General features: G+C 70.2%; 66 protein-coding genes and 1 pseudogene (2 of these 67 only partly in view). 15 read left to right on the top strand and 52 right to left on the bottom strand.

What is annotated here, in order from left to right; translation table 11 throughout:
• Positions 1 to 566, top strand: the 3' portion of a protein-coding gene (locus ACFU5F_RS01400; RefSeq protein WP_383880263.1) for a PH domain-containing protein. It extends 169 nt beyond the left edge of the window; 566 of the gene's 735 nt are visible here — the last part of the coding sequence; its start codon lies beyond the left edge, outside the window; it ends in the stop codon at positions 564 to 566.
• On the opposite strand, the gene ACFU5F_RS01395 is transcribed toward ACFU5F_RS01400, so the two are convergent.
• The 4 genes from ACFU5F_RS01395 to tsaB are packed head-to-tail and all read right to left on the bottom strand — an operon-like array spanning position 520 to position 3,035.
• Entirely contained in the window at positions 520 to 774 is a 255-nt protein-coding gene (locus tag ACFU5F_RS01395) for a hypothetical protein (protein ID WP_383880261.1), read from the bottom strand. The genes ACFU5F_RS01400 and ACFU5F_RS01395 overlap by 47 nt on opposite strands.
• Complete coding sequence (gene tsaD / locus ACFU5F_RS01390; protein ID WP_383880259.1) at positions 771 to 1,868, bottom strand: tRNA (adenosine(37)-N6)-threonylcarbamoyltransferase complex transferase subunit TsaD; 1,098 nt, start codon at positions 1,866 to 1,868, stop codon at positions 771 to 773. Before tsaD ends, ACFU5F_RS01395 begins: the two co-directional genes overlap by 4 nt.
• A 4-nt stretch (positions 1,869 to 1,872) precedes the next feature.
• Positions 1,873 to 2,373 (bottom strand): ribosomal protein S18-alanine N-acetyltransferase, encoded by a 501-nt coding sequence (rimI, locus tag ACFU5F_RS01385; protein ID WP_383880257.1) that lies wholly within the window; start codon positions 2,371 to 2,373, stop codon positions 1,873 to 1,875.
• Positions 2,370 to 3,035, bottom strand: coding sequence for a tRNA (adenosine(37)-N6)-threonylcarbamoyltransferase complex dimerization subunit type 1 TsaB (tsaB, locus tag ACFU5F_RS01380; RefSeq protein WP_383880254.1), 666 nt, complete (start codon positions 3,033 to 3,035; stop codon positions 2,370 to 2,372). The genes rimI and tsaB overlap by 4 nt, the downstream gene beginning before the upstream one ends.
• A gap of 124 nt (positions 3,036 to 3,159) precedes the next feature.
• On the opposite strand from tsaB, the gene ACFU5F_RS01375 reads away from it, so the two are divergent.
• Positions 3,160 to 3,720 (top strand): hypothetical protein, encoded by a 561-nt coding sequence (locus tag ACFU5F_RS01375; RefSeq protein ID WP_383880252.1) that lies wholly within the window; start codon positions 3,160 to 3,162, stop codon positions 3,718 to 3,720.
• A 127-nt stretch (positions 3,721 to 3,847) separates the two neighbouring features.
• Here the strand turns inward: ACFU5F_RS01375 and ACFU5F_RS01370 are convergent, their stop codons facing one another.
• The 5 genes from ACFU5F_RS01370 to ACFU5F_RS01350 form a co-directional block, all read right to left on the bottom strand.
• Positions 3,848 to 4,033 (bottom strand): hypothetical protein, encoded by a 186-nt coding sequence (locus tag ACFU5F_RS01370; RefSeq protein WP_383880250.1) that lies wholly within the window; start codon positions 4,031 to 4,033, stop codon positions 3,848 to 3,850.
• Between the two features lie 151 nt (positions 4,034 to 4,184).
• A complete protein-coding gene (tsaE, locus tag ACFU5F_RS01365) occupies positions 4,185 to 4,709 on the bottom strand; it encodes a tRNA (adenosine(37)-N6)-threonylcarbamoyltransferase complex ATPase subunit type 1 TsaE (protein WP_383880247.1) in 525 nt (174 codons plus the stop codon).
• On the bottom strand, positions 4,675 to 5,922 hold the full coding sequence (locus ACFU5F_RS01360) for an alpha/beta fold hydrolase (RefSeq protein ID WP_383880244.1): 1,248 nt from the start codon (positions 5,920 to 5,922) through the stop codon (positions 4,675 to 4,677). Before ACFU5F_RS01360 ends, tsaE begins: the two co-directional genes overlap by 35 nt.
• Before the next feature lie 241 nt (positions 5,923 to 6,163).
• A complete protein-coding gene (alr, locus tag ACFU5F_RS01355) occupies positions 6,164 to 7,324 on the bottom strand; it encodes an alanine racemase (protein ID WP_383880241.1) in 1,161 nt (386 codons plus the stop codon).
• Positions 7,325 to 7,409: 85 nt separating this feature from the next.
• Positions 7,410 to 8,345, bottom strand: a complete 936-nt coding sequence (locus ACFU5F_RS01350) for a L,D-transpeptidase (protein WP_383880239.1) — start codon at positions 8,343 to 8,345, stop codon at positions 7,410 to 7,412.
• Positions 8,346 to 8,515: 170 nt separating this feature from the next.
• On the opposite strand from ACFU5F_RS01350, the gene glmS reads away from it, so the two are divergent.
• The 3 genes from glmS (at position 8,516) to ACFU5F_RS01335 (ending at position 12,543) form a co-directional block, all read left to right on the top strand.
• Positions 8,516 to 10,363 carry a glutamine--fructose-6-phosphate transaminase (isomerizing) gene (glmS, locus tag ACFU5F_RS01345; RefSeq protein WP_383880236.1) on the top strand — a complete coding sequence of 616 codons (1,848 nt, stop codon included), beginning with the start codon at positions 8,516 to 8,518 and terminating at the stop codon, positions 10,361 to 10,363.
• A gap of 30 nt (positions 10,364 to 10,393) precedes the next feature.
• Positions 10,394 to 10,765, top strand: coding sequence for a holo-ACP synthase (locus tag ACFU5F_RS01340; RefSeq protein ID WP_383880233.1), 372 nt, complete (start codon positions 10,394 to 10,396; stop codon positions 10,763 to 10,765).
• 335 nt (positions 10,766 to 11,100) lie between these two features.
• Positions 11,101 to 12,543, top strand: coding sequence for an NAD(P)H-hydrate dehydratase (locus ACFU5F_RS01335; RefSeq protein ID WP_383880230.1), 1,443 nt, complete (start codon positions 11,101 to 11,103; stop codon positions 12,541 to 12,543).
• A gap of 30 nt (positions 12,544 to 12,573) precedes the next feature.
• Here the strand turns inward: ACFU5F_RS01335 and ACFU5F_RS01330 are convergent, their stop codons facing one another.
• Positions 12,574 to 12,780, bottom strand: a complete 207-nt coding sequence (locus ACFU5F_RS01330; RefSeq protein ID WP_383880227.1) for a hypothetical protein — start codon at positions 12,778 to 12,780, stop codon at positions 12,574 to 12,576.
• 228 nt (positions 12,781 to 13,008) lie between these two features.
• On the opposite strand from ACFU5F_RS01330, the gene coaA reads away from it, so the two are divergent.
• Complete coding sequence (gene coaA, locus ACFU5F_RS01325) at positions 13,009 to 13,998, top strand: type I pantothenate kinase (protein WP_383880225.1); 990 nt, start codon at positions 13,009 to 13,011, stop codon at positions 13,996 to 13,998.
• Between the two features lie 28 nt (positions 13,999 to 14,026).
• On the top strand, positions 14,027 to 14,980 hold the full coding sequence (locus tag ACFU5F_RS01320; protein WP_383880223.1) for a DUF389 domain-containing protein: 954 nt from the start codon (positions 14,027 to 14,029) through the stop codon (positions 14,978 to 14,980).
• A gap of 187 nt (positions 14,981 to 15,167) precedes the next feature.
• On the opposite strand, the gene glmM is transcribed toward ACFU5F_RS01320, so the two are convergent.
• From glmM to rplM, 3 genes are all read right to left on the bottom strand, one after another.
• Positions 15,168 to 16,526: a phosphoglucosamine mutase gene (gene glmM, locus ACFU5F_RS01315; RefSeq protein WP_383880221.1), complete on the bottom strand. Its 1,359-nt coding sequence runs from the start codon at positions 16,524 to 16,526 to the stop codon at positions 15,168 to 15,170.
• Between the two features lie 234 nt (positions 16,527 to 16,760).
• A complete protein-coding gene (rpsI, locus tag ACFU5F_RS01310) occupies positions 16,761 to 17,288 on the bottom strand; it encodes a 30S ribosomal protein S9 (RefSeq protein ID WP_059079046.1) in 528 nt (175 codons plus the stop codon).
• 41 nt (positions 17,289 to 17,329) lie between these two features.
• Positions 17,330 to 17,773 (bottom strand): 50S ribosomal protein L13, encoded by a 444-nt coding sequence (gene rplM, locus ACFU5F_RS01305; protein WP_383880218.1) that lies wholly within the window; start codon positions 17,771 to 17,773, stop codon positions 17,330 to 17,332.
• A gap of 304 nt (positions 17,774 to 18,077) precedes the next feature.
• On the opposite strand from rplM, the gene ACFU5F_RS01300 reads away from it, so the two are divergent.
• Complete coding sequence (locus ACFU5F_RS01300; protein ID WP_383880215.1) at positions 18,078 to 18,962, top strand: hypothetical protein; 885 nt, start codon at positions 18,078 to 18,080, stop codon at positions 18,960 to 18,962.
• Between the two features lie 22 nt (positions 18,963 to 18,984).
• On the opposite strand, the gene truA is transcribed toward ACFU5F_RS01300, so the two are convergent.
• From truA to ACFU5F_RS01135, 33 genes are all read right to left on the bottom strand, one after another.
• Positions 18,985 to 19,848: a tRNA pseudouridine(38-40) synthase TruA gene (gene truA / locus ACFU5F_RS01295; protein WP_383880213.1), complete on the bottom strand. Its 864-nt coding sequence runs from the start codon at positions 19,846 to 19,848 to the stop codon at positions 18,985 to 18,987.
• A gap of 149 nt (positions 19,849 to 19,997) precedes the next feature.
• The gene (gene rplQ / locus ACFU5F_RS01290; RefSeq protein ID WP_383880210.1) at positions 19,998 to 20,501 is read right to left on the bottom strand and encodes a 50S ribosomal protein L17; all 504 of its coding nucleotides are present in this window, start codon (positions 20,499 to 20,501) and stop codon (positions 19,998 to 20,000) included.
• A gap of 194 nt (positions 20,502 to 20,695) precedes the next feature.
• Positions 20,696 to 21,718 carry a DNA-directed RNA polymerase subunit alpha gene (locus tag ACFU5F_RS01285; protein WP_003966937.1) on the bottom strand — a complete coding sequence of 341 codons (1,023 nt, stop codon included), beginning with the start codon at positions 21,716 to 21,718 and terminating at the stop codon, positions 20,696 to 20,698.
• A gap of 134 nt (positions 21,719 to 21,852) precedes the next feature.
• A complete protein-coding gene (gene rpsK, locus ACFU5F_RS01280; RefSeq protein WP_003956432.1) occupies positions 21,853 to 22,257 on the bottom strand; it encodes a 30S ribosomal protein S11 in 405 nt (134 codons plus the stop codon).
• A 70-nt stretch (positions 22,258 to 22,327) separates the two neighbouring features.
• Complete coding sequence (rpsM, locus tag ACFU5F_RS01275; protein WP_086752873.1) at positions 22,328 to 22,708, bottom strand: 30S ribosomal protein S13; 381 nt, start codon at positions 22,706 to 22,708, stop codon at positions 22,328 to 22,330.
• A gap of 210 nt (positions 22,709 to 22,918) precedes the next feature.
• Positions 22,919 to 23,032, bottom strand: coding sequence for a 50S ribosomal protein L36 (rpmJ, locus tag ACFU5F_RS01270; protein WP_003998809.1), 114 nt, complete (start codon positions 23,030 to 23,032; stop codon positions 22,919 to 22,921).
• A 73-nt stretch (positions 23,033 to 23,105) separates the two neighbouring features.
• Positions 23,106 to 23,327, bottom strand: a complete 222-nt coding sequence (gene infA / locus ACFU5F_RS01265; RefSeq protein ID WP_003948620.1) for a translation initiation factor IF-1 — start codon at positions 23,325 to 23,327, stop codon at positions 23,106 to 23,108.
• Between the two features lie 208 nt (positions 23,328 to 23,535).
• Complete coding sequence (gene map, locus ACFU5F_RS01260; RefSeq protein ID WP_383880207.1) at positions 23,536 to 24,372, bottom strand: type I methionyl aminopeptidase; 837 nt, start codon at positions 24,370 to 24,372, stop codon at positions 23,536 to 23,538.
• Between the two features lie 113 nt (positions 24,373 to 24,485).
• Positions 24,486 to 25,148 (bottom strand): adenylate kinase, encoded by a 663-nt coding sequence (locus ACFU5F_RS01255; protein WP_013001405.1) that lies wholly within the window; start codon positions 25,146 to 25,148, stop codon positions 24,486 to 24,488.
• On the bottom strand, positions 25,148 to 26,461 hold the full coding sequence (gene secY, locus ACFU5F_RS01250; RefSeq protein WP_383880203.1) for a preprotein translocase subunit SecY: 1,314 nt from the start codon (positions 26,459 to 26,461) through the stop codon (positions 25,148 to 25,150). The genes ACFU5F_RS01255 and secY overlap by 1 nt, the downstream gene beginning before the upstream one ends.
• A gap of 242 nt (positions 26,462 to 26,703) precedes the next feature.
• On the bottom strand, positions 26,704 to 27,159 hold the full coding sequence (rplO, locus tag ACFU5F_RS01245; protein WP_005481206.1) for a 50S ribosomal protein L15: 456 nt from the start codon (positions 27,157 to 27,159) through the stop codon (positions 26,704 to 26,706).
• Positions 27,160 to 27,161: 2 nt separating this feature from the next.
• Positions 27,162 to 27,344: a 50S ribosomal protein L30 gene (gene rpmD, locus ACFU5F_RS01240; protein WP_045559458.1), complete on the bottom strand. Its 183-nt coding sequence runs from the start codon at positions 27,342 to 27,344 to the stop codon at positions 27,162 to 27,164.
• Positions 27,344 to 27,952, bottom strand: a complete 609-nt coding sequence (gene rpsE / locus ACFU5F_RS01235) for a 30S ribosomal protein S5 (protein WP_013001409.1) — start codon at positions 27,950 to 27,952, stop codon at positions 27,344 to 27,346. The genes rpmD and rpsE overlap by 1 nt, the downstream gene beginning before the upstream one ends.
• A 39-nt stretch (positions 27,953 to 27,991) precedes the next feature.
• The gene (gene rplR, locus ACFU5F_RS01230) at positions 27,992 to 28,375 is read right to left on the bottom strand and encodes a 50S ribosomal protein L18 (RefSeq protein ID WP_005481210.1); all 384 of its coding nucleotides are present in this window, start codon (positions 28,373 to 28,375) and stop codon (positions 27,992 to 27,994) included.
• A gap of 3 nt (positions 28,376 to 28,378) precedes the next feature.
• The gene (gene rplF, locus ACFU5F_RS01225) at positions 28,379 to 28,918 is read right to left on the bottom strand and encodes a 50S ribosomal protein L6 (protein WP_046916497.1); all 540 of its coding nucleotides are present in this window, start codon (positions 28,916 to 28,918) and stop codon (positions 28,379 to 28,381) included.
• Positions 28,919 to 28,943: 25 nt separating this feature from the next.
• Complete coding sequence (gene rpsH, locus ACFU5F_RS01220; protein WP_013001411.1) at positions 28,944 to 29,342, bottom strand: 30S ribosomal protein S8; 399 nt, start codon at positions 29,340 to 29,342, stop codon at positions 28,944 to 28,946.
• A 213-nt stretch (positions 29,343 to 29,555) separates the two neighbouring features.
• Entirely contained in the window at positions 29,556 to 29,741 is a 186-nt protein-coding gene (locus ACFU5F_RS01215; protein WP_003948630.1) for a type Z 30S ribosomal protein S14, read from the bottom strand.
• Between the two features lie 5 nt (positions 29,742 to 29,746).
• Positions 29,747 to 30,304, bottom strand: a complete 558-nt coding sequence (gene rplE, locus ACFU5F_RS01210; protein WP_005481216.1) for a 50S ribosomal protein L5 — start codon at positions 30,302 to 30,304, stop codon at positions 29,747 to 29,749.
• A complete protein-coding gene (gene rplX / locus ACFU5F_RS01205; protein WP_383880198.1) occupies positions 30,304 to 30,627 on the bottom strand; it encodes a 50S ribosomal protein L24 in 324 nt (107 codons plus the stop codon). The genes rplE and rplX overlap by 1 nt, the downstream gene beginning before the upstream one ends.
• A 2-nt stretch (positions 30,628 to 30,629) precedes the next feature.
• Positions 30,630 to 30,998: a 50S ribosomal protein L14 gene (rplN, locus tag ACFU5F_RS01200; protein ID WP_003992364.1), complete on the bottom strand. Its 369-nt coding sequence runs from the start codon at positions 30,996 to 30,998 to the stop codon at positions 30,630 to 30,632.
• Between the two features lie 132 nt (positions 30,999 to 31,130).
• Positions 31,131 to 31,418 carry a 30S ribosomal protein S17 gene (gene rpsQ / locus ACFU5F_RS01195; RefSeq protein ID WP_013001413.1) on the bottom strand — a complete coding sequence of 96 codons (288 nt, stop codon included), beginning with the start codon at positions 31,416 to 31,418 and terminating at the stop codon, positions 31,131 to 31,133.
• Positions 31,418 to 31,642 carry a 50S ribosomal protein L29 gene (gene rpmC / locus ACFU5F_RS01190; RefSeq protein ID WP_005481220.1) on the bottom strand — a complete coding sequence of 75 codons (225 nt, stop codon included), beginning with the start codon at positions 31,640 to 31,642 and terminating at the stop codon, positions 31,418 to 31,420. Before rpmC ends, rpsQ begins: the two co-directional genes overlap by 1 nt.
• The gene (gene rplP / locus ACFU5F_RS01185; protein WP_004927269.1) at positions 31,642 to 32,061 is read right to left on the bottom strand and encodes a 50S ribosomal protein L16; all 420 of its coding nucleotides are present in this window, start codon (positions 32,059 to 32,061) and stop codon (positions 31,642 to 31,644) included. The genes rpmC and rplP overlap by 1 nt, the downstream gene beginning before the upstream one ends.
• Before the next feature lie 5 nt (positions 32,062 to 32,066).
• Positions 32,067 to 32,900, bottom strand: a complete 834-nt coding sequence (rpsC, locus tag ACFU5F_RS01180; protein WP_013001414.1) for a 30S ribosomal protein S3 — start codon at positions 32,898 to 32,900, stop codon at positions 32,067 to 32,069.
• Entirely contained in the window at positions 32,900 to 33,247 is a 348-nt protein-coding gene (rplV, locus tag ACFU5F_RS01175) for a 50S ribosomal protein L22 (RefSeq protein WP_004571827.1), read from the bottom strand. The genes rpsC and rplV overlap by 1 nt, the downstream gene beginning before the upstream one ends.
• 42 nt (positions 33,248 to 33,289) lie before the next feature.
• Positions 33,290 to 33,571, bottom strand: coding sequence for a 30S ribosomal protein S19 (gene rpsS, locus ACFU5F_RS01170; RefSeq protein ID WP_005481224.1), 282 nt, complete (start codon positions 33,569 to 33,571; stop codon positions 33,290 to 33,292).
• Between the two features lie 12 nt (positions 33,572 to 33,583).
• Entirely contained in the window at positions 33,584 to 34,420 is an 837-nt protein-coding gene (gene rplB / locus ACFU5F_RS01165) for a 50S ribosomal protein L2 (protein WP_033528344.1), read from the bottom strand.
• Positions 34,421 to 34,470: 50 nt separating this feature from the next.
• Positions 34,471 to 34,890 (bottom strand): 50S ribosomal protein L23, encoded by a 420-nt coding sequence (gene rplW, locus ACFU5F_RS01160; protein WP_383880194.1) that lies wholly within the window; start codon positions 34,888 to 34,890, stop codon positions 34,471 to 34,473.
• A complete protein-coding gene (rplD, locus tag ACFU5F_RS01155) occupies positions 34,890 to 35,549 on the bottom strand; it encodes a 50S ribosomal protein L4 (protein WP_013001417.1) in 660 nt (219 codons plus the stop codon). The genes rplW and rplD overlap by 1 nt, the downstream gene beginning before the upstream one ends.
• Positions 35,550 to 35,556: 7 nt before the next feature.
• Positions 35,557 to 36,201, bottom strand: coding sequence for a 50S ribosomal protein L3 (gene rplC / locus ACFU5F_RS01150; RefSeq protein ID WP_005481233.1), 645 nt, complete (start codon positions 36,199 to 36,201; stop codon positions 35,557 to 35,559).
• Positions 36,202 to 36,218: 17 nt separating this feature from the next.
• A complete protein-coding gene (gene rpsJ, locus ACFU5F_RS01145; RefSeq protein ID WP_003948644.1) occupies positions 36,219 to 36,527 on the bottom strand; it encodes a 30S ribosomal protein S10 in 309 nt (102 codons plus the stop codon).
• Between the two features lie 409 nt (positions 36,528 to 36,936).
• The gene (locus ACFU5F_RS01140; RefSeq protein WP_383880191.1) at positions 36,937 to 37,224 is read right to left on the bottom strand and encodes a hypothetical protein; all 288 of its coding nucleotides are present in this window, start codon (positions 37,222 to 37,224) and stop codon (positions 36,937 to 36,939) included.
• Between the two features lie 41 nt (positions 37,225 to 37,265).
• On the bottom strand, positions 37,266 to 37,994 hold the full coding sequence (locus ACFU5F_RS01135) for a YoaK family protein (protein WP_383880188.1): 729 nt from the start codon (positions 37,992 to 37,994) through the stop codon (positions 37,266 to 37,268).
• Positions 37,995 to 38,107: 113 nt separating this feature from the next.
• Between ACFU5F_RS01135 and ACFU5F_RS01130 the strand changes: the two genes are divergently transcribed.
• Positions 38,108 to 39,784 (top strand): RNA ligase family protein, encoded by a 1,677-nt coding sequence (locus ACFU5F_RS01130; protein WP_383880185.1) that lies wholly within the window; start codon positions 38,108 to 38,110, stop codon positions 39,782 to 39,784.
• 6 nt (positions 39,785 to 39,790) lie between these two features.
• Positions 39,791 to 42,574: a poly(A) polymerase gene (locus tag ACFU5F_RS01125; RefSeq protein ID WP_383880182.1), complete on the top strand. Its 2,784-nt coding sequence runs from the start codon at positions 39,791 to 39,793 to the stop codon at positions 42,572 to 42,574.
• A gap of 9 nt (positions 42,575 to 42,583) precedes the next feature.
• On the opposite strand, the gene ACFU5F_RS01120 is transcribed toward ACFU5F_RS01125, so the two are convergent.
• The gene (locus tag ACFU5F_RS01120; protein WP_383880179.1) at positions 42,584 to 43,411 is read right to left on the bottom strand and encodes a hypothetical protein; all 828 of its coding nucleotides are present in this window, start codon (positions 43,409 to 43,411) and stop codon (positions 42,584 to 42,586) included.
• Positions 43,412 to 43,529: 118 nt separating this feature from the next.
• On the opposite strand from ACFU5F_RS01120, the gene ACFU5F_RS01115 reads away from it, so the two are divergent.
• Positions 43,530 to 43,703: a hypothetical protein gene (locus ACFU5F_RS01115; protein ID WP_383880177.1), complete on the top strand. Its 174-nt coding sequence runs from the start codon at positions 43,530 to 43,532 to the stop codon at positions 43,701 to 43,703.
• A gap of 22 nt (positions 43,704 to 43,725) precedes the next feature.
• Here ACFU5F_RS01115 and ACFU5F_RS01110 read toward each other — a convergent pair whose 3' ends face one another.
• Both ACFU5F_RS01110 and ACFU5F_RS01105 read right to left on the bottom strand, forming a co-directional pair.
• Complete coding sequence (locus ACFU5F_RS01110; protein WP_383880174.1) at positions 43,726 to 43,935, bottom strand: DUF397 domain-containing protein; 210 nt, start codon at positions 43,933 to 43,935, stop codon at positions 43,726 to 43,728.
• Entirely contained in the window at positions 43,932 to 44,795 is an 864-nt protein-coding gene (locus ACFU5F_RS01105; RefSeq protein WP_383880171.1) for a helix-turn-helix domain-containing protein, read from the bottom strand. Before ACFU5F_RS01105 ends, ACFU5F_RS01110 begins: the two co-directional genes overlap by 4 nt.
• A gap of 146 nt (positions 44,796 to 44,941) precedes the next feature.
• Here ACFU5F_RS01105 and ACFU5F_RS01100 point away from each other — a divergent pair, with 146 nt between their 5' ends.
• Both ACFU5F_RS01100 and ACFU5F_RS01095 read left to right on the top strand, forming a co-directional pair.
• Positions 44,942 to 45,379: an ATP-binding protein gene (locus tag ACFU5F_RS01100; protein WP_383880430.1), complete on the top strand. Its 438-nt coding sequence runs from the start codon at positions 44,942 to 44,944 to the stop codon at positions 45,377 to 45,379.
• 143 nt (positions 45,380 to 45,522) lie between these two features.
• Positions 45,523 to 49,065 (top strand): AAA family ATPase, encoded by a 3,543-nt coding sequence (locus ACFU5F_RS01095; RefSeq protein WP_383880169.1) that lies wholly within the window; start codon positions 45,523 to 45,525, stop codon positions 49,063 to 49,065.
• A 9-nt stretch (positions 49,066 to 49,074) separates the two neighbouring features.
• Here ACFU5F_RS01095 and ACFU5F_RS01090 read toward each other — a convergent pair whose 3' ends face one another.
• Positions 49,075 to 49,374 carry an NIPSNAP family protein gene (locus ACFU5F_RS01090; protein ID WP_383880166.1) on the bottom strand — a complete coding sequence of 100 codons (300 nt, stop codon included), beginning with the start codon at positions 49,372 to 49,374 and terminating at the stop codon, positions 49,075 to 49,077.
• 315 nt (positions 49,375 to 49,689) lie between these two features.
• Here ACFU5F_RS01090 and ACFU5F_RS01085 point away from each other — a divergent pair, with 315 nt between their 5' ends.
• Positions 49,690 to 50,568 carry a helix-turn-helix domain-containing protein gene (locus ACFU5F_RS01085; protein WP_383880164.1) on the top strand — a complete coding sequence of 293 codons (879 nt, stop codon included), beginning with the start codon at positions 49,690 to 49,692 and terminating at the stop codon, positions 50,566 to 50,568.
• A gap of 26 nt (positions 50,569 to 50,594) precedes the next feature.
• Positions 50,595 to 50,882 (top strand): annotated as a pseudogene (locus ACFU5F_RS01080) (Uma2 family endonuclease); the annotation flags it as partial.
• Between the two features lie 19 nt (positions 50,883 to 50,901).
• On the opposite strand, the gene ACFU5F_RS01075 reads toward ACFU5F_RS01080, so the two are convergent.
• Complete coding sequence (locus ACFU5F_RS01075) at positions 50,902 to 51,984, bottom strand: endo-1,4-beta-xylanase (RefSeq protein ID WP_383880162.1); 1,083 nt, start codon at positions 51,982 to 51,984, stop codon at positions 50,902 to 50,904.
• A gap of 17 nt (positions 51,985 to 52,001) precedes the next feature.
• Positions 52,002 to 53,051: the final stretch of a glycosyl hydrolase 115 family protein gene (locus ACFU5F_RS01070; RefSeq protein ID WP_383880160.1), read on the bottom strand. Its footprint extends 2,103 nt past the window's final position; the window shows 1,050 of its 3,153 coding nt (coding positions 2,104-3,153); its start codon lies off the right edge, out of view — the gene reads right to left on this strand; it ends in the stop codon at positions 52,002 to 52,004.

The raw sequence follows: 53,051 nt of genomic DNA, 5'->3' as shown, positions 1-53,051 counted from the left end.
GCCGGGTGGTGCTGGAGCAGTGGCGGGCGCGGACGTCGGTCACGGCCGACGGGGTCACCGTGCGGGGACCGCTGCGCACGCGCCGCTGGGCCTGGCCGGACATCTACGGCATCCGGGTCGAGGACAACAGGGGCGGCTCCCCCCGCTGGTCGGGGTACCTCTACACCTCCGACGGGCGCCGGGCCCGCCTCCCCCACCTCGACGAGTACCAGCTGGCCGACCCGGTCGCCGAGGTCGCCGACCTGTCCGCCACCGCCCTGCGGCTCGGGCTCACCTCGGCCGAGGAACGGCCGGAGGTGGAGGCACGCATCGCGCGAGGGGCGCGGCGGCGCACGGCGTTGCGGCGGGCGGGTCTCGCGAGCCTGGTCGTCGCGGCCGCCATGCTCGTCGTCGACATGGGGATGGCGTTCACCGACCGGCCGCCCCACACCCTGCTCCTGGTCGGGGGTGTCCCGCTGCTCTGTCTCGCCCTCTGCTTCCCCGCCCTGGACCGGCTCGGCGAACGCCGGTACCGCCGCCTCAGCCGTCCAGCGACTCGAACCGCCACCGGTGGACCGCCCGACTGACCAACTCCCCGCCGGGCTCGGACAGTTCGGGCAGCTCGGCGTCGTAGTCCGCGTCCCACCAGGTGATGACGAGCACCCGGTCCTGGGGCGCGCGCAACGTCTCGCGCCGCAGTGGCCGGACCGGAAGCTCCTGGGCCCGCGCCCAGGCGAGGAGTTCGGAGCCCCGGCCTTCCACCGCCCGCGCCTCCCACATCAGCGCGACCGTCACGAGTAGAGGTTCTCCTTGCTCACCTCGTGCACGTGGTCGTGGTCGTGGTGGTGCCCCGGCACGTGCGGTTCGGTCACCGGGAGGGAGGAGTCGGCGGAGAGGTCCCAGCTGGAGGCGGGGCGGTTACGGGCGACCATCTCCGCGCCGAGGGCCGCGACCATCGCGCCGTTGTCCGTGCACAGCTTCGGGCGCGGCACCCGGAGCCGGATGCCCGCCTTCTCGCAGCGCTCCTGCGCCAGCGCCCGCAGCCGGGAGTTGGCGGCCACGCCGCCGCCGATCATCAGGTGGTCGACGCCCTGGTCCTGGCACGCGCGGACGGCCTTGCGGGTCAGCACGTCCACGACCGCCTCCTGGAAGGACGCCGACACGTCCCGCACCGGCACCTCCTCGCCGGCCGCCCGCTTCGCCTCGATCCAGCGGGCCACGGCCGTCTTCAGCCCGGAGAAGGAGAAGTCGTACGCCGGGTCCCGCGGCCCGGTCAGACCGCGCGGGAACGCGATCGCCGTCGGGTCGCCCTCGCGCGCGTACCGGTCGATGACGGGACCGCCCGGGAAGCCCAGGTTCAGCACCCGCGCGATCTTGTCGAAGGCCTCGCCCGCCGCGTCGTCGATGGTCGCGCCCATCGGCCGTACGTCCGAGGTGATGTCCGTGGACAGCAGCAGCGACGAGTGCCCGCCCGACACCAGCAGCGCCATCGTCGGCTCGGGCAGCGCCCCGTGCTCCAGCTGGTCGACGCAGATGTGGGAGGCGAGGTGGTTGACGCCGTAGAGCGGCTTGCCGAGCGCGTACGCGTACGCCTTGGCCGCCGAGACGCCCACCAACAGGGCACCCGCGAGGCCCGGACCGGCGGTGACGGCGATGCCGTCGAGGTCCTTCGGGCTCACGCCCGCTTCCTTCAGCGCGCGGTCGATGGTCGGGACCATCGCCTCCAGGTGCGCGCGGGAGGCGACCTCGGGCACCACCCCGCCGAAGCGGGCGTGCTCGTCGACGCTCGACGCGATCGCGTCGGCCAGCAGGGTCGTGCCGCGCACGACGCCGACGCCGGTCTCGTCGCAGGAGGTCTCGATCCCGAGGACCAGGGGTTCGTCAGCCATGGACCTAGCCATTGATCTCGGTTCCTTGTACGGATGCGGAAGGGTCGTTGAGGCGCATGACGAGGGCGTCCACGTTCCCCGGCTGGTAGTAGCCGCGGCGGAAGCCGATCGCCTCGAAGCCGAAGCGTTCGTAGAGCTTCTGGGCGCGGACGTTGTCGACCCGGCATTCGAGCATCACCTGGGCGCACTCGAAGGAGGTGGCGGCCCGCAGCAGCTCGGTGAGGATCAGCGCGCCGAGGCCGGTGCCCCACTGTTCGCGGGCGACGGCGATGGTCTGCACGTCGGCGGTGTCCCCGGCGGAGGCCAGGCCCCCGTAGCCGATGATCCGTCCGTCGGCGTCCTCGGCGACGTAGTACCGCCGGGTCGCGTGGGGCCCGCGCGCGTGGGCGAGGTCCGACCAGAACATGCCACGGGACCAGGCGTCCTCCGGGAAGAGGTCCTTCTCCAGCTCCAGGACGGGCTCGATGTCCCACCAGCGCATCTCGCGCAGCACGGGGGTCGTCACTTGGGGGTGACCACCTTGTAGTTCTTGGGCACCTGGGCGTCGGGCCGGCGCAGGTACAGCGGCCGGGGCGCCTCCAGTTCCGCGCCCGCCGCCAGCCGCTCGGCGGCCAGCGCCGCGAGGGCGGCCGCGGAGACGTGCTCGGGCCCGCGGGCGTCCGGGAAGGTGTCGGGGTAGAGGACCGCGCCGGCCCCGACGGCGGGCAGTCCGGCCACCGTGTCGGCGATCTCGGCGGGCCGGTCGACGGCGGGGTCGGTGGTTCTCGTCCGCGCGTCCGCGTACCGCGCCCAGTACACCTCCTTGCGCCGGGCGTCGGTCGCCACCACGAACGGCCCCTCGACCGTGCCCTCGGCGCCGGCCGCGTACGCGAGTCCGTCGAGGGTGCACAGGCCGTGGACGGGGACCCCGAGGGCGAGGCCGAAGGTGTCGGCGGTCATGAGGCCGACGCGCAGCCCGGTGTACGGGCCGGGGCCGATGCCCACGACGATGCCGGTGACGGCGTCGAGGCGGGTGCCCGCCTCGGCGAGAACCCGGTCGACGGCGGGCAGCAGCAGTTCCCCGTGGCGTCGCGCGTCCACCTGACTCGACGCGGCGACGACGTCCGTCCCGTCGTGCAGCGCGACGGTGACGGCGGGGGTGGCGGTATCCAGAGCGAGCAAGAGCACGCAAACAGCCTACGGCGCTTCGGGCCGGGCCACGGCCGACCCGGTACACGTCCCCTCTGCTGCTACCGTCACAGCACAGACGTGCTTCAAAGGCGTACGTGGGTACGAGAGGTGGACTCAGAAGGTGGCCAGTAGCAGCTCGGTAATCGTGGCCGGGCTCACCGCGGCGGCCGTCGCCGCAGTCGGTTTCCTCACCTATCAGGCGTCGGCCCACGTGCCCGACGACCTCGGGAAGCCGTCTCCCTCCAAGTCCTCGGCGCTCCCGAAGTCCAAGAAGCCCGGCGAGCGGAAGAAGGACACGGAGAAGCTCCTTCCCGAGGGCTCGGGCACCGGCGAACGCGTCGTCTACTCCCTCGACGACGACCGCGTCTGGCTGGTCGGCGCCAACGAGAAGGTCACCCGCACCTTCGAGGTCACGCCCAGCACGGTCGACCCCGCCCCCGCGACCTACACGGTCTCGTCCCGCTCCGCCGCCGTCACCGGCTCCGACGGCACCCCCATCGAGAACGTCGTCCGCTTCGCCACGGTCGACGGCGTCTCCATCGGCTTCAGCGCGGCGGTGGACGGCTCCACCCCCGAACCGGACCCCGCCACCAAGACGGGCGGCATCCGCGAGTCCCGCAAGGACGGCAAGGCGATGTGGCTGTTCGCGGGCATCGGCACGAAGGTGGTCGTGGTCGAGTAGGCGGGTGCCTTCTCAGTCACCGGCCAGGGGAATCGCCGGTCGTTTCAGGGGCGCGGGGAACCGCGCGACCAGCCCCCACCCACCCGCAGCCGCGCCCGGACCGGAACCACCCCACCCGGAGCGATCCCTAAGCAGCCCTACGGCACCGCTCACCCACACCCCGCCGCCCCTCCCCCTTCACGGGCGGAGCCACAGGCGGAGCAGACGGCGGTGTCGAGACGACCCGCGCCGCCGCACACGAAGCCAGAAGGTCCCGCATCGACACCCCGCCCGCCCCGGAGGACGGCACGGCCTTGTGTTCCGCTGTCGACATGGACGCCTCCTGATGCCACCGGGCGAACCAAGTTAGGTAGACCTAACCGAGGGCTGCACCCATGTGAACACGCCGAGCACGACCCGCGCAACACTTACCGACACCCCGTCGGAACCACCGCTCCACCACGGCGGAGCGCAAAGGCGGAGCGTCACGCGGAAAGCACACCCAGCTCCACCGACGCCCACCGTTCACCCAGCCCGGTGACGGTCACCAGCCGTACCTCGTCCGTGGTGTCCCCGACGGCCCGGTGGATGACGACGCTCAGCCGGTCGTCCGTCAGCTCCTCGACCTTCCCCTCGCCCCACTCCACCACGATCACCGAATCGGGCAGCGAGACGTCGAGATCGAGGTCCTCCATCTCGTCCAGCCCGCCGCCCAGGCGGTACGCGTCGACATGGACGAGCGGCGGCCCCGCCGCCAGCGAGGGGTGCACGCGGGCGATGACGAAGGTCGGCGAGGTGACCGCACCCCGCACCTCCAGCCCCTCCCCGAGCCCCCGGGTGAGGGTGGTCTTCCCGGCGCCCAACTCCCCGTTGAGCATCACGAGATCGCCCGCCCGCAGGAGCTTGGCCAGGCGACGGCCCAGCTCCAGCATCTGGTCGGGTGAAGGGACGGTGATCCGCAGAGACGGCCCGGACTCACCCGGGGCGTGCGGTGCTGCTGGCGCTTCCATAACCAGTAACGGTAGCCCCCGCCGGCACGGCCCCCGCCCGGGTGAGGAGGTCCGCGAGCCGGTCGGTGACCACCTCGGGGTGCTCCAGCACCACCAGATGCCCCGCGTCCGGTACGAGCACCAGCTCCGCGTCCGGCAGCAGATCGGCGATGGCCTCACTGTGCTCGCTCGGCGTGACGAGGTCCTTGACCCCGGCCAGCACGAGCACCGGCAGCTCGGCGAAGGTCGGCAGTGCCTCGGTCTTGTCGTGCTCGGTGAACGCCGGATAGAACTCGGCGACCACGTCGATCGGCGTGCCCTCGATCATCCGCTCGGCGAACCGCGCGACCGCCGGGTCGACGTCCCGCGACGCGAACGAGTACCGCTTGATGATCCCGGCGAACAGATCGGCGGTCGCCCGCCGCCCCCGCTCCACCAGCGCCGCCTGCTGCCCCAGCGCCTTCAGCACCCCGGGCAGCACCCGCCGCACCGCGTTGACGCCCGCGACCGGCAGCCCGAAGTTGACCTCGCCGAGCCGCCCCGAGGACGTACCGACCAGCGCGACGGCCACGACCCGCTCGCGGATCAGCTCCGGGCAGTGCGCGGCCAGTGCCATGACGGTCATGCCCCCCATGGAGTGCCCGACGAGCACGACGGGCCCCTCGGGGACGGCCGCGTCGATGACGGCCCGCAGGTCGCGCCCGAGCTGGTCGATGGTGACCGGCAGCCCGTCCCGCACCTGGGCCACGCCCCGGCCGGAGCGGCCGTGGCTGCGCTGGTCCCAGTGCACGGTCCGTACGACACCGCGCAGCGCGGCCCGCTGGAAGTGCCAGGAGTCCTGGTTGAGGCAGTAGCCGTGGCTGAAGACGACGGTGACCGGGGCGGGGGTCTTGCGGCCGAAGAGGCGGCGTCTGCGGGGCGAGAGCCCGGCCTCGGGCTCGACGTCGTCGACCTCGTAGTACAGCTCGGTGCCGTCGTCGGCGTACGCCTTGCCAGGGGTGCCGCGCAGCGTCCCGTACGGGCCGGTGGAGTCGAGCGCGAGCTGGGCCTTGCGGCGCATGCCGCGTCCGACGGTGAGCCGCTCTATGGCGACGCCCGCCGCCGCGCCCGCCGCGACCACGCCTATCGCCGCCCCCGCGACACCCGCCCTGCGCCAGATGCCGTCGCCGGACGCGGCCGAGGCGGCGGCCGCGCTCGCGACGGCCTCCACGGCCTCCGCGCTGCTTTCGCTCACGTCCCGCTCCTCTTCGCCGACGTCCGGTCCCGTTGCCGGTCCCGTTGCCGATGCCGCTACCGCCGTCGCTCCGCACATCCGTACGGAGTGTCCAGTCCTGTTCGTCTTTCACTTACTCGTGTTCGGGCACCGGCCGCTCATGCCCGCGCCCGGACGTGCCCCGGATCACACCCCGGCGCACCCGCGCCGGACACCCGTGATCACATACTCGGGGGCCGCACCCGGAGCCGCACGCGCCCGCTCATTCACCCGTATCGACGTAGACGCGCGGGACGCGGGTTCCGATGCGCGTCACGATCTCGTACGCGATGGTCCCGGCCGCCTGCGCCCAGTCCTCGGCGGTCGGCTCGCCCCGGTCACCGGCCCCGAACAGCACGACCTCGTCCCCGGCGACGGGTTCGTCCCCGCCGAGGTCGACGACGAACTGGTCCATGGCGACCCGGCCCGCGACCGTCCGCCACTTGCCCCCGACGAGGACGGGCCCGGTGCCGGAGGCGTGCCGGGGGACCCCGTCCGCGTAGCCGACGGGGACCAGGCCGAGGGTCGTGGCGCCGGGGGTGACGTAGTGGTGCCCGTAGCTGACGCCGTGACCGGCGGGCACGTGCTTGACCAGCGCGAGCGAGGCGCTGAGCCGCATGACGGGGCGCAGCCCGAGGTCGGCCGCGCTGCCCAGCTCCGGGCTGGGCGAGACGCCGTAGACCGCGATGCCCGTCCGGACGAGGTCGAAGCGCGCGTCCGGGCGGGTGAGCGTGGCCGGGGAGTTGGCGATGTGCCGCACCTCGGGGCGGACGCCTTGCTCCTCGGCCTGGGCCACCATGTCGCGGAAGCGGGTCAGCTGGGCCTCGATGGAGGGGTGACCGGGCTCGTCGGCGCAGGCGAAGTGCGACCAGAGTCCGGTGACCTTCACCAGCCCCTCGGCCTCGGCCCGCAGCGCCTCGGCGACGAGTTCCGGCCAGTCGCCGGGCGCGCAGCCGTTGCGCCCGAGCCCGGTGTCGGCCTTGAGCTGGACCCGCGCGCGCAGGCCCGCGGCACGGGCGGCGTCGGTGACCTCCCGCAGCGCCCACAGTCCGCTGACCGCGACGTCGAGATCTGCCTCGACCGCCTCGCGCCAGGGGCCGCCCGGCGCCCACAGCCAGCACATCAGCCGCCCGGACAGACCCGCCGCCCGCAGCGCCAGCGCCTCCTCCGGCGTGGCCGTCCCGAGCCAGGTCGCGCCCGCCTCGACGGCCGCCCGGGCACACCGCACCGCCCCGTGGCCGTACGCGTCGGACTTGACGACGGCCATCAGTTCGGCACCCGCCGCCCGCGCGCGCAGGGTCCGCACATTGGCCCGCAGGGCATCCAGATCGATCTCGGCACGGGCCCGCAGGGGCGCGCTCCGCAGAGGTGCTGTCTCACTCATGTCAGCCCCAGTGTCTCAGAGCCACGGCAGTCCCCTTCGAACGGGCGCGGCCCATGACGTACGAACGATCCCGGCCCCGCGCGCCTCACTTCCCGGGCCGCTTCCCCCACACGAAGACCCGGTCCTTCGTCTTCAGCACCCCCCACAGCGTCCGTGCGTCCGCCAGCCGCAGGTTCACGCACCCCATGGACCCGATCTCCGTGTAGAGGGACCCGTACACCGCGTGGAACGCCTGTCCACCGCTGAAGAACTGGCTGTACGGCATGGGCGTGTTGTAGAGCGTCGACCAGTGGTTCTTGTGTTTCCAGTACACCGTGTGCCACCCGGCACGGGTCGGGTACGCCTTCCGCCCGCTACGCATCGGCACCGGCCCGAAGACCACCTTCTTCCCCTTCTGCACCCACGTCAGCTGCCGCGACAGGTCCACGCACGCCACCCGGTACGTGCGCACCGGGCACTTCCCGGCCGCGTTGGGGTTCTTGCGGGCGGCCAGCAACTGCATCCGTGCCCAGGTCACCGGCCCCGCGAAGCCGATCGCCGGCTTGATGCGCTGCTTGATCTGGAACGCCCGGATCGCCAGACAGTCGGCCCGCGACTGCTTCCCGTCCGCCTTCCGGCGCAGATACCGCTCGACCTGCCGCTGGTAGGGGCCCGTCAGCTTCGTGCAGGTGACCTCGGCCGCGGCGAACGCCTGGGCCTCGCCGAGCGGCACGTACTCGACGAGGTCGTACGTCCCGGCCGCCGCGCTCCTCGGCTCCACCGCCTCCTCCGCCGCGCCGGGCGCGTACACCCGCGGCGGCAGCGCCTGGTCGGGCGTGTCGATCTGCCAGGGCTGGTGCGGGCCGGGCGGCACGCCGGGGACGAGGGGGCCGTCGCCGGGCGGCGCGGCGGACCGGTGCGGCGCGCGGGGTGCCGCGGCGGCGTCGACGGGGAGTGCGGTCACCAGCGCGGGGAACACGGCGAGGCACACGGCCAGGGCCCGCAATCCCGGTCGCCCGCTCGTCATATGTCGGCTCGTCATGTGATCAGCGATACGTGCCGCACTCGCCCGGGTGAGGGCGCCGCGCGTACGGTCACCCGATATGCACGCGCGAAGTCACCCGATATGCGGGCTGACCGGACACCACCGGCGTCACGTACAGTCACCTACGGCACACGACAGGTCGCGAACGGTACGACACAGGGGTTGATATGTGCGGAATCGTGGGTTACGTCGGCGCGCAGTCCGCACTCGACGTGGTCCTGGCCGGGCTGAGGCGGCTGGAGTACCGGGGGTACGACTCCGCGGGCGTGGCGGTCCTCGCCGACGGGGGCCTGGCCGCCGCGAAGAAGGCCGGGAAGCTGGTCAATCTGGAGAAGGAGCTGGTCGGCCGACCGCTGCCGACCGGTTCGACCGGCCTCGGCCACACCCGCTGGGCCACCCACGGCGGCCCCACGGACGCCAACGCCCACCCGCACCTCGACAACGCGGGCCGGGTCGCCGTCGTCCACAACGGCATCATCGAGAACTTCGCCGCGCTGCGCGCCGAACTGGCCGACCGCGGCCACGACCTGCTCTCCGAGACGGACACCGAGGTCGTCGCCCATCTGCTCGCCGAGGAGTTCTCCTCGTGCGACGACCTCGCGGAGGCGATGCGCCTGGTGTGCCGGCGGCTGGAGGGGGCGTTCACACTGGTCGCGGTGCACGCGGACGCACCGGACGTGGTCGTGGGCGCCCGCCGGAACTCGCCGCTGGTGGTCGGGGTCGGCGAGGGCGAGGCGTTCCTCGCCTCGGACGTGGCCGCGTTCATCGCCCACACCCGTTCGGCGATCGAGCTGGGCCAGGACCAGGTGGTCGAGCTGCGCCGCGACGGCGTCACGGTGACGACGTTCGACGGCCGCCCCGCCGAGGTCCGCTCGTACCACGTCGACTGGGACGCGTCGGCGGCGGAGAAGGGCGGCTACGACTACTTCATGCTCAAGGAGATCGCCGAGCAGCCCAAGGCGGTCGCGGACACGCTCCTCGGCCGTATCGACGCGGCGGGCGCGCTGAGCCTGGACGAGGTCCGCATCCGTGACGCGGAACTGCGCGAGCTGGACAAGGTCGTCATCGTCGCGTGCGGTACGGCCTTCCACGCGGGCCTGATCGCCAAGTACGCCATCGAGCACTGGACCCGGATCCCCTGCGAGGTGGAGCTGGCGAGCGAGTTCCGCTACCGGGACCCGATCCTCGGCCCGCACACGCTGGTCGTCGCCATCTCCCAGTCCGGCGAGACCATGGACACGCTGATGGCCCTGCGCCACGCCCGCGAACAGGGCGCCCGTGTCCTCGCCATCTGCAACACCAACGGCTCGACGATCCCCCGCGAGTCCGACGCGGTCCTCTACACCCACGCGGGCCCCGAGGTGGCGGTCGCCTCGACGAAGGCGTTCCTCACGCAGCTGGTGGCGTGCTATCTGGTGGCGCTGTATCTCGGGCAGGTACGGGGCACCCAGTGGGGCGACGAGATCCGGGCGGTGGTCCGCGACCTCTCCCGCATCTCCCGCGAGGTGGAGCGGGTCCTCGAAACGATGGAGCCGGTACGGGAGTTGGCGCGCACCCTCGCCGACAAGGACACGGTCCTGTTCCTGGGCCGTCACGTGGGCTATCCGGTGGCCCTGGAGGGTGCCCTGAAACTCAAGGAGCTGGCCTACATGCACGCGGAGGGCTTCGCGGCGGGCGAACTGAAGCACGGCCCGATCGCGCTGATCGAGGAGGACCTGCCGGTGGTCGTCGTGGTGCCGTCCCCGGCGGGCCGCTCCCTGCTCCACGACAAGATCGTCTCCAACATCCAGGAGATCCGCGCCCGCGGCGCCCGCACCATCGTCATCGCGGAGGAGGGCGACGAGGCGGTCGTCCCGTACGCCGACCATCTGATCCGTATCCCGGCCACCCCGACCCTGCTGCAGCCGCTGGTCGCCACCGTGCCCCTGCAGGTCTTCGCGTGCGAACTGGCCACGGCCCGGGGCAACGAGGTGGACCAGCCGCGGAACCTGGCGAAGTCCGTGACCGTGGAGTGAGCCGCGCGCGTCCGCCGTAAGGTGCGGATCATGCCCATCATCGGAGTCGGCATCGACGTCGCCGAGATCGACCGTTTCCGCGCCTCGCTGGAGCGCACGCCCAGCCTGGCCGACCGCCTCTTCCTGCCCAGCGAACTGCTGCTGCCCAGCGGGGAACGCCGGGGCGTCGCCTCCCTCGCGGCGCGCTTCGCCGCGAAGGAGGCCCTCGCCAAGGCCCTCGGCGCCCCCAGCGGCCTGCGCTGGACCGACGCGGAGGTCTATGTCGAGCCCTCCGGCCAACCGCGCCTCCGCGTCACCGGCACGGTCGCGTCCCGCGCCTCCGCGCTGGGCGTCACGTCCTGGCACATCTCGCTGAGCCACGACGCGGGGGTGGCGTCGGCGGTGGTGATCGCGGAGGGCTGAGGAGAGGTGGGTGCCGGGGGGCGTTGTCGGGTGCGGGTGAGTCGGGGCTGGTCGCGCAGTTCCCCGCGCCCCTGAAAAGCAGGGGCTGCGCCCCGAGCCTTTCAGGCACGCAGGACCGTTGGCTTTCGGCCCGCAGAGGACCGCTGCCTTTCAGGCCCGCAGGGCCTGGGTTTTTAGGGGCGCGGAGCCTGGGTTCTCAGGGGCCACGGGGAACTGCGCGAGAAGCCCCACCGGACCCGCACCCGACAACGCACCCCACCCACAGCAGCGGAGGGGGCACCCCACCACCCCGGCCCAGCTGCACCGGGCCCGACAAACAAGGCAGACTCGTCCCCATGCGCTCAGCCCACCGCGTAGAAACCGTCCGCACAGCCGAACGCACCCTCATGGCCCGCCTCCCCGACGGCGCCCTCATGCAGCGCGCGGCCGCGGGCCTGGCCGCCGCGTGCGCCGACATCCTCCCCCGCCGCGTCTACGGCAGCCGCGTCGTCGTCCTCACCGGCAGCGGCGACAACGGCGGCGACGCGCTGTACGCCGGGGCCCGCCTGGCAAGGAGAGGCGCGGGAGTGACCGCCGTGCTCCTCTCCCCCGACCGCACCCACCCGGCCGCCCTCCACGCCCTCCTCCGGGCAGGCGGCACCACCGCCACCCCCACCGCCGCCGACACCCACATCAGCCGCGCCGACCTCGTCCTGGACGGCGTCGTCGGCATCGGCGGCAAGGGCGGCCTCCGCCCGGAAGCGGCCCGCCTGGCCGCCCTGGTCGCCGCCTCCCCCGCCACCGTCGTCGCCGTCGACCTCCCGAGCGGCGTCGAGGCGGACACCGGCGAGGTGCGCGGCGCGGCCGTCCGCGCCGACCTCACCGTCACCTTCGGCACCCACAAGCCGGGCCTCCTCGTCGACCCGGCCCGCGCGTACGCCGGCTCGGTCCGGCTGGTCGACATCGGCCTCACGGACACCCTCCCGGCCGCCCCCGCCCTGGAGTCGCTCCAGCACACCGACGTGGCCGCCCTCCTCCCCTGCCCGTCGCAGGAGAGCGACAAGTACCGCCGGGGGGTCGTGGGCATCGCGGCGGGCTCGGCCCGCTACCCGGGAGCGGCGGTCCTCGCGGTCGCGGGCGCCCTGCGCGGCGGCGCGGGCGCGGTCCGCTACGTCGGCGCGGCCGGCGACGCGGTCCTCGCCCGGTTCCCGGAGACGCTGGTCTCGAACACGGGCCCGAAGAAGGCGGGCCGCGTCCAGGCCTGGGTCGCCGGGCCGGGAGCCGGCGACGAGGCGGCCCCCGTCGCCGAGGCGCTCTCGACCGACGTCCCCGTCCTCCTCGACGCCGACGGGCTCCGCCTCGCCGACCGCGAGACCGTGCGCACCCGCACGGCACCGACCCTGCTGACCCCGCACGCGGGCGAGGCGGCGGCCCTGCTCGGGATCACCCGCGAGGAGGTCGAGGCGTCCCGCCTCGGCGCCGTACGCGACCTGGCCCGCGCCTACGACGCGACGGTCCTCCTCAAAGGCTCCACGACGCTGATCGCGGACCCGGACCCCGCCGCCCCGGTCCGGGTCAACGCCACCGGCACGCCCTGGCTCGCCACCGCCGGCAGCGGCGACGTCCTCTCGGGCCTGGCGGGCTCGCTGCTGGCCGCCGGCCTCTCCGCCCTGGACGCGGCGAGCGTGGCCGCGTACGTCCACGGCCTTGCGGGCCGCTACGCCGCCGACGGCGCCCCGGCGGGCGCCCACGACGTGGCGGAGTCGATCCCGGCGGCCTGGCGGGACATCACGGCCTGACGCCCGCCCCCACCCACCCGACCGCCACCCTCAGTTCCCCTCCTCGATCCGCTCGATCGCCTCCCGCACCATCCCCAGATATTCGGCCTCCTCGCACCGGGGCTTGCTCCCCATCCGGTACAGGTCCATCACGTCGGAGAGGCACTCCCCCAGATCCTCGTCCGGCAGATCCGCCGAGAGCTCGCTGCAGACCCGCGCGGCCAGCTCCTCGTCACCGTGCGCGGAATCCCGCCGCACGGCCTTCCTCGACCTCAAGCGCCCACCGAAAGACATCAGACTTCCCCAATGACCGCGCAACGGCCGGAAGGCGGCTCCCTCCCGGCCGCCCGGACGCTAGTCCCACCCCCACCCCAGGTCCATACCTTCGTCACACTTCACACACGGTGAGGGGCGGATGCTCTACTGTGCCCCCGGCGTGACGGACCCCACCCCGTCACCTCGTTCAAACTCCGTTAACAATGGACTGTGATCTCACCGGTCTCCTCGTTGCCGCGGAGCGCCCACCGGCCCAGGCCGGAGGCGACTCCCTACGTCGACCTCACCCGAGCCGAGTGGAGCGCGCTGCGTGAAAAGACGCCGCTCCCCCTCAACGCCGAGGAGGTCGAGAAGCTGCGCGGCCTGGGCGATGTCATCGACCTCGACGAGGTCCGGGACATCTATCTGCCGCTGTCCCGGCTCCTCAACCTCTACATCGGCGCCACCGACGGCCTGCGCGGTGCCCTCAACACGTTCCTGGGCGAGCAGGGCTCCCAGTCGGGCACCCCGTTCGTCATAGGTGTCGCCGGCTCCGTGGCCGTCGGCAAGTCCACCGTCGCCCGCCTCCTCCAGGCCCTCCTCGCCCGCTGGCCCGAGCACCCGCGCGTGGAGTTGGTCACCACCGACGGCTTCCTGCTCCCCATGAAGGACCTCCAGGAACGCGGCCTGGTCTCCCGCAAGGGTTTCCCCGAGTCCTACGACCGCCGGGCCCTGACCCGTTTCGTCGCCGACATCAAGGCCGGCAAGGGCGAGGTGACGGCCCCCGTCTACTCGCACCTCATCTACGACATCGTCCCCGACCAACGGCTCACGGTCCGCCGCCCCGACATCCTCATCGTCGAGGGGCTGAACGTCCTGCAGCCCGCGCTCCCCGGCAGCGACGGCCGCACCCGCGTCGGTCTCGCCGACTACTTCGACTTCAGCGTCTACGTCGACGCCGGCGCCGACGACATCGAGCGCTGGTACCTCAACCGCTTCAAGAAGCTCCGCCAGACCGCCTTCCAGAAGCCCGACTCCTACTTCCGCAAGTACACCCAGGTCTCCGAGGACGACGCCCTCGACTACGCCCGCACCCTCTGGCGCACCATCAACAAGCCCAACCTGGTCGAGAACATCGCCCCCACCCGGGGCCGCGCCACCCTCATCATCCGCAAGGGCGCCGACCACAAGGTCCGCCGCCTGAGCCTGCGCAAGCTGTAGCTTCACCGGGCCCGGCTACCCTGCGGGCATGCTGCATCTGCGCCTGATCACCCCGGCCGACCGGACCGAGGACGTGGTGCGTCTGATCGAGGACGCGGTCGGGTGCACCCACCTCGTCGTCGTACCGGGCGCCGCCCGCGACCCCGCCGGAGACGTCGTGATGTGCGACGTGGCGCGCGAGGCGGGCGACGAACTCATCGGCGCGCTGCGGGCGCTGGACCTCGACAGGACCGGCTCCATCGCCGTCGAGAACATCGACCTGTCGCTCTCGGAACGGGCCGACAAGGCCGAGAAGGACGCGCCCGGCGAGGGCGCGGACGCGGTCCTGTGGGAGCACCTGACGGACGCCACCCACGAGGAGTCGACGCTCTCCGTCACCTACGTCGCCTTCATCACCCTCGCCACGATGATCGCGGCCTGCGGTGTGGTCCTGGACAACGCGGTCCTGATCGTCGGCGCGATGGCCGTGGGCCCCGAGTTCGGCCCGCTGGCCGGTATCAGCACGTCCATCGTCCAGCGCCACCCGCGCCTCGCCCTGCGCTCCCTGATCGCGCTCCTGGTGGGCTTCGCGGCGGCCATGGCGGCGACGGTCGCCTTCAGCCTCTTCATGGACGCGCTCGGCTACTTCACCGAGGCCAAACTGGAGGCCGACCGCCCCAACACCGCCTTCGTCTACGCCCCCGACGCCTTCTCGTTCATCGTGGCGGTCCTGGCCGGCATCGCGGGCACCCTCTCCCTGACCTCGGCCAAGTCCGGGGCCCTGGTGGGTGTGGCCATCTCGGTCACCACGGTCCCGGCGGCGGCGAACGCGGCGGTGGCCCTGGCCTACGGCGACATGAAACAGACGGTCGGCTCGACGGAGCAACTGCTCCTGAACCTCCTGGGCATCGTCCTCGCGGGCACCCTCACCCTGCTGCTCCAGAAGTGGCTGTGGTCAAGACAACGCAACACCGTGACCGAGAGTGAGGGCGCGAAGAACTGAAGCGCGAAGGACGCGGCCCCCGCGCTTCAGGGGCGCGGGGGCCGCGCTGAATGTGCGGCTACCGCCGGATGGGCGCGACCAGCCCCACACACACACCCGCGCCCGCCGTCCCCGGAACCCCACGCCCCTAACCGGAACGCACCAGCCCCCGGGCCTCACCACCCCCGGATCACACAGAACCGGCAATTCAGCCGAGCGCCGACTTCACCACATCAGCCAACCGCCCCGCCACAGCCCGCGCCTGCTCGATGTCCGCGGCCTCCACCATCACCCGAACCAACGGCTCGGTCCCGGAAGGCCGCAGCAACACCCGCCCCGTGGAACCCAGTTCCCCCTCGGCCTCGGCAACCGCCGCCGCCAGCTCCGCCGACGTGGACACCCGCGACCGGTCCACGTCCGGCACATTGACGAGCACCTGCGGCAGCCGCTCCATCACACCCGCGAGCTCCCGCAACGGACGCCCGGTCTGCGCGACCCGGGCCGCCAGCAGCAGCCCCGTCAGCGTGCCGTCACCCGTCGTCGCGTGGTCGGAGATGATCACGTGCCCGGACTGCTCGCCCCCGAGCGCGTACCCGTGCTCCTTCATCTCCTCCAGCACATAGCGGTCCCCGACCGCGGCCTGCACCAGCCGCAGCCCCTCCCGCTCCAGCGCCAGCTTGAAGCCGAGGTTGGACATCACGGTCGCGACCACGGTGTCCGAGCGGAGCTCCCCGCGCTCCCGCATGGCCAGCGCGAGCACCGCGAGGATCTGGTCCCCGTCGACCTCGTCGCCCTGGTGGTCCACGGCGAGGCACCGGTCCGCGTCCCCGTCGTGCGCGATGCCGAGATGTGCCCCGTGCTCGACGACGGCCGCCCGCAGCTTCCCGAGGTGCGTCGACCCACACCCGTCGTTGATGTTGAGCCCGTCCGGCTCGGCCCCGATGGTGACGATCTCGGCGCCGGCCCGGGTGAACACCTCCGGCGAGACCCCGGCGGCGGCGCCGTGCGCCTCGTCCAGGACGATCTTCAGCCCGTCCAGCCGGTTGGGGAGCGCGGCCAGCAGATGCGCGACGTACCGCTCGAAGCCCTCGTCGTAGGACCGGACGCGCCCGACCCCCGCGCCCGTCGGCCGGTCCCAGGGCGCCCCGGTGCGGTGCTCCTCGTACACACCCTCGATGCGGTTCTCCAGGTCGTCGGCGAGCTTGTGGCCGCCGCGGGCGAAGAACTTGATGCCGTTGTCGGGCATGGCGTTGTGGCTGGCGGAGAGCATCACGCCGAGGTCGGCGCCCAGCTCCCCGGTGAGGAACGCCACAGCGGGCGTGGGCAGCACGCCGACGCACAGCACGTCGACGCCCGCACTGGCGAGACCGGCCACGACGGCCGCCTCCAGGAACTCTCCGGACGCCCGCGGATCCCGCCCGACCACCGCCACCGGCTTGTGGCCCTCGAACGTTCCCGCCTCGGCGAGTACGTGTGCCGCCGCGACGGAGAGTCCGAGCGCGAGCTCGGCCGTCAGATCCGCGTTGGCGACACCGCGCACGCCGTCCGTGCCGAAGAGTCGTCCCACAGTGGTGTCCTCCGAATTGCTGAGAATGTGCGGCTCGTACCGGGTCTCCCCCGAGTGTCCCGCTCGTCCCGGGACCCAGTACATCCCCTGAGACTGTCCTCCCCCTTTCGGGGTTGTACCGACAGTCTGCGTGTACGTCTGCGATGAACCGTCAAGCCTGCTACGCAAACCGCCCCGGCGGCACAGGGAGTGTGCCACCGGGGCGAAGCGAGCGGTGCGGCGAAGCGCCGGGATTTAGCGCTTGCTGTACTGCGGGGCCTTACGGGCCTTCTTCAGACCGGCCTTCTTGCGCTCGACCGCACGGTCGTCGCGGCGGAGGAAGCCGGCCTTCTTGAGGGCGCCGCGGTTGTTGTCGACGTCGGCCTCGTTCAGCGCGCGGGCGACACCGAGACGGAGCGCACCGGCCTGGCCGGAGACACCGCCACCGGAGATGCGGGCGATGACGTCGTAACGGCCTTCGAGCTCCAGCACCTTGAAGGGCTCGTTGACTTCCTGCTGGTGCACCTTGTTGGGGAAGTAGTCCTCAAGGGTGCGACCGTTGATCTTCCACTTGCCGGAGCCCGGGACGATCCGGACGCGGGCGATGGCGTTCTTGCGACGGCCCAGGCCGGCGGCCGGCTGCGGGTCGCCGAAGCGGCCGGCGAGCGACTCCGAGGTGTACTCACCCTCGACGGGGACCTCGGACTCGGTGGTGTAGCTCTCGATGTCGACGAGCTCGGTCTCGGTCTCTTCGACCGGCTGCTCAACGGTGGTCTCGGCCACGGTTCTCCTCAGATTCTTTTCTGTTTGGGGTGTGGCCGGAACTACTGCGCGACCTGGGTGATCTCGAACGGCACCGGCTGCTGGGCAGCGTGCGGGTGCTGGTCGCCCGAGTAGACCTTCAGCTTGCTGATCATCTGACGGCCCAGGGAGTTCTTGGGGATCATGCCCTTGATGGCCTTCTCGACGGCCTTCTCGGGGTTCTTCTCCAGCAGCTCGTCGTAACGGACGGAGCGCAGACCACCCGGGTAGCCGGAGTGGCGGTACGCCAGCTTCTGGGTCTTCTTGTTGCCCGACAGGTGAACCTTGTCGGCGTTGATGATGATGACGAAGTCGCCCATGTCCATGTGCGGGGCATAGGTCGGCTTGTGCTTGCCACGGAGGAGGTTCGCGGCAGTGGTAGCCAGACGGCCCAGGACGATGTCCTGAGCGTCAATGACGTGCCACTGGCGAGTCACATCGCCGGGCTTAGGGCTGTACGTACGCACTTCGCAGCCTTCTTCTTCAGTGGATGGGTGCTGACACATGGCATCACTGAAGCGATCGTGCAGCTGGGGACGACAGTGCCGGGAACGCTGCCCGTATGCCGCCCACTGGTAACTGCTCCAGGGAACCTACGTAAGGGCCTCTCGCCTGAGAGCGACCGAGCCAATACGCATAACAAGCGGCAAGAATACTCGCGCTGCCCCGGACGGGTCAAAACGGCCCCCGGCCACGCCCCGGACCAGTGGTGGGAGAGGGCCTCACCCGTAACCGGGTGAGGTATGCCTTCGTCCGTCTAAACTGCGGCCCATGAGCTTTGGGCAGGGGGGGTCTCAGTGGAGCCCCGGGGGTTCCCACAATCCGTGGGACAATCAGTGGAGTTCCACCAGTAACCAGACCCCGGACTGGGCGTCACTCGCCGAGCAGTCCGAAACACGCAACAGGCGCCGCAGACTCCTGCTGATCGTCGGCGGCGCCCTCGCCACGGTCGGCATAGGCGTCGCCGTGGCCGTCGCCGTCGTCAACACCGACAGCGGCAACACCACGGCGAACGGCCCGAACAGCCTGCCGACCGCGGGGGACATCCCGAGCGCCAGCGCCAAGACCGACCCGTCCTTCGCGCCGACCTCGGCCCCGCCACCCCTTGACCCGGAGGATTTCATCTCCAGCTCGGGCAAGGACAAGGCGCCGATCAGCCCGAACATCCTGTTCCCGGGCTCCCAGCTCACCAAGCGCGACGACGTGGTCTACCGCAAGGGCGCCACGGCCTCGACGACGAACTGCGCCTCGGCCGTCCAGGGAACCGTGGGCACCCTCCTGAGCAGCAACGACTGCACCCGCTTCATGCGCGTGACCTACTTCCGGGAGAAGATCGCGGTCACGATCGGCGTCGCCCTGTTCGACACCGAGGCCGAGGCGACCAAGGTCAAGGACGACTGGGACAAGAAGAGCACCATCGTCTCCCTCTCCGGCGACGGCGTCCCCACCTTCTGCCGGACGACGTTCTGCCGGACGACCCTCAACTCCTACGGCCGCTACGCCTACTTCACCCTGTCCGGCTTCACCGACGGCAAGGACGTCACCGAGAAGGACAAGGCGGTCTTCGTCGCCGGTGACGACCTCGCCAGGTCCACCTTCGAGCAGATCCGCCGCCGGGGCGAGACCCAGGCGGCCGCCGCGGCGGAAGGACGGTAGCCCGCGCGGAGCCGCTCCGGGGTCAGCAGCAGCCGGCCCCGGGCGCCCCCGGCAGGGTCCGCCGGTTCCGCGCCTGACTGCTCCGCGCGGCCAGCAGCTCGTCCGCCGGGTAGCCGACCTCCTCCAGCGTCAGCCCGTGCGGCCGTACGACGTGCACGGCGGAGTCCCGCACACCCGCGGCCAGCACCTTCCCCGGCCAGTCGGTCCCCCGGTGCCCGTCCCCGACGAACAGCAGCGCCCCGATCAGGGACCGCACCATGTTGTGGCAGAAGGCGTCGGCCCGCACGCTGGCGGTGATGATCCCGTCGTCGCCCCGCACCAGGCTCAGCTCCTGGAGCGTACGGATGGTGGTGGCCCCCTCGCGCCGCTTGCAGTAGGCGGCGAAGTCGTGCTCGCCCAGCAGCAGCCGGGCCGCCTCGTTCATGGCGTCCACGTCGAGCGGCCAGTCGTGCCACAGCACGTGGCCGCGCAGCAACGGATCGACGCCGCCGGGATTGTCGGTGACCCGGTAGGCGTACCGGCGCCAGATCGCCGAGAACCGCGCGTTGAAGCCGCTGGGAGCCTCCCTGAGGGCCCAGACCCGTACGTCCCTCGGCAGGCGCCCCGCGAGCCGCTTCAGCAGCTTCTCGTGGTGTTCACGCCAGACCGCCTCCGGCAGGTCCACGTGCGCCACCTGCCCCCGCGCGTGCACCCCGGCGTCCGTCCGCCCGGCCACGGTCAGCTCGTACGTCTCCCCGGACCGCGTCACGGTCCGCAGCGCGTCCTCGATCTCCCCCTGGACGGTCCGCCGTCCCCCGGCCTGCTTGGCCCACCCGGAGAACTCACTCCCGTCGTACGACAGGTCCAGCCGAACGCGCACATGACCGGGCGCCGCTTCATCACTCACGAACAGATCCTCTCAGCTACAAAAAAGCGGGCCCGCTCCCGTAACAGGAACGGACCCACTCAGACGCGCCCCCTTCCAGGGGCGCGGGGAACCGCGCGACCAGCCACGACGAACCCGCAGCCGCCGACCGCACAGCACCCCGCAGACGCTTACGCGTCCTTCGACTCCTCGGCAGCCTCATCGGCGGCGTCAGCCTTGGTGGTGTCCACCGTGGCCTCAGCGGCAGGCGCCTCCGCGTCCTTGGCGGCACGCTTGGTGGCGGCCTCGGCCTCACCGGTGGCCTGCTGCGCGACCGTCAGCGCCTCGACCAGCTCGATGACAGCCATGGGCGCGTTGTCGCCACGACGGTTACCGATCTTGGTGATACGGGTGTAGCCACCCGGACGGTTCTCGTACCGCGGGCCGATCTCGGTGAAGAGCGTGTGCACGACGCTCTTGTCCGTGATGACCTGGAGCACCTGGCGGCGGTTGTGAAGGTCGCCCTTCTTCGCCTTGGTGACCAGACGCTCGGCGTACGGCCGCAGACGGCGGGCCTTCGCCTCGGTGGTGGTGATGCGGCCGTGCTCGAAGAGGCTCTTCGCGAGGTTCGCGAGAAGCAGCTTCTCGTGCGCGGCGCTGCCGCCCAGACGGGCACCCTTGGTGGGCTTCGGCATGATGTTTCTCCTAGGTGTCTGCCCCGGCCGTATCAGGTACCGGGGTCAGTATCCGAGCGGGCGGATGCCCGTCGAAGATCCGGGGCGCCTCTTTCGAAGCGCCTCGGAGGACCGCGCCCCGGTAAGGGGCGCGGGGAACTGCGCGACCAGCCACTACGGACCCGCAGTCGAAGTCCGGCCGTCTCGCGGAGCGACTAGTACTGCTCGGTCTCCACGAAGCCCGCGTCCGCGTCGTCGTCCGCACCGAAGGCGTCCGCGGCAGCGGTGGGGTCGAACCCGGGAGGCGAGTCCTTGAGCGCCAGGCCCATGCCCGCCAGCTTCGCCTTGACCTCGTCGATCGACTTCGCACCGAAGTTGCGGATGTCGAGCAGGTCGGCCTCGGAGCGCGCGACCAGCTCACCCACGGAGTGGATGCCCTCACGCTTGAGGCAGTTGTACGACCGAACGGTGAGCTCCAGCTCCTCGATCGGCAGCGCCAGATCGGCGGCGAGCGCGGCGTCCGTCGGGGACGGACCCATGTCGATGCCCTCGGCGTCGATGTTCAGCTCACGGGCCAGACCGAACAGCTCGACCAGGGTCTTACCGGCGGAGGCCATGGCGTCACGGGGACGCATCGCCTGCTTGGTCTCGACGTCGACGATCAGCTTGTCGAAGTCGGTGCGCTGCTCGACACGCGTGGCCTCGACCTTGTACGTGACCTTGAGAACCGGCGAGTAGATGGAGTCGACCGGAATACGGCCGATCTCCTGGCCCACCTGCTTGTTCTGCACGGCGGAGACGTAACCGCGGCCACGCTCGACCGTCAGCTCCATCTCCAGCTTGCCCTTGCCGTTGAGCGTGGCGAGGACCAGGTCGGGGTTGTGCACCTCGACACCGGCCGGGGGCGCGATGTCGGCGGCGGTGACCAGACCCGGGCCCTGCTTGCGCAGGTACATCACGACCGGCTCGTCGTGCTCCGAGGAGACGACCAGCTGCTTGATGTTGAGGATCAGGTCGGTGACGTCCTCCTTGACGCCCGGCACGGTGGTGAACTCGTGCAGGACACCGTCGATGCGGATGCTGGTGACAGCAGCGCCGGGGATCGACGACAGGAGGGTGCGGCGGAGGGAGTTGCCGAGGGTGTAGCCGAAGCCCGGCTCCAGCGGCTCGATCACGAACCGGGAGCGGAATTCGTCGACGACCTCTTCGGTCAACGAGGGACGCTGAGCGATCAGCATGTGGTGATCCTTCTGTCAGGGGCGCCCGCTATTTGACGCCCTGAGGTGTAACAAGGGTACGGGCGATACGACCCGAAAGAGCCGTACCGCCCGAAAACCTCAGACCAAGCAGTCCGTGTGTCCGACCCGGAGGGTCAGACGCGGCGGCGCTTGGGGGGACGGCAGCCGTTGTGCGGGGTGGGCGTGACGTCCTGGATGGAGCCGACCTCGAGACCGGTCGCCTGCAGCGAACGGATGGCCGTCTCACGACCCGAACCCGGGCCCTTGACGAACACGTCGACCTTGCGCATGCCGTGCTCCTGCGCGCGACGGGCGGCCGACTCGGCGGCCATCTGCGCGGCGAACGGCGTGGACTTCCGGGAGCCCTTGAAGCCGACGTGGCCGGCGGAGGCCCAGGAGATCACGTTGCCCGAGGGGTCCGTGATGGAGACGATCGTGTTGTTGAACGTGCTCTTGATGTGCGCGTGGCCGTGAGCGACGTTCTTCTTTTCCTTGCGGCGCACCTTCTTGGCAGCGCCCTGACGACCCTTGGGGGGCATCTACAAACTCCTACGGGGAGGTGGTCGGTCCTACAGCGAAGACCGCTGATGAAGCGTTGTCCGCTGAGGACTACTTCTTGCCCGGCTTCTTCTTACCGGCGATGGCGCGACGCGGGCCCTTGCGGGTGCGGGCGTTGGTGCTGGTGCGCTGACCGCGGACGGGCAGACCACGACGGTGACGGAGGCCCTGGTAGCAGCCGATCTCCACCTTGCGGCGAATGTCGGCCTGGACCTCGCGACGGAGGTCACCCTCGGTCTTGATGTTGTTGTCCACGTACTCGCGGATCGCGACGAGCTGCTCCTCGGAGAGGTCGCGAACGCGGGTGTTCGGGTTGACGCCGGTCGCTGCCAGCGTCTCCTGGGAGAGGGTCCGGCCGATGCCGAACACGTAGGTGAGGGCGACCTCCACACGCTTGTCGCGCGGGATGTCAACACCGGAAACGCGTGCCATTCAATGGCTCCTGGTGATTGTCGGAGGTCTTCCACAGAACCGGGCCCCGGCCGCCGGCCTCCCCTTGTAGCGGAGGAGTAGGTACGGCACGGGTCCCCGGCCTCCGAGCCGGGGGTGTCAGACGCTCAGCGCGTCTGGGTCCTGCGTATGAACATATTCAGCTTGCGTCGCGCGAATCTCTGCGAACCGAGCAGAGGGTTCGGTCGTGCGTCAGCCCTGGCGCTGCTTGTGGCGCGGGTTCTCGCAGATGACCATGACCCGACCGTGACGGCGGATCACCCTGCACTTGTCGCAGATCTTCTTGACGCTCGGCTTGACCTTCATGGGGTGAGGTTCTCCGGGTCAGTGCCACCACCCGCGACCCGACAGACCGGGGCACGGAGAGCGGGGGCAAGATCTACTTGTAGCGGTAGACGATCCGGCCACGCGTCAGGTCGTACGGAGACAACTCCACCACGACCCGGTCGTCAGGGAGGATGCGGATGTAGTGCATACGCATCTTGCCGCTGATGTGTGCCAGGACCTGGTGGCCGTTCTGGAGCTCGACCTTGAACATGGCGTTCGGAAGAGACTCGACGACAGTGCCCTCGATCTCGATGGCACCTTGCTTCTTGGCCACGCTTCGCCCTTCGAATCGACTACCTTGATCGACTCGGCGTAACCGAATGAAGACACACGGAAACACGAGAGCCGACGAGTCAGTCTACGCCAGGGCCTCCGGAAACACGAATTCGGTATGCATGCCCAAGGCCGATGATCCTTACGCCGCCCCGCGGGAGCGTCTCTCGAAGGCCCCGGGGGCCACGCCGGCCCCCGGGCGGACGGACTCAGCCCAGCGGGTCGGGAGCCGCGACGATCCCGTACTCGGCCAACTTCGCCTTGCCCCCGTCCGGAGCGGTCAGCACCAGCGGGCCCGCCTCGGTCAGCGCGACGGAGTGCTCCCAGTGCGAGGACCACGTACCGTCCGTGCTCACCACGGTCCAGTCGTCCGAGAGGACCTCGGTCTTCGGGGTGCCCAGGGACACCATCGGCTCGATCGCCAGGCAGAACCCGGGGACGAGCTTCGGTCCCTTGCCGCGCCGCCGCTCGACGTAGTTCAGCAGGTGCGGGTCCATGTGCATCTCGGTGCCGATGCCGTGGCCGCCGTAGTCCTCGACGATGCCGTACTTGCCGCCGCCCGGCTTCGGCTGCCGGCGGATGTACGTCTCGATGGCCCGGGAGACGTCCACGAGCCGGTTGCCCACCTTCATGGCGGCGATCCCCGCCCACATGGACTCCTCGGTCACCCGGGACAGTTCGATCAGCTCCGGGGCGTGACCGGATCCCACGAACGCGGTGTAGGCCGCGTCGCCGTGCCAGCCGTCGACGATCGCGCCGCAGTCGATCGAGATGATGTCGCCGTCCTTCAGGAGGACCGTCTCGCTCGGGATCCCGTGGACCACGACCTCGTTCACCGAGGTGCAGATCGTCGCCGGGAAGCCGCCGTACCCGAGGAAGTTCGACTTGGCCCCGTGCTCCGCGAGCACCTTGCGGGCCACCTCGTCGAGATCCTTCGTGGAGGCACCCGGCACGGCGGCCTCACGGGTGGCCGCGTGGATGGCTGCGACGACCAGCCCCGCCTCGCGCATCTTGGCGATCTGCTCGGGGCTCTTGATCTGCACCATGGGGGCCTGCGCTCTCCGTCTTCCGCGAATGTCGAACTCTGGGGTCGTGCCTACACAACAGTACGGCCGCGACGCCCCTCACGGGCACCGCGGCCGACGTACCGACCGACGACCTACTGGCCGTCGTCCTCGCGCTTGAGCGCTTCCATCGCGCGCTGGGTGACGTCCTCCACCGGACCGAGCGCCGTGATCGTCACCACGAGGCCCTGGGCCTTGTAGTAGTCGATGATCGGCTCGGTCTGCGTGTGGTAGACCTCCAGGCGCTTGCGGACCGTCTCCTCGGAGTCGTCGTCCCGCTGGTACAGCTCGCCGCCGCAGGCGTCACAGACGCCGTCCTGCTTCGGCTTCTTGTACGTGACGTGGAAGACGTGGGCGGAGTCGTTCCGGCAGATGCGCCGGCCGGCGATCCGCTTGACGACCTCCTCCTCGGGGACCTCCAGGTCCAGGACCGCGTCCAGGTTCATGGACTCGTCCTGGAGCGTCACATCGAGCGCCTCGGCCTGCGAGACGTTGCGCGGGAAGCCGTCGAGCAGGAAGCCGTTCACGGCGTCCGGCTGCTCCATCCGGTCCTTCGCCATGGCGATGGTGACCTCGTCCGGTACCAGCTCACCCTTGTCCATGTAGGACTTCGCGAGCTTGCCCAGCTCCGTCTGCTTGCTGATGTTGGCCCGGAACAGGTCGCCCGTGGAGATGTGCGGGATCGACAGGTTCCTGGCCAGGAACGCGGCCTGCGTTCCCTTACCCGCACCAGGCGGCCCGACGAGGACGATTCGCATCAGCGGAGGAACCCTTCGTAATTGCGCTGCTGGAGCTGGCTCTCGATCTGCTTCACGGTCTCCAGACCCACACCCACGATGATCAGGATGCTGGTACCGCCGAACGGGAAGTTCTGGTTTGCCCCGAGGGGTGCCAACGCCATTGTCGGCACGAGAGCGATCAGACCCAGGTACAGCGAACCCGGCCAGGTGATCCGGTTGAGTACGTAGCTCAGGTACTCAGCGGTCGGTCGGCCAGCCCGGATGCCCGGGATGAAGCCACCATACTTCTTCATGTTGTCCGCGACTTCCTCGGGGTTGAACGAGATGGCCACGTAGAAGAAGGCGAAGAAGATGATGAGGAAGAAGTAGACCGTGATGTGCGCCGGAGCTGCGGTGTCCGCGAGGTTCTTCGTGATCCAGGCCGCCCAGCCCGCGGTGGAGTTCGAGAACTGCACGACGAGCGCGGGAATGTAGAGCAGCGACGAGGCGAAGATCACGGGGATGATGCCCGCCTGGTTGACCTTCAGCGGGATGTACGTCGACGTGCCGCCGTAGGAGCGACGGCCGATCATGCGCTTCGCGTACTGGACCGGGACCCGGCGCTGGGCCTGCTCGACGAAGACCACGAGCGCGACCATGACCAGACCGACGGCGATGACGATGGCGAACTCGATCCAGCCGCCCGCCAGGTCGCCCTGCTCCTTGATGGCCCAGAGCGCGGACGGGAAGGTGGCGGCGATCGAGATGAACATCAGGATCGACATGCCGTTGCCGATGCCGCGGTCGGTGATCAGCTCACCGAGCCACATGACGACGGCCGTACCGGCGGTCATGGTGACGACCATGACCAGGGTGGTGAAGATCGAGTCGTCGGGAACGATGGCGTTGGCCTGCGGGCACTGGCTGAACAGCGCTCCGCTGCGGGCGGTGGCGACGAGACCGGTGCCCTGGAGGACGGCGAGGGCGACCGTCAGGTAACGCGTGTACTGCGTGATCTTCGCCGTTCCGGCCTGCCCCTCCTTCTTCAGGGCTTCCAGACGCGGGATCACCACGGTCAGCAGCTGCAGAATGATGCTCGCCGTGATGTACGGCATGATGCCGAGCGCGAAGATCGTGATCTGCAGCAGCGCGCCACCGCTGAACATGTTGACCAGCCCGAAGAGACCGGTGTTGCTCTTGGTCTGGTCGATGCAGAACTGGACGGCGGTGTAGTCGACACCCGGGATCGGGATGTGCGTGCCGATCCGGTAGATCACGATGATGCCGAGCGTGAAGAGCAGCTTCTTGCGCAGGTCGGGCGTCTTGAACGCCCGGGCGAACGCGGTGAGCACGGTGCCTCCTGCGACCCCCGCGCTACTGCGTCAAGGGTGACGGTTTTGAGATTCTGATGAGGACGACTTACGTAACGTTTAACTGCCGCGGCGAGTGCCCGGTGAAGGGTCCCCTGTGAAAACGGACAGTGCAGGCCACCTTACCGGCGGGACTGCCTCCCTAGGAACGACCAACCGGGGATACCCCATTTGTGGGGTATCCCCGGTCGGGATCGCTCAAGTCATCGAGACGCCTGATGTGTTCAGACGAGCTCGGTGACGGTACCGCCGGCGGCGGTGATCTTCTCCTTGGCGGAGCCGGAGACGGCGTCGACCGTCACCTGCAGCGCCACGGAGATCTCGCCCTGGCCGAGGACCTTGACGAGGCTGTTCTTGCGGACGGCACCCTTGTCGACCAGGTCGGCAACGGTGACCTCCCCACCCTCGGGGTAGAGGGCGGCGAGCTTGTCCAGGTTCACGACCTGGAACTCCGTCTTGAACGGGTTCTTGAAGCCCTTCAGCTTCGGGAGACGCATGTGGAGGGGCATCTGGCCACCCTCGAAGCGCTCCGGAACCTGGTAGCGGGCCTTCGTGCCCTTGGTACCACGACCAGCCGTCTTACCCTTCGACGCCTCACCACGACCCACACGGGTCTTGGCGGTCTTGGCGCCCGGGGCGGGACGGAGGTTGTGGATCTTGAGCGGGTTGTTCTCCGCCATGATCAGTCGACCTCCTCGACCGACACGAGGTGGCGGACGGTGTGCACCATGCCGCGGAACTCGGGGCGGTCCTCCTTGACGACCTGCGTGTTGATGCCCTTGAGACCAAGGGAACGCAGGGTGTCACGGTGGTTCTGCTTGCTGCCGATGTACGACTTCGTCTGCGTGATCTTGAGCTGTGCCATTACGCAGCACCAGCCCCGGCACGCGCACGCAGCAGAGCCGCGGGAGCGACGTCCTCAAGGGGCAGACCACGGCGGGCCGCGATCTCCTCGGGACGCTGCAGACCCTTCAGGGCCTCCACGGTCGCGTGCACGATGTTGATCGCGTTCGACGAACCGAGCGACTTCGACAGGATGTCGTGCACACCGGCGCACTCGAGCACGGCACGCACCGGGCCACCGGCGATGACGCCGGTACCGGGGGAAGCAGGCTTGAGCAGGACGACGCCCGCGGCCTTCTCGCCCGTGATCGGATGCGGGATGGTGCCCTGGATACGGGGGACCTTGAAGAAGTGCTTCTTGGCCTCCTCCACACCCTTGGCGATGGCGGCCGGCACCTCCTTGGCCTTGCCGTAACCGACACCCACGGTGCCATCGCCATCGCCCACCACGACCAGCGCGGTGAAGCTGAAGCGACGACCACCCTTCACAACCTTGGCGACGCGGTTGATCGCGACAACGCGCTCAACGTACGCGGTCTTCTCGGCGGCAGCTGCGCCGCCGTCACGGCCCTTCCGGTCCCGCCGCTCGCCGCCACCGGCACCGCCACCGCGGCGCTGGGGTCCAGCCATTGGATTTACCTCTCTCTTTCCGCTAGCTACGCAGCGAGCTCAGAACTTGAGCCCGGCCTCGCGGGCGGCGTCGGCCAGGGCCGCGATGCGACCCGCGTACCGGTTACCACCACGGTCGAACACGACGGCCTCGACACCGGCGGCCTTGGCACGCTCGGCGACCAGGGCGCCGACCTTGCCGGCCTGCGCCGACTTGTCCTCCGACGCACCACGGATCGACGAGTCCAGGGTGGACGCCGACGCAAGGGTGTGACCCTTGAGGTCGTCGATCACCTGGGCCACGATGTGGCGGTTCGAGCGGGTCACGACCAGGCGGGGACGCTCAGCCGTACCGTTGACCTTCTTACGGATCCGGATGTGGCGCCGCTTGATGGCTGCACGCTTGTAAGCGTCGCCCTTAGCGATCTTCGTACCGTATGCCATGGCTTACTTACCCGCCTTTCCGACCTTGCGGCGGATGACTTCGCCCTCGTACTTGACGCCCTTGGCCTTGTACGGGTCGGGCTTGCGCAGCTTGCGGATGTTGGCCGCAACCTCGCCGACCTTCTGCTTGTCGATGCCCTCGACCGAGAACCGGGTGGGGTTCTCCACCTTGAAGGTGATGCCCTCGGGCGCCTCGACGGTGATCGGGTGGCTGTAGCCGAGCGCGAACTCGAGGTTCGAGCCCTTGGCCTGCACGCGGTAACCGACACCGCTGATTTCGAGCTTCTTCACGTAACCCTGGGTCACGCCGGTGATCATGTTCGCCACCAGCGTGCGGGACAGGCCGTGCAGGGCCTTGCTCTGACGCTCGTCGTTGGGGCGGGTGACGTTCAGGACGCCGTCCTCACCCTTGGCGATCTCGATCGGCGCGGCGACGGTGTGGGTCAGCGAGCCCTTGGGGCCCTTGACCGCGACCGTCTGGCCGTCGATGGTGACGTCCACGCCGGCGGGAACCGTGATGGGGAGCTTGCCAATACGCGACATAGCTTTTTCCTCCGATTCCTTTCCGCTACCAGACGTAGGCGAGGACTTCTCCGCCTACGCCCTTCTTGCCGGCCTGCTTGTCGGTGAGGAGCCCGTGGGACGTGGAGATGATCGCCACGCCGAGGCCACCCAGCACCTTGGGCAGGGAGGTGGACTTCGCGTAAACCCGGAGACCGGGCTTGGAGATCCGCTTGATGCCCGCGATGGAGCGCTCACGGTTCGGGCCGAACTTCAGCTCGAGGACGAGGTTCTTGCCGACCTCGGCGTCCTCGACCTTCCAGCCCGTGATGAAGCCCTCCTGCTGGAGGATCTCCGCGATGTGGGACTTGATCTTCGATGCCGGCATCGTCACGGAGTCGTGGTATGCCGAGTTCGCGTTCCGCAGACGCGTAAGCATGTCTGCGATCGGATCAGTCATGGTCATGAATTGGCCTTCGGCCTCTCTCGCCGGGGTTTCCTGTATGCGCCATCCCTCTCCCCACTCGGTGGCGGGACGGGTGCGGTGCGGGGACCTACGGCGTAGTAAGTCGTACGGGCTACCGTCAGGCGCCCAACCCTCCAAGCCTAAGCCATGGATGGGTGGGCGCCTGACACGCCCAGTGCTTACCGAGAGCTTCGGGAGTCCCTGAAGCGGGGACTACCAGGAGCTCTTGGTCACGCCCGGCAGCTCGCCACGGTGAGCCATCTCACGAAGGCACACGCGGCACAGGCCGAACTTGCGGTACACGGAGTGGGGACGGCCGCAGCGCTGGCAGCGCGTGTAGCCACGCACGCCGAACTTGGGCTTGCGAGCAGCCTTCGCGATCAGAGCCTTCTTCGCCATCTCGCTCACGCCTCCTTGAAGGGGAAGCCGAGGTGACGAAGGAGGGCGCGGCCCTCAGCGTCGTTGGTCGCCGTGGTCACCACGGTGATGTCCATACCCCGGGTACGGTCGATCTTGTCCTGGTCGATCTCGTGGAACATGACCTGCTCGGTGAGACCGAAGGTGTAGTTGCCACGGCCGTCGAACTGCTTGGGGGACAGACCACGGAAGTCGCGGATGCGCGGGAGCGCGAGCGACAGGGTGCGGTCCAGGAACTCCCACATGCGGTCGCCACGGAGCGTGACGTGGGCACCGATCGGCTGGCCCTCACGCAGCTTGAACTGCGCGATGGACTTGCGGGCCTTGGTGACGGCCGGCTTCTGCCCGGTGATCGTGGTGAGGTCGCGGATGGCGCCCTCGATCAGCTTGGAGTCGCGGGCGGCGTCGCCCACACCCATGTTGACCACGATCTTGACGAGGCCCGGGGTCTGCATGACGTTCTCGTAGGAGAACTCTTCCTGCAGCTTGCCCGCGATCTCCTCGCGGTACTTCGTCTTGAGACGCGGAGTCGTGGTGGTAGCCATCAGATGTCCTCACCCGTCCGCTTGGCAACGCGAACCTTGTTGCCCTCGTCGTCGAAGCGGTAGCCGACACGCGTGACGACCTTCTTGCCGTCCTTCTCCACGACCAGCTGGACGTTGGAGACGTGGACCGGCGCCTCGACGGTGACGATGCCACCGGCCTGCGAACCCTTGGCGGTCGGGCCGGCCTTGGTGTGCTTCTTGACCCGGTTGACACCCTCGACCAGGACGCGGTCCTCGCGGGGGAAGGCCGCGATGACCTTGCCCTGCTTGCCCTTGTCCTTACCGGTGATGACCTGGACCAGGTCGCCCTTCTTGATCTTCATGCTTACAGCACCTCCGGCGCGAGCGAGATGATCTTCATGAACTTCTTCTCGCGCAGCTCCCGGCCCACCGGGCCGAAGATACGGGTGCCACGAGGGTCGCCGTCGTTCTTGAGAATGACGGCGGCGTTCTCGTCGAAGCGGATGTACGAGCCGTCCGGACGGCGGCGCTCCTTGACGGTGCGAACGATGACCGCCTTGATGACGTCACCCTTCTTCACGTTGCCGCCGGGGATCGCGTCCTTGACGGTGGCGACGATGACGTCACCGATGCCCGCGTAGCGGCGACCGGAGCCACCGAGCACACGGATGCAAAGGATTTCCTTCGCACCAGTGTTGTCGGCGACACGCAGTCGCGACTCCTGCTGGATCACGTCTATCTCCTGATTGTCTGCCGGTTCCCGGCAGGGGCCGCCTCGTCACGAGGGAGCCCCTGCCGAGCCTGGCGGAACTGACCTGCGGGGTTGGCCGCAGGCGGATCTTTGGAATTCGCTTGCGCGAATTACCTACTTGGCCTTCTCGAGGATCTCGACGACGCGCCAGTGCTTCGTGGCGGACAGCGGCCGGGTCTCCATGAGGAGGACACGGTCGCCGACGCCGGCGGCGTTCTGCTCGTCGTGAGCCTTGAGCTTGCTCGTGCTGCGGATGACCTTGCCGTACAGGGCGTGCTTCTTGCGGTCTTCGACGGCGACGACGACGGTCTTGTCCATCTTGTCGCTGACGACGATGCCCTCACGGGTCTTGCGGAATCCGCGCGCCTCGGTGTTCGTCTCAGTCACGTTGCTCTCGCTCATCAGGCGCTCTCCACCGTCTCGATGCCCAGCTCGCGCTCACGCATCAGGGTGTAGATCCGCGCGATGTCCTTGCGGACGGCCTTGAGCCGACCGTGGTTCTCGAGCTGACCGGTCGCCGCCTGGAAGCGGAGGTTGAACAGCTCTTCCTTGGCTTCGCGGAGCTTGTTGAGCAGCTCCTCGTCACCCAGTTCGCGCAGCTCGGACGCCTTGGTACCGGCCGACATCACGCTTCACCTGCCTCGCGCTTGACGATCCGGCACTTCATCGGCAGCTTGTGGGCTGCGCGAGTCAGGGCCTCACGGGCGATCTTCTCGTTGGGGTAGGACAGCTCGAACATGACCCGGCCCGGGTGCACGTTCGCGATCCACCACTCAGGGGAACCCTTACCGGAACCCATGCGGGTCTCGGCGGGCTTCTTCGTGAGCGGGCGGTCCGGGTAGATGTTGATCCAGACCTTGCCGCCACGCTTGATGTGGCGGGTCATGGCGATACGGGCCGCCTCGATCTGGCGGTTGGTCACGTACGCCGGCGTGAGGGCCTGGATGCCGTACTCGCCGAACGCGACCGTCGTACCACCCTTGGCCTGGCCACGGCGCTTCGGGTGGTGCTGCTTGCGGTGCTTGACCCTACGGGGGATCAGCATGTCCCTCAGGCCTCCGTTCCGGTGCTCTCAGCCGGAGCGGCGGCAGCGGGAGCCTCGGCCTTGGGGGCCTCGGCGCCGGCAGCCTGCTGCGGCTTACGACCGCGACCGCCACGCTCGCCACCGCGGCCACCACGGCCGGCGGGGCGGTCAGCGCCACCACGGGCCGGGCGGTTGCCGGCGCGGGCAGCGGCGTTCTCGGCGCGGACCTCGGCGATGTTCTTGACGTCGCCCTTGTAGATCCAGACCTTCACACCGATGCGGCCGAAGGTCGTCTTGGCCTCGAAGAAGCCGTAGTCCACGTTCGCGCGGAGCGTGTGCAGGGGCACACGGCCCTCGCGGTAGAACTCCGAGCGGGACATCTCGGCGCCACCGAGGCGGCCACCGCACTGGATCTTGATGCCCTTGGCGCCGGCCTTCATGGCGGACTGCATGCTCTTGCGCATGGCCCGACGGAAGGAGACGCGGGAGGAGAGCTGCTCGGCGACGGCCTGAGCAACCAGCTGAGCGTCCGTCTCGGGGTTCTTGACCTCGAGGATGTTCAGCTGGACCTGCTTGCCCGTGAGCTTCTCGAGGTCACCGCGGATGCGGTCGGCCTCGGCGCCACGGCGGCCGATGACGATGCCCGGACGCGCGGTGTGGATGTCCACGCGGACGCGGTCACGGGTGCGCTCGATCTCCACCTTCGAGATGCCGGCGCGCTCCATGCCGGACGTCATCATCCGACGGATGGCGACGTCTTCCTTGACGTAGTCCTTGTACAGCTTGTCGGCGTACCAACGCGACTTGAAGTCGGTCGTGACACCGAGCCGGAACCCATGCGGGTTTACCTTCTGGCCCATTACCGGGTTCCTTCCTTGCTGCTGACGACCACGGTGATGTGGCTGGTCCGCTTGCGGATCCGGTAGGCACGGCCCTGGGCACGCGGACGGAACCGCTTCAGGGTCGGGCCCTCATCCACGTACGCCTCGCTGATGACCAGCGAAGAGGCGTCCGTGTGGTCGTAGTTGTGTGCGGCGTTGGCAATGGCGCTGTCCAGCACCTTGCCCACCGGCACGCTCGCGGCCTGCGGGGCGAAACGCAGGACCGCCTGAGCCTCCGTGGCATCCATGCCACGGATGAGGTCCACCACGCGGCGGGCCTTCATGGGCGTGACGCGGATGTACCGCGCCTGGGCCCTGGCTTCCATGGTTGTCCTTCCAGTGTCTGTCATGGTCGATTCCACCCCGCGTTAGCGGCGCTTCGACTTCCGGTCGTCCTTGACGTGACCCCGGAAGGTGCGCGTCGGCGAGAACTCGCCGAGCTTGTGGCCGACCATCGACTCGGTGACGAACACCGGAATGTGGGTCTTGCCGTTGTGCACCGCGATCGTGTGGCCGAGCATGGCCGGGATGATCATCGAGCGACGGGACCAGGTCTTGATGACGTTCTTGGTGCCTGCTTCGTTCTGTACGTCCACCTTCTTGATCAGGTGGTCGTCGACGAAGGGCCCCTTCTTGAGACTGCGCGGCATCTAAACCCGCTCCTAGCGCTTCTTGTTCGTCTTGCGGCGGCGGACGATGTACTTGCTCGAAGCCTTCTTGGGCGAGCGAGTACGACCCTCCTTCTGACCCCAGGGGCTGACCGGGTGGCGACCACCGGAGGTCTTGCCCTCACCACCACCGTGGGGGTGGTCAACCGGGTTCATCGCCACACCGCGGACGGTCGGGCGGACGCCCAGCCAGCGCTTGCGGCCGGCCTTGCCCCAGTTGATGTTGCTCTGCTCGGCGTTGCCGACCTCGCCGACGGTGGCGCGGCAGCGCACGTCGACCAGGCGGATCTCACCGGACGGCATGCGGAGGTGGGCGTAGGCGCCCTCCTTCGCGAGCAGCTGCACGGAGGCACCGGCGGAGCGGGCGAACTTGGCGCCGCCACCGGGACGGAGCTCGATCGCGTGGATCGTGGTACCGACCGGGATGTTGCGGAGCGCCAGGTTGTTGCCCGGCTTGATGTCGGCCCCGGGACCGTTCTCCACCCGGTCGCCCTGCTGCAGGTTGCGCGGGGCGAGGATGTAGCGCTTCTCGCCGTCCGCGTAGTGCAGCAGCGCGATGCGCGCGGTGCGGTTGGGGTCGTACTCGATGTGCGCGACCTTCGCCGGCACGCCGTCCTTGTCGTGACGACGGAAGTCGATGACGCGGTAGGCGCGCTTGTGTCCGCCACCCTGGTGGCGAACGGTCACACGACCGGCGTTGTTACGGCCGCCCTTGCTGTGCAGCGGGCGGACCAGCGACTTCTCCGGCGTGGACCGCGTGATCTCGACGAAGTCGGCGACGCTGGAACCACGACGGCCCGGCGTAGTCGGCTTGTACTTGCGGATTCCCATTGTCTCTCAGTCCTCGGAAGTTTCCCGATTATCTGGACGATCCGACCCGCTTACGCGGTCGGACCGCCGAAGATGTCGATACGGTCGCCCTCGGCAAGGGTCACGATGGCGCGCTTGGAGCCGGCACGCTGACCGAAACCGGTCTTGGTGCGCTTGCGCTTGCCGATGCGGTTGATCGTGTTGACCCCGGTGACCTTGACCGAGAAGACCGCCTGGACGGCCTGCTTGATCTGGGTCTTGTTGGCGCCCGGCGCGACGATGAAGGTGTACTTGCCCTCGTCGAGCAGCGCGTAGCTCTTCTCCGACACGACCGGCTTCAGCAGCACGTCACGGGGGTCCGTGAACGCCTTGCTGGGCGCGGTGACGACGGTGTTCTTGCCCTCGGTGGCGTGGCGCTTCGCCTTGGCGACGCGCGCGGCCTTGGCGGCCTTGGCCGCCTTGGAGGCGATGGAGGGGTGACGGATAGCCATCAGCCTTCAGTCCCTTCGGTGTCGTTGGCCTTGTTCGGGCCGGACACGAAGGACTCCAGGGCGCCCTGGGTGAAGACCACATCGTCCGAGACGATCACGTCGTACGTGTTCAGCTGGCCCGGCTCCAGGATGTGCACCTGGGGCAGGTTGCGGGCGGAGAGCCACGCGGCCTCGTCGGCGCGCTCGACGACCAGGAGCAGGTTCTTGCGCTCCGAGATCTTGCCGAACAGCGACTTGGCGGCCTTGGTGGAGGGGTTCTCGCCCTCGATCACGCCGGAGACGACGTGGATGCGGTTGTGACGGGCCCGGTCGGTGAGGGCGTGGCGCAGGGCCGCGGCCTTCATCTTCTTCGGGGTCCGCTGCGAGTAGTCACGCGGCTGCGGGCCGTGGACGACACCACCACCGGCGAACTGGGGCGCGCGGGTCGAGCCCTGACGGGCGCGGCCGGTGCCCTTCTGCCGGTAAGGCTTCTTACCGCCACCACGGACTTCACCGCGGGTCTTGGTCTTGTGCGTGCCCTGACGGGCAGCCGCGTTCTGCGCGACGACGACCTGGTGGATCAGCGGGATGCTGACCTTCTCCACGCCGAAGATCTCCGCGGGGAGCTCGACGCTTCCGGTCTTCTCGCCGGCAGGCGAAAGGATGTCAACAGTGCTCATCGGTACCTCAGGCCCCCTTGGCCGCGGTGCGGACCAGGACGAGGCCGCCGTTCGGACCGGGGACAGCGCCCTTGATGAGCAGCAGACCCTTCTCCGCGTCAACGGCGTGGACGGTCAGGTTCTGGGTGGTGACCCGCTCGTTGCCCATGCGGCCCGCCATGCGGAGGCCCTTGAACACACGGCCCGGGGTGGCGCAGCCACCGATGGAGCCGGGAGAGCGGTGCTTGCGCTGGGTGCCGTGACCGGCGCCGAGGCCCTTGAAGTTGTGACGCTTCATGACACCGGCGAAGCCCTTGCCCTTGCTCTTGCCGGTCACGTCCACCTTGACGCCGGCCTCGAAGACCTCGGCGGAGATCTCCTGGCCCAGCGTGTACTCGGAGGCGTCCGCGGTGCGGATCTCGACGAGGTGGCGGCGGGGGGTGACGTCGGCCTTGGCGAAGTGGCCCTTGAGGGGCTTGTTCACCTTGCGCGGGTCGATCTCGCCGAAGGCGATCTGGACCGACTCGTAGCCGTCGACATCGTTCGTACGCACCTGGGTGACGACGTTGGGGCCGGCCTTGACGACGGTGACCGGAACAACACGGTTGTTCTCGTCCCACACCTGCGTCATGCCGAGCTTCTCGCCCAGGATGCCCTTGATCTGCTTAGCCATTCTCAGATCACCGATCCCTAGAGCTTGATCTCGATGTCGACACCGGCCGGGAGGTCGAGTCGCATCAGAGAGTCAACGGTCTTGGGCGTCGGGTCGAGGATGTCGATCAGGCGCTTGTGCGTGCGCATCTCGAAGTGCTCGCGCGAGTCCTTGTACTTGTGCGGCGACTTGATGACGCAGTACACGTTCTTCTCAGTGGGCAGCGGCACCGGGCCCGCGACCGACGCACCAGTGCGGGTCACCGTCTCGACGATCTTCTTCGCCGAGGAGTCGATGACCTCGTGGTCGTAGGCCTTGAGCCGGATGCGGATCTTCTGTCCCGCCATGGCTACTCAGTAGTCCTTTGTCTCGTTTAACGCTCTGGAACCCGGTGTTCCGTCACCCGCTCCTCCGACCCACGCGGTCGGGTGTGTCGCGCTTCCTTCGACACGGATGCCCCTTGTTCGAGCATCCCTTGTCCGGGAAACACGGCCCTTCCTGCAGCCGCGGGCCGGGAGCAGAAGCCCACCGGGTGCCTGGCCGGCGCCGCACTGACACTTCCCGAAAGATTCCCGTACGTCCGCTCCAGCGCTGCCATAAGGCAGTTGGGGCGACGAGTACTGTGGGACTCGCTTCCGGTCCTCCCGGCGGGAGGCGCGCAGCATCAACACTCGACCGAGCAACCCCGCTAGTCTGCCATACGGCCCACCGGCTCCGCCAATCGAGCCGGAGAGATTACCCCGAGAGTGACGCAGGTCAAACCCGGGAGCCGTTGAGGCCGTCCGGGGAGCCGGTACCGGCGTCCTGCGGAATGTCGGCATCCGCGCCGTTCGAGGCGTCGTCCGGGGTCTTCGTCGCGCGGTCGGGATACACGAAGCAGGCTCCGACTGCGATGGCCCCCAGTGATGTCAGCCGCAGCGCCACCCCCGCCCACCGCATCCCTCCGCTCCACTCCTGGGGTGCGCCGAGGGCCAGCCAGAGACTGACGGTGATTCCGGCGACTATGAGGGCCGCACCGACGATACGGCTCGCTGAAAGACTCATGCGTTCATGATCCAGCGCGACTTCGCCGGGGGTGTCACGATTCAGCCGTGCTCCGACGGCTCCGGCGTGCACCGGCGCTGCACCGCCCAGGAGAGCGCGCCCAGGGTGAGAACCAGTGCGGCGGGGATCAGCAGGACCGGCGCCGGGCGCACCTCCGCGTGCAGCAGCAGCCACGCGCCCAGCAGGCCGCCGGCGAACATCGCGGCGACCGACGCGAGGCGGCGGCCCTCGTTCCTGGCGCCCGCTCCCCCGTGACTGTCGGGGTGCGGGGGCAGTCCGCTGAGCAGCGCGGTCAGCGCGCGGGTGGACACCGTGGTGGGGACGTCCGGGACCCGGGCCCGCAGGGTGGTGACGTTGCGCACGCCCATGGCCACGGCGACCAGGGCGACGACGGTGTAGTGCGGGTCGTCCGCCGGGCCGCCCGTCACGTCGAGCCCGGTGCGCCAGGCGACCAGTCCGCCGAGCCCCAGCAGCAGGGCCTCGACGAGCAGCGCGGGGACGAACCAGCGGCGGCCGTGGGCGTCCACGCTCGACTCGAACCGGGAACCGAGCACCGCACCGACCGTGAACCCCGCGAACGAGACGCCCGCGGCGGCCGGCGACAGAGCGGCGGCGCCGGTGAGGGCGAAGGAGAGGAAGAGGAGGTTCCCCGTCTGCACCGCGGTGAACACCGGGCCCAGCACGAGGAAGCTGACGGCCTCGATCATGCCGGTCGTCAGCGTCAGCGCCACCATGACCGAGGTGAGCCCGACGCCCGCTCTGGGCTTCATACCGGGACCCTAGGCCGCGGGTAATCCGCTCGCCCGCCGCCACCCCGCGCTCCTACGCTGATCAGGTACGTCGGCCGTCCAGGCACGTCGGCTGTCACGGGGGAACGTTCACGATGCGTACGCACTATCCGCGGACCCGGCATCTGCCCTGGTCCCCCGGCGCCACCGCCGATGATCTCCGGGTCACCGACCTGTCCGGCCTGCGCGGCCGCGAGGTCGTCGTGACCGAGAAACTGGACGGCGAGAACACCACGCTGTACGCCGACGGTCTGCACGCCCGCTCGCTCGACTCCGCGCACCACCCCTCCCGCACCTGGGTCAAGGCGCTCCAGGCCCGGGTCGGCCACGCCCTCCCGGAGGGGTGGCGGGTGTGCGGCGAGAACATGTTCGCCCGCCACTCCCTCCCCTACGACGACCTGGACAGCTGGTTCTACGGCTTCTCGGTGTGGGACGCGGCCGGGCGCTGTCTGGACTGGGACCGGACGGTGGCCTTTCTGCGCGGCCTCGGCGTCCCCGTACCGCGTGTCCTGTGGCGGGGCGTGTTCGACGAGCGGGCGCTGCGCGCGCTGCGGCTGGATCTCACACGGCAGGAGGGGTACGTCGTCCGGTCCGTGGACGGCTTCCGCGCGGAGGAGTTCGGCGCCCGCGTCGCCAAGTGGGTGCGGGCCGGGCACGTGACGACGGACACGCACTGGATGCACGCGGCCGTCGTCGAGAACGGTCTGGGCGCGCGGGCGCCGCTGTGGGCGGTGCGCTCCGGCGCGCACGCCGACGCCGGCGCGCTGGCGGAGGCGGCCGGGCTGCCCGGCGAGGGGGACCGGGAGGCCCTCGCCCGCTTCGACGCGGCCGACGGGCGGACCGGTGACGACCGGCTCGCCGGCGCACTGGCCGCGCTGCTGCACGGGCACGGCCCGGGCGGTCGCCGCGCCCGGCTCGCGGCACGGCTGGCCGGGGTCGTGGGCATGCCGCTCGCGCGCCGGGTCGCGGACCTCGTGGGGCTGCACCCCGCGCTGCACCGGCCGTACCCGGACGAGGACCGCCGCACGGGCCTGGCCCGGCTGTCCCTCGCCGCCGATCTCGGGCTGCTGCACGCGGTCGCCCGCGCCACGGCGGCGACGGAGGAGGCGCGCGAGCTGGTGGAGTGGTCGGCGCTGCACGCCGAGGAGGTGTCGCGGCTGGACGAGGACGCGCTGCGGGAGGCGTTCACCGGGCTGTCGCCCGAGGCCGCGGTCCGGTGCCGGGCCGAAGCGCGCGAGGCGTACGCGCGGGGGCGCGTGGCGGATGCCGAGGGCGCCGTGGCCGCGTCCTGGCGCTGGCGCTCAGGTGCCTACCCGAGGCTGATCCAGCTGGTCGGGCCGTCGGGCAGCGGCAAGAGCAGCTTCGCGCGGGGTCTCGCGGGCGTGGACGCGTATGTCTCGCTGGACGAGCTGCGCGAGGCGCGAGGCGCGCGCGCCGACCAGCGGGCCAACCCGGACGTGCTGCGCGCGGGGCTCGATCGGCTGGACGCGGCGCTGGCCGCCGGCGGGACGGCGGTGTGGGACGCCACCTCGCTCACCCACCAGCAGCGCTCGCTGGTGCACGCGGTCGCGCACCGGCGCAACGCGCTGGTCACCCATGCCGTGGTTCTGGTCGAGGAGGACGAGCTGATCCGGCGCAACGCCCGCCGCGCACACCCGGTACCGCCCGAGGTGCTCACCGCCCAGCTGCGCCGCTTCGTCCCGCCGTATCCGGGCGACGCGCACCGCACCTGGTACGTCGGGGCGAGCGGGACAGTAGAGGAAGAGGTCTGAGGAACCATGCGGACGAGCGAGGAGATCTACCACCGGGTGCGCTGGGACGCGCGCTTCGACCCGGCCCGCTTCGTGTTCGGTGTCCTGCAGCGGGGCGCGGCGCCCAAGCGGGTTCCGCTGCCCGCGTTCGTGCCCGGCGGGGAGATCCCGTGGCACCGGGTGCTGTTCGTCGAGGCGGACGGCGAGGTGGTCTGGGACCGGTCGACGGGCGTGGACCGGATCGACGCGACGGACGCGGGGCGCGTGCGGGAGACCCGTCTGCTGCGGGCGCCGTTCTTCACGGCGCGCACGCCGCACGCGTGGGACGGGGAGCAGTGGGCGCCCGCGCGCACACCCCAGGGCGCCGACTGGGAAGGCGGCCCGGACAGCGTTCGGGTGCTGACCTGGAACACCCTCTGGGACCGGTACGACGCCGATCTCATCGACAGCGCCGGGCGCAGGCCGCTGCTGCTGCGCGCCCTGCGGGACGCCGACGTCGACGTGATCGCGTTGCAGGAGGTCGAGGCGGAGCTGCTGGCGATGCTGCTGCGCGAGCCGTGGGTGCGAGCGGGCTGGACGCTGGGCACGGACCCGCGCGGGCGGGACGTGGACACGTGCGGACTGCTGCTGCTGAGCCGGCTGCCGGTGCGTGAGGCCGCCTTCCACGCGCTGGGCCCGCACAAGGCGGTGACCTCGGTCGTCGTGGAGGCGGGGCAGCGCCCCCTGGTGGTCGCGGCGACGCATCTGAGCAGCGACCACTCCACCGACGGCGCCGGCCGCCGCACCGCCGAACTGGCCCGGATCGCCGAGGGGTTCGCGGCCCTGGACGCCGGTCTCGTCCTGCTGGGCGACTTCAACGACGGCGGCGACACCCCCCAGGTGACGCTCGGGATGCGGGACGCCTGGAGCGAGACGCACGGCCCGGACGACCTGACACCGACCTTCGACCCGGTCGCCAACCCGCTGGCGGCGGTCTCGTCCCTGACGGGGCGGGCGTCCCGGCTGGACCGGGTGCTGGTGCGCGGGCCCGGGCTCGGGGTGCGCTCGGCCGAGCTGTACGGGGACACGCCCTCGCCGGACGGCCTCTTCGTCTCGGACCACTACGGCGTACGGGCGGAGGTGGGGCCCGGCTCCGCCGACACCGCCCCCGTGTCGCTCGACGTCCGGCCGACCTCCCGTACGGCCCTGGCGTGGCTTCCTCCCGAGGAGCTGTGGCCACCGCTGCAGGACATCCGCCGCGGCCACGACCCGCAGATCCACCGCTGGCCTCCCCATGTGAACGTCCTCTTCGGCTTCGTACCGGAACACGCCTTCGAGGAGGCGGCCTCGGTGCTCGCGGGGGCCGTGACGGCACCGTTCGACGCCCGGCTGGAGGGGGTGCACTGGTTCGGTCACCGGGACGACGCGACGGTCTGGCTGGACCCGGCGGCGGCCGGCGAGGGGCCCTGGGCCGAGCTGCACGGCACCCTCGTACGGCACTTCCCGCGCTGCCGGGGCCGCCACGAGGGCTTCACCCCGCATCTGAGCCTGGGCCGCACCACCGACCCGAACGCCCTGGCCACCGCGTGCGCCGCCCGGCTCGCGCCCCTGTCGGCCAGGGTCGGCGAGCTGGCCCTGCTGTCGCGGCGCGGGGACGAGCCGATGCGGGTGCGGGCGACGGTGGGCCTGGGGACGGGCGAGGTGCGGTGGCGGGAGGAGGAGCCGACGCCGTACGAGCACGGGACCGAGGCCGCCGGCTCCGCCGTGGCCGACCGGATCACCCGCCTCCTGACGGACGCGTTCCCGGGCGGTGTCGTCCACGTCGTCGGCTCTCGGCGCATGGGCTGCGCGCTGCCCGGCGCGGACCTGGACCTCGTGGCGGCACTGCCCGGAGCCGTCGAACTCGCCTCCCTGCAGCGGGAGTTGCCCGAGGCGGCCGATGTGCGTGAGGTGGTCGGAGCACGCGTCCCCGGGCTGCGGCTGCGGCTCGACGGCCTGGACGTGGACCTGGCCGTCGTGACCACCGGAGCGCTGGACCCGGCGGAGGCGGTGGACCGCCGGGCCGAGCTGGGCGAGGCGGCGGCGATCGCGCTCAGCGCGGTGAGCGACGCGGAGGTGGTGCTCGCCTCGGTGAGCGGGCGGAGTCCGGCCTTCACCGGGCTGGCCGGGCAGGTCAAGGCGTGGGCGAAGGCGCGGGGCCTGGACTCGGCGCCGTTCGGCGGCCTGCCGGGCCTGGCCTGGTCCGTGCTGGCGGCCCGCACCACGCGGGAGGCGGGCGAGCTGCCCCCTGCCGACCTCCTCCGGCACTTCTTCTCGACGTGGGCGGCCTGGGACTGGCGCGAGCCGGTGGGCGACCTCGCCGGAGCCCCGGCCGGGCCCCTCACCGTCGCCACCCCGTCCGCCCCGGTCCGCTCCTGCACGGACCAGGTGACGCCGGACATGCGCGATCTGATCACCCAGGAGTTGTTCCGTGCCTGGGAGTTGCTGGAGGAGGGCGCCTCGTGGACCGAGGTCCTCACCCCTCCCCCGCTCCACCGCCGCCACGCCGCCTGGGCGGTCGTGACAGTGGGCGAGGGCGCGGAGGGGAGCACGGACGAGGGCCGGGTACGGGGCAGGATGCGGGCGCTGATCACCGACGTCGCCGAGGCGGCCCCCGGCTGTCACGCCTGGCCCCGCCCCTTCACCACGGCCCCCGCCCGCTATGCCATCGGACTGGGGCCGACCCCACCGACCGCCGAGGCCCTGGCCGCCGTGGCGGACCGTCGGCTACGGGGCCTGGCGGGGGTGACGCTCACGAGGGCCGGGGGCGGCGAGGTACCGACGCTCCGCTGAGGCGGGAGGTCAGCGGACGTCGACGTAGACGGCCGCGGTGGTGACGGCGTCGGTTGTCGAGTTGCCGTAGTACACCCAGCGGTAGAAGCCGTCGGCCGAGGCGGTGGCCGTGGTGTTCATGGCTCCGGTGCTGCTGGTGGTGACCTTCTTGAGGGTCTTGAACGAGGTGGCGTCCGAGGCGCGGTACTGGAGGCTGACCGTACGGCCGCTGTAGCCGCCGTACTTCTTGGTGCTCCAGTTCGCCCGGGTCAGCTTGCCCGTGACGGTGATCTTCCTGCCCTTGGTCACCGTCTCCGGCGTGGCGGCGACGGTGGCCCTGGCCGCGCGCTTGAGCTGCACGGTCTGGGACCGGGTCTCGTACTCCTCGGTCTTGAGGCCGCCGCTCGCCTTCCACAGCCGCATGACGACGGCGGTCTTCCAGGTCGTGGCGGCCGCGTTGGTGTTGACCTGCTTCCGGCTCCAGTGCGGGTCGATGTGGAACTCACCCTCGCAGCGGGCGTGCTTGGCGTCGACCTCGAAGCACGTGTAGATGCCCGGGCCTATGTAACCGTCGCCGGTGTCGACGGCCTTGCTCCTGTCACCGCGGTAGATGAAGGGGTGAGCGGTGTAACCGGAGGGGTTCGCGGTGCTCAGCCCCGCCGGCAGGGCGATGTTGAAGGAGATCGGCGGCGTCACCTCCTTCGTCGTGCCGACCACGATCGGCCTGCCCTTGTTGATGACGATGTCCGACACGGTGATCCCGGTGTCCGCCGCCTGAGCCGACGGCGCGTTCAGCACCGAGAACCCGAGCGCCCCCACGAGCGTGGCCACCGCTACGGTCCGTCTGCCTGACTTCATTCCCACCTCTTCGAAAGCATGTTCATGCGAGAGGCGGCAGAGTACCAAGGGTGATCTCGTGGCGATTCCACACGTCAAACCCGCCGGAGGGGCAGAGCTTGCTCTCGTTCAGGGATGAGTGACGGAACCGGTCTGGAACAGCGTCGACGCCGCCGGGCACACGGTCGTCACGCTGGAGCGCAATGACCTGCATCATCACCTGACCCTGCTCCAGGTCAACGACGACTTCGCCGCGATCACCGAGGTCGCGCCCGGCATTTCCGCCGTCCGCGGACAGCCGTCGGCCGTCTGATCACCGGGAGGCGGAGAACCGGTCAGCCCCCGGCCGCGTACGACACGAAGTCCGCCCACGCGGTCGACGTGAGCCCGAGCCCGGGGAGCCGTGTGTCCTTGGAGTCGCGGACGTGGACGGCGCCGGAGGCGACCGCGATCTCTACGCAGGACTCACCGTCGGTTCCACTGCTGTAGCTGCTCTTGAACCACACCAGTTCAGAGGCGTCCCTGGCGGAGGTCTTGCGCATCATGTCTCTCCCAGCAGTCTCTCGATGAAGGCCAGCGACTCCCGTGGCGGGAAGGCCTGCGCCCGGATGGTGCCATACCGCAACTCAAGGATGCGGAGCTGCCTCGGGTCAGAGACAGGCCGACCGTTGAACTTGCCCTCGGCGCGCCCCACCGCCGTACCGTCCGGGAACTTCAGCAACTCAATCTTGCCGTCCAGTCCAGGATGGGCATCGGTGTTTGTCGGCATGACCTGAAGCGTGACGTGGTTCAACCGCCCCACCTCCAGCAGACGTTCGAGCTGCCGTCGCCACACCATTGTGCCCCCGACCTGTCGGCGCAGCGGCGCCTCTTCCAGGACGAAGTGCACGGACGGTGCAGGATCACGTTCGAAGACCGCCTGACGGGCCAGACGAGCGGCCACCATGCGTTCCACGTCATCCGGTGAGTACGGGGGCTGCGCTGCCTCGATCAAGGCTCGCGCATGATCCGGCGTCTGCAACAGCCCGTTGACGCTGTTGCACTCATACACCCCGATCTCGACCGCCTGCCCCTCCAGCTTTCCCAGCTCCCGCACCTTCTTCGGGTACCGGACCTTCTTCACGTCCTCCCAGGCCGCCGAGACAAGCCCGCCCGCCTCCAACACCTCGTCGGACTTGTCCAGGTACTCCTGCCGGGGAATCCGCTTGCCGGCCTCAATCTTGTAGACCAGGTCCTCGCCGTAACCGATGGCCACCGCGAAGTCCGCCACCCGCATGCCGACGGCCTCACGCCTCAGCTTCAACTGCCGCCCCACGGTCTCGACGACCGCGACGCCCCAGTCGTCGTCCGGGTCCACCTCCCAACCCGGCTCGTCCGTCGCGTCCTTGAGCCCGTCCACGTGCATCGCGCACCCCTCCGCCGTACCGCTGTGACTCAACGCCCCCTACCCATACGCCCGTTTTGGACAAGCCCGACAGCGCCGGACAAGCCCTGGACAGTAACCGTACGTACCGGCGTAGTCACTGTTCACAGTAGGCACGCACCGCCACGCTGAGTGACGTGAATCCGGAAACCGTCGTCCCCGACACCGAACTCGTCAGCCCCATCCGCAACTTCAGCGTCCGACTGTCACCCACACCTCGCGGAGCCCGGCTCGCCCGCATCCTCGCCACCGAGCGACTGCACGCGTGGGGGCTGCCCTTGCACCCAGCGGACCACCTGGTCGCCGAGCTGGCGGCCAACGCGGCGACGCACGGACGGGTCCGGGGTCGTGACTTCGATCTGACGATGTACGTCATCGGCGTCACCCTCCGCATCGAGGTGACGGACACCCGCCCCGAACGGCTGCCCCACCCCGAACCCCCCTCCCCCGAAGCCGAGTCCGGCCGAGGCCTCCTTCTCGTCGAGGCTCTCGCCGACCGCTGGGGAGTGACCGAGGGACGGCCGCCGCGCAAGACCGTATGGGCCGAGGTAAAGCTCGCACCCTGAGTCGAACGCCTGGTGATGGCCGAAACCCGTACGCGCCGTTGAACACCGCCGCGAGCCCCCAGAAGATGGTCATGAACGGGTGACGCGATGCCGGTCTTCGGGGCTGGTACGACGGGGGTGGGCGGTACTCGATGAGGAACCGTATGCAGGTCGTGCTCCAGGTCCTGCTGGCGCTGGTCGCCTGCTTGCTCGGGATCGCCACCAACTACGCGACCAGTACCGACAACGCTCCCTGGGCGCTGGAGGCCATTCAGCGCTTCTCCGTTCCGGCCATCGGCGTACTGATCCTGGCGCTTGTGGTCGGGCAGGTCGTCGCCCACCGGCTGGAGAATCCCGCGCCGCCCCGGATCGAGTGGCCGCGTGACAGGGTTCCCTACCCGGGGCTCGACGCGTTCGACGAGGACGAGGCGGCCGTCTTCTTCGGCCGCGAGGCGCAGGCGGCCGAACTGACACGTCGGCTGCATGCCACTGCCGCCAGCCCGGCGGAACGGTTTCTGGTGCTGGTCGGGGCCTCCGGAAGCGGAAAGTCCTCGCTGGTCCGAGCCGGGGTGATGCCCCGGCTTCGGCAACGTCGTTGGACCGTCGTGCCGGCCTTCGCCCCGGGCGCCGGCCCGCTGGGCGCCCTCGCCGGGGCGCTGGCGGCTGCCTCGGAGGGACAGGAACCGGCGAGCGCCGTGCTGCGCAGGCTTCGCCTGGGGCCGGACGCGCTGCGAGCCGAGTTGGCGCGGCTGCGTGGTGGGCGGTTCCGGCGGATACTCCTCGTGGTCGACCAGTTCGAGGAGGTCGTCACCCTGGCGGGCGAGCGGGAACGAGCCCAGTTCCTGGAAGCGCTTCGCAACTGTGTGGACCAGGACCCGGCGGTTCGGGTCCTGGTCACCCTCCGTGTGGATCTGCTCGGCAGGCTCCTCGGCACGGGGCAAGCAGAGCTGCTCCAACATCCCATCGCCATCGGAACTCTGGGCCGGGCCCAGCTCGTCGAAGCCGTTGAGCGACCCGGCGCCCTCGTCGGGCTCCGCTTCGAGTCCGGTGTCGTCGACTCGATCGTCGGCGAGACCGGGACGGACGACGCGCTTCCGCTGCTCGCCTATCTCCTACAGGAGTTGTTCTTCGCCGCTGGCCCCGGCGGGACGGTGACCGAGGAGCTGTACCAGCGGCTCGGCGGAGTGCCCGGCGCGCTCGCGCGCCAGGCGGACAACACCGTGACCGGGCTCGGTGCGGGCCTGGGCATCGACTCCGTCCTCCGGGTCCTGCTCAAGTTCGTCACCGTCGAGGGCCAGGACGTGGCCCGTCGCCATGTGCCGTTGTCCGAACTCGACGAACGGGACCGCCTTGTCGTCGATGCCTTCGTCGAGGCCCGGTTGTTGCGCACCGATGCCACGGGTCGCGGTTCCGCGACCGGCGGTGAGCCGTTCGCGCAGGTCACCCACGAGGCGCTGTTCCGCCAGTGGGCCCCGTTGCGGCAGGAGGTCGAGGCCCGGGCCGAACGACTCCGTGAGCGCGCCGAACTGGAGCGGTGGGCGGCCGACTGGGAGCGGGCCGGACGAAGTGACGACTATCTCCTCACCGGGGAACGTCTCACCGCGGCCCGGCGCTGGCTCGAAGCGCTGGAGGAATCCGGGCAGGCGTCCGCAGCCGCCCGCGCGCTCGTCGAGTCCTCGCAGCGCCGTGACCTGACTTTCCTGAGCAGGATCTCCGACAGCATCGGCCGTCAGGTTCTGCTCAGCGCCCAGAGCGAACCGGAGCGTTCCCTGCTGCTCTCGCTCGCCGCGCTGGACGAGTGCGCACCCACGCCCTCTGCCAGGCGTGGGCTGATGGCGGCGCTGGCGGCGAGTCACCTCCGCTCGCGGCTCGACGGGCACACGGACACCGTTCGGCACATCGCCTGGTCTCCGGACGGCCGCATGCTGGCCACGGCCTCCAGGGACGGCACCGGCCGCGTCTACGACGCGCTCTCCGGACGCCCGTTGCTGGTTCTGCCGTGCGACGGCGTCATGGTCGAGTCCGTCGCCTGGTCACCGGACTCGGCGAGACTGGCCACGGTCGGCCGTGACCGGGTCGTCCGTATCTGGGACGCCGCCTCAGGGGAGCCGGTCGGGCTGCTCACCGGTGCCGAGGACGTCAGCAGACAGGTGGCCTGGTCGCCGGACGGCAGACATGTCGCCGCAAGTTCCAAGGACCGGATCGTACGGGTCTGGGAAGCCGATACCGGGCGGCTCGCGCATGAACTGCGTGGGCACTGCGAAGACATCTGGGGCGTGGCGTGGTCACCGGACAGCAGCCGCCTCGCCTCCGCCTCCCACGATCAGAGCGCGATCGTCTGGGACCTGGCGACAGGGGAGGCGGTCACCACGCTCACCGGGCACTCGGACTTCGTCGAGGGCATCGCCTGGTCGCCGGACGGGCGGCACATCGCCACCGGCTCCGGGGACCACACCGCCCGCATCTGGGATGCCGGGACCGGCGAACTGCGCCTGTTGCTGCGCGGACACGACGACTACGTCTGGAACCTGGCCTGGTCGCCGGACGGCCGCATGCTGGCCAGTGCCTCTTCCGATCGCACAGTGCGCATCGTGGACACAGCGGACGCCAAGGTCCTGGCCGTGCTGCGTGGCCACGCCGACACGGTGTGGGGCGTCACCTGGGCACCCTGCGGGACCGCGCTCGCCACCAGCTCCAGCGACGGCACCGGCATGGTGTGGGACCTGCGTCCGCGTGGTGCCGAGACCGTCATGGCCGACGGACACCGGCGCCCGGTGAACCAGGCTGCCTGGTCCGGTGACGGCAGCCGTTTCGCCACGGCCTCGGACGACGGCACCGTGCGTGTGTGGGACTCGGACACCGGCGTCGTGGCCGGACCGGTGACCGAGGTGACGGACCGGGTCTGGGCCGTCGCCTGGGCTCCGCAGGGCGAACGGCTCGCGTTCGGCACCAACAACGGCCAGTTCCGGATTGTCGACGGACACGGCGGCACACTGTTCGAACGACAGGGCGAGGTCGTCGAGGGGTGCGCATGGTCCCCGGACGGCGGCCGGATCGCCACCGGTGGTCACGACGGCGCCGTGTGTGTCCTGTCCGCACGCGATGGCACCCAGCTGCTGAAACTGACGGAACACCAGGACTGGGTGGGGCGCTTGGCCTGGTCGCCGAGCGGGCGGCGGCTCGCCAGCAGTTCTGACGACCGTACGTGCCGGCTCTGGGACATCGAGGAGGGGCGTCAGTTCACCGTGTTACGCGGCCACGAGAACTACGTCGAGGACGTGGCCTGGTCACCGGACGAGACGAGGATCGCCACCGCTTCGGCCGATTGGACGGCCGCCGTGTGGGATGCCGCCACCGGACGGCGCATCGATGTGCTCAAGGGGCACGAGGGGCGGCTTCGCGCCGCCGCCTGGTCACCCGACGGCCGGTACATCGCCACGGGCTCCGACGACCGCACCGTACGGGTCTGGTCCGCCTCCACCCTCAAGGAAATCGCCGTAGTCGGCGTGCACCAGGACAAGGTGACCTCCGTGTCCTGGTCCCCGGACGGTGCACGACTGCTCACAGCATCGGCCGACGGGACGGCGCGGGTGTGGCGGGCGGAGCCGGACTACGACGGGCTGGAGGCGACCGCCCGGGGAAGGGTCTTCCGCACCCTCACGCACGAGGAACGGCGGCAGCATCTGCTGTCGCTCGACCCCATGTGACGTCGTGCATCAGTAAACCTGTTCGATGGTGAGCTCGTCGTCGCCGACGAGGTAGTCGTCCGGGTTCAGGCCCATGGCCTTGCGCTCGGGCGACGACCAGTACAGGGCGTTGCGCTCGGCGAAGGTCCCCGGACCGTCGTACGAGATGAGCCAGATGAACCGGTTGCTCTCACGATCCACCCAAGCTCCACCGATCGTGAACCCCAAGTCCAGCCGCAACGGCACGATTTCGCTCCGCCAGCGCTGCACCCACTCGTCGAGCAGACCGTCCCGGACGGTGTACGTGCGCAGTTTCGTGGTCTTCGGCATGGCAGACATCCTCTCCGAGCCGTGAGGTGCGTGTACTACCGGAACCCGGAAATGTGCGCTCCGGTGCGGCGGGCGGTCTTTCCTCAAAGGACCTGGGGAGAGAAAGAACCCCACCCCTCCTCCCGCCCGGCGGGCGGTCTCACCCTCGCGGGTGAACATCGCCGACTCGGCTGGATTTCGGGCCGGTTGATGCCCTTACGCTCAGCGCAGCAGGACACCGCAACCGCACTACAACCGCAGACATACGACGGCCCCCGCCGGGACGGCAATCCCAGTGCGAGGGCCTGACCACCGAGAAGGACAAGACCCTTCCCAATGGATACGCAGAACCCTAGCGCGCCCTCGCACGCCCATGCCCGGCTTGCCGACAACAAGCACCCGAAACGGCTGAGCCCGTACGGCGGCGGACTGACGCACGACCACTCCCGCCACACCACCCGTTTCACGGTGATCGGCAACCACCTCGCCCAGCACCCGGAGCTGTCCCTCGTCGCGATCGGGCTGGCCGCGCACATCCAGTCGCTGCCGAAGGGCGCCCGCGTCGACATCAAGACGCTCGCCGGCCGCTTCACGGAGGGCACGACCCGTATCGCCGCCGCTCTGCGCGAGCTGGAGACCCATGGCTATCTGCGCCGCGAACGCGAGCGCGTCCCCGGCGGCCGGATCATCACCCGCACGGTCTCCTGCAACCAGCCCGGCCGCAGCCACAGCCACACGGGGGACGAGCCCGTACATCGCCCGCCCCGGAAGGAGAAGGCACCCCGCAAGCCCCTCCCCTCGGTCCCCCAGCCCGCCTACCGCTCCCCCACGCTCCTCCAGACCGCCACGGATCTCCTCGCCGACCTGCGCCGCGCGGACCCCCGCCTCCTCCTCTCGGCCTGCGACACCGCCCACCTCGCCCCGGGCGTCGCCGCCTGGCTGGAGCGCGACCTCACCCCCACCGCCGTACGCGACGCCCTGACCGGCGATCTCCCGGCCGAGCCCCTCCACCGCCCGGCCGCCCTCCTGGCCCACCGCCTCGCGGCCCAGCTCCCGCCCCCGCCACCGTTCCGCGCCCCGGCGTCACCGCCGTCCGTCCGCTACCAGATGACGAACTGCGACGGCTGCGACCGCGGCTTCCGGGGACCGAAGGGCAGCCGCTGCCACGACTGCGGGCCCGACCACGCCATGCCCGACCTCATGGAGGACGCCTAGCATGAACGTGACGATCCTTGCCCCCGGGCACAATCGATCCCCGGACGCTCGTCGCCGCGATCGAGGTCGTCTCCCGCTCCAACCCCGACAACGACTGGGTCGGCAAGATGCGTGACTACCCCCTGCTCGGCATCCCCGTCTACGCCGTCTTCGACCCCCGCACCGGCACCGGCGCCGTCCTCACCGACATCCACGCCACCCCGGACGGCCCGCGCTACGCCACCCGCAAGGACTTCGTCTACGGCGAGGACGTCACCATCGCGGACTGGACCATCTCCACGGAGAACCTGCCCCGCTACCCGGACCAGGGCTGACCGAGGACGGCCGCCCCACTCACCGCCCCGCCGCCAGCCCCTCCCGCAGCGCCCCGTACGCCGCCTTCCGCCCGTACGTCTCGTCCATCGGCGTCGCCGAGCCCTCACCGTCGAAGACCCCGGGGACCCACGAGTACTTGTCCGTGAACCCCCACACCGTGAACGACGTGCAGCTGCGCGCCCCCAGGCAGGCGTCCAGCAGCTGCCGGTAGTAGCTCGCCTGCGTCGCCGCCTTCGTCTCGTCCACCGGCAGGATCATCCGCACGTCCACCTCCGTGAACGCCGTCCGCATCCCCAGCGCCCCGAAGCGCGCGAGGTTCTCCGCGACCCTGCCCGGGAAGCCGTACTGGATCGCCAGGTGCCCCTGGGCGCCGAACCCCTGCACCGGCACACCCTCGGCCCGCAGCCGCTTCGCCAGCTCGTAGTACGCGGTCGACTTCGCGTTGACACCCTCCACGTTGTAGTCGTTGAGGAAGAGCTTCGCCTTCGGGTCGGCGGCGTGCGCCCAGCGGAAGGCGTCCGCGATGTACGACGGCCCCAGCTCACGCAGCCAGATCGAGTTTCGCAGGCTGCCGTCCTCCTCGAAGACCTCGTTCACCACGTCCCACTGCTGGATCTTCCCCTTGTACCGCTTCACCTCGGTCGTGATGTGCTTGCGGAGAATGCCGCGCAGCTCCGCCGCGCCGATCGACCCGTCCGTCACGCCGGCCGTCAGCCAGGCCGGCAGCTGGCTGTGCCAGACGAGCGTGTGACCGCGGACGACCTGCCCGTTCTTGCGTGCGAAGCGCACCAGATCGTCGGCGGCCTTCCAGTCGTACACCCCCCGCTGTGGCTCCACCGACTCCCACTTCATGGCGTTCTCGGCCGTCACCGAGTCGAACTCGCGGACCGTCGTCCTGCGGTACGTCCGGTCGTCAGCGAGGGCCGTCAGGTCGACGGCCGTCCCGATCCGGACGCCGGCCCGCTCGGCGAGCGCCCGCAACGGCGGTCCGGGACGAGTCCCGTGCGCCGAGGCCGGCTGCGCGGCCAGCGCCGTGGACAGCAGGGCCCCGGCGACCAGCCCGAGCACGGGCAGGCGCAAGCGGTTCGTGTACGTCGTCATGGTGTACGAGTCCTTTCTCAGATCCGGTGGCTCTCCAGCGGCCCCAGATACGTCGGTGTCAGCCCGCCCGTGTCGATCACCAGCCGTTGCAGCACCACCGTCGGGTCGACCATCCAGAACGTCAGCCGGTGCACCCCGGGCCCGGCGATCGTGTGCCGGGTCGCCGTCACGTTGACGTTGTCCGAGGTGGTGCGCGCCCACTGCCTGTTCATGAGCCCGTCGTCGGCCCCGGTGACGGCGTTGATGTCGACGATCTGCGGGGTGTCCGCGTCGAAGGAGACGGCATACCGCAGCCCGCCCGTCGCGAGCGCGGGGTTCCGGGGCGAGACGTACGCCAGCACCGTCACCTCGTCCACGGCCGACAGGAGACTGACCGTGTACTCCAGCCGTGGCCCCGCCCCGCCCGGCGTCTGCCGGGCCGCCGTCACCGGCCACGGCGTGACCCCCGCCCCCGTACGCCCGATCCGCTCGATCCGACGCCAGCCCACCCGTCCGTCGCGCGACCCCACCGCCCGCGTGTGGTGCTCCGCGTCGATCGCCACGTACCCGCCCGCCTCGACGAACCCCCGCAGCTTTCGCGCCTGGCGCGCCGACGGCTTCTCCGCGACGGCCCGCACCACGACCGAGGTCCCGGCCCCGCTCACCGTCAACGACGCCTCCGCGCCGCCCGCCGGCACCCGCCCCCAGTCCACCCGGACCCCGACCCGCACCTGCTCCTCGACCCGGCCCCGGGTCCGGTCCACCACCAGCCAGGGCGCCGACGACTCGATCCGGTACGAGAAGGGCGTGCGCCCCCGGTTGAAGATCTCCACGTACTGCCGGGGCCTGGTCTGGTAGGGACTGAACACCGGGAGCACAGCCTGCGCACCGGCCCGGGGCCACCACTCCCCCGAGTCGTGGGCCCCGTCGACCGCCACGCCCAGCTCCGCCGCCTCCGGCACCTCGATCCGCCGCACCTGGGGGAAGATCTCGTCCGGCAGCGCCACGTGGTTCCTCTCGGGCTGCTGCCACCCGGCGTTCGGGCCGTAGCGTTCCACGTCCCCGTAGCCGATGTGCGGCTGCGTCTG

This window comes from Streptomyces sp. NPDC057438 (genome assembly GCF_042802995.1).
GTDB lineage: Bacteria > Actinomycetota > Actinomycetes > Streptomycetales > Streptomycetaceae > Streptomyces.
This window is presented reverse-complemented; position numbering and strand designations above follow the sequence as displayed.

Coding starts and splice junctions, on each gene's coding strand:
- ACFU5F_RS01335 (WP_383880230.1), top strand. CDS start 11,101: ATGCGCTCAGCCCACCGCGTAGAAACCGTCCGCACAGCCGAACGCACC.
- ACFU5F_RS01120 (WP_383880179.1), bottom strand. CDS start 43,411: ATGAAGTCAGGCAGACGGACCGTAGCGGTGGCCACGCTCGTGGGGGCG.
- rpmD (WP_045559458.1), bottom strand. CDS start 27,344: ATGGCACAGCTCAAGATCACGCAGACGAAGTCGTACATCGGCAGCAAG.
- tsaD (WP_383880259.1), bottom strand. CDS start 1,868: ATGGCTGACGAACCCCTGGTCCTCGGGATCGAGACCTCCTGCGACGAG.
- rplP (WP_004927269.1), bottom strand. CDS start 32,061: ATGCTGATCCCCCGTAGGGTCAAGCACCGCAAGCAGCACCACCCGAAG.
- ACFU5F_RS01130 (WP_383880185.1), top strand. CDS start 38,108: ATGCGTACGCACTATCCGCGGACCCGGCATCTGCCCTGGTCCCCCGGC.
- map (WP_383880207.1), bottom strand. CDS start 24,372: ATGGTGCAGATCAAGAGCCCCGAGCAGATCGCCAAGATGCGCGAGGCG.
- glmS (WP_383880236.1), top strand. CDS start 8,516: ATGTGCGGAATCGTGGGTTACGTCGGCGCGCAGTCCGCACTCGACGTG.
- ACFU5F_RS01085 (WP_383880164.1), top strand. CDS start 49,690: ATGGATACGCAGAACCCTAGCGCGCCCTCGCACGCCCATGCCCGGCTT.
- ACFU5F_RS01095 (WP_383880169.1), top strand. CDS start 45,523: ATGCAGGTCGTGCTCCAGGTCCTGCTGGCGCTGGTCGCCTGCTTGCTC.
- ACFU5F_RS01075 (WP_383880162.1), bottom strand. CDS start 51,984: ATGACGACGTACACGAACCGCTTGCGCCTGCCCGTGCTCGGGCTGGTC.
- ACFU5F_RS01340 (WP_383880233.1), top strand. CDS start 10,394: ATGCCCATCATCGGAGTCGGCATCGACGTCGCCGAGATCGACCGTTTC.
- rpsM (WP_086752873.1), bottom strand. CDS start 22,708: ATGGCACGCGTTTCCGGTGTTGACATCCCGCGCGACAAGCGTGTGGAG.
- ACFU5F_RS01140 (WP_383880191.1), bottom strand. CDS start 37,224: ATGAGTCTTTCAGCGAGCCGTATCGTCGGTGCGGCCCTCATAGTCGCC.
- rpsH (WP_013001411.1), bottom strand. CDS start 29,342: ATGACCATGACTGATCCGATCGCAGACATGCTTACGCGTCTGCGGAAC.
- rplB (WP_033528344.1), bottom strand. CDS start 34,420: ATGGGAATCCGCAAGTACAAGCCGACTACGCCGGGCCGTCGTGGTTCC.
- ACFU5F_RS01285 (WP_003966937.1), bottom strand. CDS start 21,718: ATGCTGATCGCTCAGCGTCCCTCGTTGACCGAAGAGGTCGTCGACGAA.
- tsaE (WP_383880247.1), bottom strand. CDS start 4,709: ATGGAAGCGCCAGCAGCACCGCACGCCCCGGGTGAGTCCGGGCCGTCT.
- rpsJ (WP_003948644.1), bottom strand. CDS start 36,527: ATGGCGGGACAGAAGATCCGCATCCGGCTCAAGGCCTACGACCACGAG.
- ACFU5F_RS01255 (WP_013001405.1), bottom strand. CDS start 25,148: ATGCGAATCGTCCTCGTCGGGCCGCCTGGTGCGGGTAAGGGAACGCAG.
- rplO (WP_005481206.1), bottom strand. CDS start 27,159: ATGGCGGAGAACAACCCGCTCAAGATCCACAACCTCCGTCCCGCCCCG.
- ACFU5F_RS01350 (WP_383880239.1), bottom strand. CDS start 8,345: ATGACGAGCCGACATATGACGAGCGGGCGACCGGGATTGCGGGCCCTG.
- rplV (WP_004571827.1), bottom strand. CDS start 33,247: ATGGAAGCCAGGGCCCAGGCGCGGTACATCCGCGTCACGCCCATGAAG.
- rpsK (WP_003956432.1), bottom strand. CDS start 22,257: ATGCCCCCCAAGGGTCGTCAGGGCGCTGCCAAGAAGGTGCGCCGCAAG.
- rplR (WP_005481210.1), bottom strand. CDS start 28,375: ATGGCATACGGTACGAAGATCGCTAAGGGCGACGCTTACAAGCGTGCA.
- rpsE (WP_013001409.1), bottom strand. CDS start 27,952: ATGGCTGGACCCCAGCGCCGCGGTGGCGGTGCCGGTGGCGGCGAGCGG.
- rpsC (WP_013001414.1), bottom strand. CDS start 32,900: ATGGGCCAGAAGGTAAACCCGCATGGGTTCCGGCTCGGTGTCACGACC.
- ACFU5F_RS01300 (WP_383880215.1), top strand. CDS start 18,078: ATGAGCTTTGGGCAGGGGGGGTCTCAGTGGAGCCCCGGGGGTTCCCAC.
- rplQ (WP_383880210.1), bottom strand. CDS start 20,501: ATGCCGAAGCCCACCAAGGGTGCCCGTCTGGGCGGCAGCGCCGCGCAC.
- ACFU5F_RS01320 (WP_383880223.1), top strand. CDS start 14,027: ATGCTGCATCTGCGCCTGATCACCCCGGCCGACCGGACCGAGGACGTG.
- rplD (WP_013001417.1), bottom strand. CDS start 35,549: ATGAGCACTGTTGACATCCTTTCGCCTGCCGGCGAGAAGACCGGAAGC.
- ACFU5F_RS01090 (WP_383880166.1), bottom strand. CDS start 49,374: ATGCCGAAGACCACGAAACTGCGCACGTACACCGTCCGGGACGGTCTG.
- rplW (WP_383880194.1), bottom strand. CDS start 34,890: ATGGCTATCCGTCACCCCTCCATCGCCTCCAAGGCGGCCAAGGCCGCC.
- ACFU5F_RS01135 (WP_383880188.1), bottom strand. CDS start 37,994: ATGAAGCCCAGAGCGGGCGTCGGGCTCACCTCGGTCATGGTGGCGCTG.
- rpmJ (WP_003998809.1), bottom strand. CDS start 23,032: ATGAAGGTCAAGCCGAGCGTCAAGAAGATCTGCGACAAGTGCAGGGTG.
- rpsS (WP_005481224.1), bottom strand. CDS start 33,571: ATGCCGCGCAGTCTCAAGAAGGGGCCCTTCGTCGACGACCACCTGATC.
- ACFU5F_RS01110 (WP_383880174.1), bottom strand. CDS start 43,935: ATGATGCGCAAGACCTCCGCCAGGGACGCCTCTGAACTGGTGTGGTTC.
- ACFU5F_RS01215 (WP_003948630.1), bottom strand. CDS start 29,741: ATGGCGAAGAAGGCTCTGATCGCGAAGGCTGCTCGCAAGCCCAAGTTC.
- rplE (WP_005481216.1), bottom strand. CDS start 30,304: ATGGCTACCACCACGACTCCGCGTCTCAAGACGAAGTACCGCGAGGAG.
- ACFU5F_RS01105 (WP_383880171.1), bottom strand. CDS start 44,795: ATGCACGTGGACGGGCTCAAGGACGCGACGGACGAGCCGGGTTGGGAG.
- rplX (WP_383880198.1), bottom strand. CDS start 30,627: ATGAAGATCAAGAAGGGCGACCTGGTCCAGGTCATCACCGGTAAGGAC.
- alr (WP_383880241.1), bottom strand. CDS start 7,324: ATGAGTGAGACAGCACCTCTGCGGAGCGCGCCCCTGCGGGCCCGTGCC.
- rplF (WP_046916497.1), bottom strand. CDS start 28,918: ATGTCGCGTATTGGCAAGCTCCCCATCACGGTTCCCGCCGGCGTGGAC.
- rpmC (WP_005481220.1), bottom strand. CDS start 31,642: ATGTCGGCCGGTACCAAGGCGTCCGAGCTGCGCGAACTGGGTGACGAG.
- ACFU5F_RS01125 (WP_383880182.1), top strand. CDS start 39,791: ATGCGGACGAGCGAGGAGATCTACCACCGGGTGCGCTGGGACGCGCGC.
- rplC (WP_005481233.1), bottom strand. CDS start 36,201: ATGGCTAAGCAGATCAAGGGCATCCTGGGCGAGAAGCTCGGCATGACG.
- rpsQ (WP_013001413.1), bottom strand. CDS start 31,418: ATGAGCGAGAGCAACGTGACTGAGACGAACACCGAGGCGCGCGGATTC.
- ACFU5F_RS01370 (WP_383880250.1), bottom strand. CDS start 4,033: ATGTCGACAGCGGAACACAAGGCCGTGCCGTCCTCCGGGGCGGGCGGG.